Consider the following 53,530-nt stretch of genomic DNA (forward strand, 5'->3'; position numbering starts at 1 on the left):
ACCAGCTGCTCACCGACATGATGCGCGGGGGAGCGCAGGTGATCCTCGCGCAGACGAACAACGCCGACTTCGGCGAGACGGACGAGAACCAGCAGCAGCTCGCGATCGCGCGCCTGCGCGCCATCGAGGCGGGACGGTCTCTGGTGAACATCTCGACCGTCGGCAGCAGCCAGATCATCGGACCGGATGGACGGACTCTCAGCTCCATCCCGCCCTTCAAACCGGGGCACATGGTCGCGGATGTGCCGCTCGGCACGACGACGACCCCCGCGGTCCTGCTCAGCCGGGGCATCGAGCTGCTGGTCGCCGGGCTCGGGCTGTTCGGGCTGTTCGCCGCAGCGGTCGGTCGCCGCAACAGCCGCCCGCACGCGAGAAGGCCGCTCCCACCGGTTCGGTGAGAACGGCCTTCGCGGCGCTTATCAGGCGCTGTGCTTGTGCTCCGCCGTGCCGCGGCGGGCCCGCAGGTACTGCAGGCGCTCCTCCAGGAGCTCCTCCAGCTCGGCGCGGGTGCGGCGCTCCAGCAGCATGTCCCAGTGGCTGCGCGGCGTCTTGACGTCGGAGTGGTCGACCTCGACGGGCGTGTCGCCGACGAGTCGCAGGGCCTCCTGGCCGCAGTGCTTGCACTCCCAGCTGTCGGGGGCCTCGGCCTCGGCCGAGAACACGACCTCGGTCTCCTTGCCGCAGGTGGGGCAAAGGTAGGTGTAACGGGAACGCGGAGAGTAGACGACGCCTTCTTCGCTCTGTAAGCTCTGGGCGCCGAGTCTCATGCCGCGCAAGCTGCGATCTGCCATTGTGTGGTTCTCCTCTGTGCGCGCGAATCCTCACAGTTATAAACCGTCAAGCTGGGGATTCTCTTTCCGGACGGCCCGTTCTCCCAGTGGCCTCACAGAGTCCGGAGCGTGATCAGCGGCGGCTCTTCACGAGCGCGGCGAGCAGATCGCAGCGGTCGGTGACGATGCCGTCCACCCCGAGATCCAGCAGTCGTGCCATGTCCTTCGGGTCGTTCACCGTCCAGACGTGCACCTCGGCCCCGGCGGCGTGGAAGCGCTCGACGGTGCGTCGCGTGACGATGCGCACGGGGCCCCGCCGCTCGGGGACCTGCACGGCGGCGAAACCGCTCAGAGAACGCCGGACCAGGGGAAGGACGCCGAGCTTCGCGCCGACGAGCGCCGGCGCGAACTCGGGGACGGCGGGGGAGGAGGCGACGCCGGGGAACGCGTCGGCGACGGCGCGGCGCCGGTCGGTCGCGAACGAGGTGATGAGCACCCGGTCCTGCGCCCGTGCGGTGCGGATGACCTCCACGGCGGGCGCGGCGGCGCGCAGATCCTTCACGTCGATGTTGAACCGGGCCTCCGGGAACGCGTCGAGCGCCTCCGCGAGCGAGCAGAAGCCCTGGCCGTGGCCGAGCTCGATCCGGCGCAGCTCGGACATGGTGAGCTGCGAGACCTGCACCTCCCGCCCGGCGACCCGGCCGAGCCCGGGGTCGTGCGCGATCACGGCGACGCCGTCGGCGGAGACGTGGATGTCGGTCTCCAGATGCGTGGCGCCCGCCGACAGCGCACGGAGGAACGCCAGCAGGGTGTTCTCCGGCGCGTCGAGGGCGAGGCCGCGGTGCGCGATGATGCGCGGCCGCGGCCCGGCGAGGAAGGTCACGGTGCGGGCGGAGGTGTGCCCGGCGTGCTCGCCGCCGCGGCGGCGCCCGGCGCTGACGCCTCCGGTGCCGCGGCCGCGGCGTCGCCGCGTGCGGCTCCCGACGGACCGAACGCCTGGCCGATGCCCTTCAGCGCTTCGGTGAGCTCGCTCGGGATGATCCAGAGCTTGTTCGAGGCGCCCTCCGCCAGCTTCGGCAGCGTCTGCAGGTACTGGTAGGCGAGCAGTAGGTTGTCCGGGTTGCCCTGGTGGATGGCGCCGAACACCGTGGTGATCGCCTGCGCCTCGCCCTCGGCGCGCAGCACCGCGGCCTTGGCGTCGCCCTCGGCGCGGAGGATGGCGGCCTGGCGCAGACCCTCCGCGTTGAGGATCTCGGACTGCTTCGTGCCCTCGGCCGTCAGGATCAGCGCGCGCCGGTCCCGCTCCGCACGCATCTGCTTCTCCATCGAGTCCTGGATGGACGTGGGCGGGTCGATCGCCTTGAGCTCGACCCGGGAGACGCGGATGCCCCACTTGCCGGTGGCTTCGTCGAGCACGAGGCGCAGCTGGCCGTTGATGTTGTCGCGGCTGGTGAGCGCCTCTTCGAGGTTGAGGCCGCCGACCACGTTGCGGAGCGTGGTGGTGGTCAGCTGCTCGACGGCGCCGAGGTAGTTGGCGATCTCGTAGGTCGCGGCGCGGGCGTCGGTGACCTGGAAGTAGACGACCGTGTCGATCGAGACGACCAGGTTGTCCTCCGTGATGACCGGCTGCGGCGGGAAGGACACCACCTGCTCGCGCATGTCGATCAGCGGCCGCACCTTGTCGATGAACGGCACGACGACGTTCAGACCCGGCATCAGCGTCTTGTGGTACCGCCCCAGCCGCTCCACGACGCCGGCGCGGGCCTGCGGGATGATGCGGATCGCGCGGAACAGCGTGACCAGCACGAAGATCGCGATGATCAGGATGATGATGCTGACCACGATGGTCACCACCAGCTGGGTGGCATCGGTCACGGGGCGATCCTTCCGGTGAGGCCGTCGGTCCCTGCGGAGACGGGGGCGGGGGTGACGACGGCGGTGGCGCCGTCGATGGAGACGACGATGACGTGCTCGCCGGGCACGAGCTCGACGGGCGAGCCCTCCAGCGGGGCCAGGCGCGCGGTCCAGGTCTCGCCGACCTGCAGCTTCACGAGGCCCGCAGTGCGCGTGACCGTGGACACGACGACGCCGCCCATCCCGATCAGCCGGTCGACGTTGCTCTTGGCCGGGTCGCCGCCCTTCTTGAGGGCGTGCAGGAGCGGCGGCCGGATGAAGAAGATCAGCACGACCGAGAGCACGGCGGCGATGATCAGCTGCAGCCACCAGGGCGCGCCGAACAGGCCGGAGACCAGTCCGCCGAGGCTGCCGACCGCGATCATCAGGAAGACGAAGTCGAGCGTCAGCATCTCGATGATGACGAAGACCAGGATGAGGACGAGCCAGACGATCCAGGCGAAGGACGTGATGTCCATGACGTCCCCCTTTCACTGCTTGCTACGAACGTACCAGCACCGGCCGACGCCGCGTCGGACCCACTTGGTAGTCTCAGGTGCAGGACATCGACGCTTCAGGAGTATTCGTGGCAAACCCTCTCTCACCCGGCTCGCTGACGGGCAAGCGCGCCCTGGTCACCGGCTCGTCGCGCGGCATCGGCGCCGACACGGCCCAGTACCTCGCCGAGGCCGGCGCCCGCGTGGTGATCAACTACCGCAACAAGGAGGCGCGCGCGCAGAAACTCGTCGACGGCATCGTCGCCGCGGGCGGCGAGGCCCTCGCGGTGGGCGCCGACCTGACCGACGCGGAGTCCGTTGCGGCCATGTTCCGGACGGTGCAGGGCGCGTGGGGCGGCCTCGACATCCTGGTGCTCAACGCCTCCGGCGGCATGGAGTCCGGCATGGCGGAGGACTACGCCATGCATCTCAACCGCGACGCGCAGCTGAACACGCTCACGGCGGCGCTCCCGCTCCTCGGCGAGGGCTCGCGGGTCGTGTTCGTCACGAGCCACCAGGCGCACTTCATCCGCACCACGCCGACGATGCCCGAATACGAGGCCGTGGCGTTGAGCAAGCGGGCGGGCGAGGACGCGCTGCGCGCCCTCCTGCCGCAGCTCGCGGAGAAGGGCGTGGAGTTCGTGGTGGTCTCCGGGGACATGATCGAGGGCACCATCACCGCCACGCTGCTGAACCGCCTCAACCCGGGCGCCATCGACGCGCGCAAGGAGGCGGCCGGCCGCCTGTACAACGTGAGCGAGTTCGCGGCCGAGGTCGCGGCGGCGGCCGTCGACCCGGTCCCGGCCGACCACACGCGCCTCGTCGGCGACGTGTCCAGCTTCACGCCGATCGCCGACTCGGACGCCGAGATCGCGGAATGAAGCCGGCCGACCTGGACCTGCTCGTCGGCGTCTCGACGCCGGCCGTCCACCCCGGAGGCGGCCGCGCCGTCGTGTCGGTCACGCATCCGTCGCTCTCGGCCGACGCCACCGTCGGCCAGCTGTGGACGATCCCGCTGACCGGCCACGCCGCCCCGAAGCTGCTCACGCGCGGCTTCCGCGACACGGCGCCCGCGTTCTCGCCCGACGGCCGGCTGCTCGCCTTCCTCCGGGCGGAGCCGAAACGCCCGCCGCAGCTCCACGTCGTGGACGCGGCCGGGGGAGAGCCCGTCGCCGTCACCGACCGCAAGCTCGGCGTGTCCGAGTTCGCCTGGGCGCCCGACGGCCGAACGCTCGCCTTCGTCAGCCTCGTGCCTGAACAGGGCCGGTACGGGACGGTCGAGGGGATCGATCCGAACGGGGAGCCCGCGCGCCGCATCGACACGCTGAAATATCAGGCGAACGGCCTCGGTTACATCAACGACCGGCGCGCACACGTCTTCACCGTCGCCGTGCCCGACGTCTGGTCCGCTCCGACGCCGGCACCGGTGCCGCATCCACATGGCTTGAGCGACCCGGCGCCCGCTGTGGCCGAGCCGCGGCAGCTGACCGACGGGTCGTTCGACGACGGGTCGATCTCGTTCTCGCCGGACGGCACGCGGATCGCCTTCGTGTCGGCCCGGCACGAAGGCCGCGACCACGACCTGCGCTCGAACGTGTTCGTCGTGCCGGTCGACGGCGGCGAGCCGCGCGATCTGACCGGCGCCCACGGGTCGTACAGCATCGTGGAGGCCCGGTTCGGTGACGGCGGTGCGCTGTTCTTCACCGCACAGGACGTGGGGGAGAGCGGCCGCGACTTCGTCGCCCGCAACGCCGCACTGTACGTGATCGACGCCGAGGGCGACGCACCGCGCCGACTCACCGACCCGGAGACCGTCGACTTCACCGAGTCCGCGATCACGCCGCACGGCGACGACGCGGTGCTCCTGCAGGACCGCAGCCGCGGCGCGCTGGTGCTCACGCGGATCGACGCGGCGGGGGAGAGCCGGCGGCTCACCGACGCCACGACCGTCGTCGGCGGCGCCGGCGTCGCAGGCGAGACCATCGTCGTGAGTTTCGCGGACGCCCGCACAGCGGGCGACGTCGCACTGGTCGACGGCGACGGGCTGCGCAGGCTCACCGATCTCTCGGCGCCGCTGCGCGCCCACGGGATCGTGGAGCCGAGCGAGCTGACCGTGACCGGACGCGACGGCTACCCGGTGCACGGCTGGGTGCTGGTGCCGGAGGGCGAGGGGCCGCATCCCGTGCTCCTCAACATCCACGGCGGCCCGTTCGCCTCGTACACCGGCGCGCTCTTCGACGAGGCGCAGGTCTACGTCGCGGCAGGGTACGCGGTCGTCATGTCCAATCCGCGCGGCTCGGCCGGGTACGGCCAGGAGCACGGGCGGGTCATCCGGCAGCGGATGGGCACCGTCGACCTCACCGACGTGCTCGACTTCCTCGACGGCGCCATCGCGCAGACCCCGGGACTCGAGGCCGACCGGGTCGGCATCATGGGCGGGTCGTACGGCGGCTACCTGACCGCGTGGACGATCGCGCACGACCACCGGTTCGCCGCGGCCATCGTCGAGCGCGGCTTCCTCGACCCCGACGCCTTCGTCGGGACGAGCGACATCGGCAGCTTCTTCGGCGACGAGTACACCGGTACCGACCCGGAACTGATGCGGTCGCAGAGCCCGCAGGCTGTGGTCGACCAGGTGCGCACGCCGACACTCGTGCTGCACTCGTCGGCCGACCTGCGCTGCCCGCTCGGCCAGGCCGAGCGCTACTACGCGGCGCTCAAGCGGCGCGGCGTCGAGACCGAGCTGGTGATCTTCCCGGGCGAGGACCACGAGCTGAGTCGCAGCGGGCGGCCGCGGCACCGGCAGGAGCGGTTCGACATCATCCTGGACTGGTGGGCCCGCCACCTGCCGAGTGCGGCGAACCACCGCTGAGCCCCGGCACGCGACGACGTACGACGGCCCCGTTCGAGCGATCGAACGGGGCCGTCGGCGTCGGGGGGAGAGGCGCTATGCCACGCGCGGCTCGGCGGTCGTGGAGCCCATCTCCTTGAGCGCCTCGCGGCCGAACGTGAACGCGCGGACGATCCCGATGATGCCGAGCACGATCAGCGCGATCGCCGCGAACAGCAGCAGGAACGCCGCCGACGAGACCGGCAGGACCAGCACGACGATCCCGGCGAGGATGCTCAGGATGCCGAACGCGATCGACCATCCGGCCGATCCGGAGCGCCCGGCCTCGGCGAGGGCCATCACGCCCTCGATGATCCAGCCGACGCCGATGAAGGCGACCGTGAAGATCACGAGAGCGATCGCCGCGGTGGTGACGTTCTTCAGCGCCACGATGCCCACGAAGATCAGCAGGACGCCGAGGATGATGTTGAGCGCCCGCGCGCCGCCGCGCATCCCGCGGCTGAAGATGCCGACGCCGAGACGCAGCACACCGGCGACGAGGAAGTAGATCCCCAGGAAGATGGCCAGCACCGCGATGGTCTTCTCGGGCCACACCAGCAGGATGATGCCGAGGATGACGCCGATGGCGCCGCTGATGCCGAGCGCCGTGCGGATCGCGTTGATCGCGGACCGCGTCATCTGGCGGGCATCCATGGAGAACTCGTGGAACATCGGGTCGGTCGGATCGTTCAGGCTCATCGCTGCATCATCCCTTCGAGGTGCGCCCGCCGTGATGGCGTCGTCGAGGCCGACATTAGCGCCCCGCGGCAGGCGTTGTCAGGAGGTGATCGGCGCGGCACGCCCGGTGGCGAGCGCGTGCGCGGTCGGCGTCACACCCGCAACAGGTTCGAAACGCGGGCGAAACGAGGCGTGGATAGCGTCGGCGCATGGGCGAGTTGTTCGACGGGTACGCCTACCCCGCAGCGGCCAGGCGACGCGGCCGCGGCGCGCCCTTCGACGAGATGTTCGCCGTGGCCCCCGGCACCGCCCACGGCAGGTCGGCGTACCGGGAGCTGTTCGCGGCGCTGGCGTCGATGACGCAGAAGGAGCTGCGCGGACGGATGGAGTCGCTCGCGAGCTCGTACCTGGCGCAGGGCGTCACGTTCGACTTCGCCGGCGAGGAGCGGCCGTTCCCGCTCGACGTGGTCCCGCGGGTGATCGAGCAGCCGGAGTGGTCGCGGCTGGAGCGGGGGATCCAGCAGCGCGTGCGCGTACTGGAGGCTTTCCTGAGCGACGTGTACGGCGACCAGAACGCGGTGCGGGACGGCGTGGTGCCCGCGGGACTCATCACCTCCTCGGCGCATTTCCACCGCGCGGCGGCCGGGATCACGAGCCCGAACGGGGTGCGCATCCAGGTCTCCGGCATCGACCTCATCCGCGACGGGAACGGCGAGTGGCGGGTGTTGGAGGACAACGTCCGCGTGCCGAGCGGCGTCAGCTATGTCATCTCCAACCGCCGGGTGATGGCGCAGACCCTTCCCGAGCTGTTCGCGTCGATGCGGGTGCGGCCGGTGGGGGACTACCCGCACAAGCTGCTGCAGGCGCTGCGCGCCAGTGCGCCGGGCGGGATGAGCGACCCGAACGTGGTGGTGCTCACGCCGGGCATCTACAACTCGGCGTACTTCGAGCACACCCTGCTCGCCCGGCTGATGGGGCTGGAGCTCGTCGAGGGCAGGGACCTGTTCTGCACCGGTGGCTACGTCTACACGCGCACCACGTCGGGGCCGCAGCGCGTGGACGTCATCTACCGGCGGATCGACGACGACTTCATCGACCCGCTCCAGTTCCGGGTCGACTCGGTGCTCGGCACGCCGGGCCTCATGCTGGCGGCACGGCTGGGCAACGTCACCATCGCCAACGCGGTCGGCAACGGCGTCGCCGATGACAAGCTGGTGTACACGTACATCCCGGACCTCATCCGCTACTACCTGGCGGAGGTGCCGCTGCTGCCGAACGTGGACACGTGGCGGCTCGAGGATCCGGACGCCCTGGCCGAGGTGCTCGACCGACTCGACGAACTCGTGGTGAAGCCGGTGGACGGATCGGGCGGCAAGGGCCTGGTGATCGGCCCGGACGCCTCCCGCAAGCAGCTGAACGAGCTGCGGGCCCGACTCATCGCCGACCCGCGAGGCTGGATCGCGCAGCCTGTGGTGCAGCTGTCGACCATCCCGACCCTGGTGGAGGACGGCATGCGCCCGCGCCACGTGGACCTCCGGCCGTTCGCGGTGAACGACGGACGCGACGTGTGGGTGCTTCCGGGCGGCCTGACGCGGGTCGCACTCGGGGAGGGGCAGCTCGTCGTCAACAGCAGCCAGGGCGGCGGGTCGAAGGACACCTGGGTGATCGGCGCCGCCGATGCGCCCGACGCGCGACGCCACGGCTCGGAGGACGCGACAGTCGAACCGGGCGTCGCCCGCGTCGCCGGGCTGGTCGCCGACCAGGCCGCTCCGCACGTGGGGACGCACCTGCAGGACCACTCCGCCGAGGATGCGCCGCGCAGCGACCAGCAGCAGCAGCAGCAGCAACAGTCCGGCCGGGCCGGGGAGCGGGGGTCGCCGTGCTGAGTCGTATCGCCTCCTCCCTGTTCTGGATCGGCCGCTACCTCGAGCGCAGCGACGGCACCGCCCGCATCCTGGACGTGCACCTGCAACTGCTGCTCGAGGACCCGTGGGTCGACGAGGACACGGCGTGCCGTTCCCTGCTCGGAGTGATGGGCAGCCCCGCACCGGCCCACTGCGCCCGGGAGGACGTGCTCCGGGTGCTCGCAGTGGACCGTTCGGCTCCCGGCTCGATCGCCTACTCGCTGGGCGCGGCGCGGGAGAACGCGCGACGGGCCCGCGAGATCATCTCCGCGGAGCTGTGGGAGTGCCTCAACACGACGGCGGCCCGCACGCCGCACCAGGTGACGAGTGACAAGGTGCACGGCTTCTTCAGCTGGGTGCGGGAGCGGACCGCGCTGGCGGTCGGCCTGATGGAGTCGGGCGCGAGCCAGGACGAGGCGTGGCACTTCTTCACGCTCGGGCGCAGCCTGGAGCGCGCCGACATGACCGCCCGCCTGCTGGCGACCCGCGCCCTGACCGAGGCGAGCGGTGCGAGCTGGACGACGATCCTGCGCTCCTGCGGCGCGTACGAGGCGTACCTGCGCACGTACCGCGGAATGCCCTCTGCGCGGAACGCGGCCGAGTTCCTGCTGCACGACCGGCTCTTCCCGCGGTCCATCCTGTACTCGATCACGCGGGGACTGGAGTCGCTGCGCGAGCTCGAGCCGCGCCTCCAGCGTGCCGGGGTCTCCGACGACGCGGTGCGGATGCTGGGGAAGGTGCGCAGCGAGCTGGAGTTCCGTCCGGTCGCCGACGTGCTCGTCGACCTGCCCGCCGCGATGGCGGGGATCCAGGATGCGACCAGCGCGGCCACCGAGGCGGTGGCGCTGCGGTACTTCCCGGAGAACGTCGCACTGAACTGGATGGGGGACAGGGCGTGAAGCGGCTGCGGGTCGTGCACACCACCGGGTACCGGTACGACGGAGACGTGAGCGCCTCCTACAACGAGGCGAGGATGCTCCCGATGTCGAGCGACGCTCAGCTGGTGCTGCACTCGTCGGTCGACGTGCGGCCGGTGTCGTCGCATCATCAGTACACGGACTACTGGGGCACCCGGGTGCTCGCGTTCGACGTCCTGGACGCGCACCGTGAGCTGACGATCACCGCGAGCAGCCTCGTGGAGGTCGTGGAGAGCACGCACTCCGAGGCAGGCGTGGGGTGGGACGAGCTGCGTGCGGCCATCCCGCGCTCGGCCGGCTGCGTGGAGCAGCTGGGGCAGACACCCCTGACCGAGCCGCCCGCCTCCCTCGCCGAGCTCGCGGCCACCGTGGCCGCGGCCGTGGGGCCGGCTGTCGACAGCCCGTGCGCCGCCGCGCGCGCGATCGTCGCGTCGGTCTCGTCCGAGATGGCGTACATGAGCGGGGTGACCGGAGTCCGCACCACGGCGGCCGAGGCCTGGGAGGCGCGCAGCGGCGTCTGCCAGGACATCGCGCACGTCGCCATCGGCGCCCTCCGGTCCGTCGGCATCCCGGCGCGCTACGTCTCCGGCTACCTGCACCCGAAGACCGAGCCGGTCGTGGGGGAGACGGTGACCGGGGAGTCGCATGCGTGGGTGGAGTGGTACTGCGGCTCCTGGCACGGCTACGACCCGACGAACGGCGTCCCGATCGGCGACCGCCACATCCGCGTCGGGCACGGGCGCGACTACACCGACGTGACCCCGCTGCGCGGTGTGTATGCGGGCAGCGGGAGTTCCGACCTGTTCGTGCAGGTCTCGATCACGCGGGAGGCGTGAGAGGCGGCGGCGAGTGGACGGTCTGCCCGGGTAGATTCTGTCGTGCTGGACCCCGACCGCACGAGGAGGACACGATGGCCACCACCGACAATGCGCAGTTCGTCCGCGAGTTCTATGAGCAGGCGTTCAACGCGGGCGAACCCGAGGCGGCAGCGCAGCGCGCGCTCGGCGACACCTACACGCAGCACAACCCTCAGGCGGGAGACGGTCCCGACGCGTTCATCGGCTACGTGCACTGGCTCCGCGGCCAGTTCCCCGACCTGCACCTCGACATCAAGCGCACCATCGCCGAGGGAGATCTCGTCGTCACCCACAGCAATCTGCACCTGGCACCGGGCGATCGCGGCATGGCGGTCGCCGACTTCTGGCGGCTCGAGGACGGCCGGATCGTCGAGCACTGGGACGTCATCCAGGAGGTCCCGGAGGAAGCGGCGAACGGCAACACCATGTTCTGACCGCTCCCGAGCGCGGGAGGGCGGCGGTCCCGCCGGTCGCGGTCAGCGTCGGCGCTGCGCCGGATCGGTCAGTGCGGGCGTGTCGGTGAGGTAGTCGGCCGGAAGCGTCTCGGCCCCTGGTGCCGCGATCGCGTCGACGGCGTCGAGGACATCGCCCGTGAGGGTCTGCTCCGATGCGGCGATCAGATCCTCGAGCTGCTCGGGGGTCCGCGGGCCGACGATGACGGCGGTGACCGCGGGGTGGGTGCGGACGAACGCCGTCGCGAGGTGCGGGAGCGTCAGCCCCGCCTGGGACGCCACATCCTGCAGCTGCTCGACGATCCGCCAGCGCTCCGCGTTGCCGGGCGTGGTGCGGTCGAACAGGGCGGGACTGAGACGGGCACGGCTGTTCTCGGACAGCTCGCGTCCGCTGAGCCACCCGTTCGCGAGCGGGCTGAACGTCAGCACGCCCATGCCGTACCGGCGTGCGGTGGGCAGGACGGAGGCCTCGACCCGACGGTTCAGGATCGAGTACCTGGCCTGCTCCGTGACGAAACGGGCGTGCCCGCGCCGCTCGGCGACCCACTGCGCCTCGACGATCTTCTCGGCCGGGAACATCGAGTGGCCGAACGACCGGATGAGCCCCTCCCGCTTCAGATCGGACAGCGCCCCGAGGGTCTCGTCGAGGTCGGTGTTCCAGTCGTAGCGGTGGAGCTGGTACAGGTCGATGTGGTCCGTCCCCAGCCGCTGCAGGCTCTCCTCGACCGCCGTGCGGATCCACCGGGGCGAGGCGCCCCTCCGGTTCGGATCCTGGACGTCGGGCAGACCGAACTTCGTCGCCAGCACGACCTGGTCGCGGCGGTCCCGGATCGCGTCGCCGACGATCCGTTCGGACTCCCCGTCGCCGTAGCGGTCGGCGGTGTCGATGAGGTTGATGCCCGCATCGATCGCCGTGTGGATCATCCGGGTGACTTCGTCGCGGTCGGTGTTGCCGAAGCCACCGAAGTTCATCGAGCCCAGTGCCGTGTCGGAGACCGAGATCCCGGTCGCTCCAAGGTATCTGCGTTGCATGTCGTGTTCCTCCTGGGGCCATCATCGGCCGGGCGGGCAGCACCTGCAAAAGGCACCTTGACGTGCGTTTGCGCAGTGGATGCGCAGTGGACTGACGCACGTCGATGTGCCTTTTGCAGGCCATCCGGATCCGGCCCAGAATGTGACACAAGATCACAGCGCACCCTCGGAAGGACTACCCCGTGACCACCCTCCTCGTCCTCGGCGGCAGCGGCCGCACCGGCGTTCACGTTCTCTCGCAGGCGGTAGAGCGCGGATACCGCGTGCGCGCCCTCGTACGGAAGCCCGACGCCGTCGATGCGCCCGACGGCGTCGAGCTGATCGCGGGGACCCCGGCGAACATCGATGACCTGCGCCGCGCGGCGGACGGTGTGGACGCCGTGGTCAGCGCTCTGAACAACTCCCGCGCCAGCGACAACCCGTGGTCGAAGCCGGTGAGCCCGCCGAGCTTCATGACGGACGCGACGCGTGACACGCTGACCGTCATGGGGGAGAAGGGCATCCGCCGGATCGCCGTCGCCTCCACGCTCGGCGCCGGTGACTCCTGGAAGACCCTCAACCCGCTCTTCAAGGCGCTGATCAAGACCTCGGGCATCCGGCACGGCTACAACGACCACCACGGCGTCGATGCCGTGGTCCATGCCTCCGACGTGGAGTGGGTCCTGGCCCGCTCGGTCGCCCTGACCGATGCGCCACCGCGCGGACCACTGCGCGCCGCGCCGGCCGGGACTGAGAAGCCGGGCTTGAGCGTCAGCCGCACCGATGTCGCCCGGTTTCTCCTGGATTCCGTCGAGGACGACACCTGGCTCCGCCGATCGCCGCTGATCTGGAACGAGCGAGCGCCGCGCTGACAGCGCGCGCCGGGTGCGACCTTCGAGGTTCTCCGGCCTCACGCCACCGCATCGGTCACGCGGACACCGTCCCGGAGGTGCCCAGCACGTCCCCGTCGGCGCCGAGGGCTTGGACGGAGAACCGGTCGGCGGGTGCGACGAGCATCGACGTCTCGAACCCCGAGCGCTTCACCGTCCCCACCGGCACAAGCGCCCCGCCGGGCCCGGCGAGGACACGCCAGCTGCGCACCTCCGTCGCCCCGTTCCAGCTGGCGAACACACGGACCCTGTCTCCCTCGCGCTCCGCGGCGACGGCCGGCGGCTCGGCGGGGTGCCCCGTCCACTCGCCTCGCCACGCCCGGTAGGAGATGCCGCCCAGCGTCGCCTCATAGATCGCCTCGCCGGCCGCCGTGAACTCCGTGACGGCCGGGTCCGTGCCCCACCCGACGAGCACGTTGCCTCCAGGGAGGACCTGGACGCTGCCCATCGCCGTCCCGAGGTGGTCGTCGTAGGCGTACTCACGAAGAAGCGTGGCCGTCTTCGCGTCGGCGTCGAGGTCGAACGACATGCCACGCGATCGACCGTCTCGCCCGGAGTACAGGTGGTTGTCGAAGAGCGTGATGGTGCCGTCCGCCTGCCGGCGGACATCGTGCTGCCACGCGAACACGGCATCCTCGGCCAGCCGGATGTCGCTGTTCTTGCCGCCGAAGCGCCATGAGATCTCGCCGGACGCCCGGTCGATCGCGTACACGGTGTGGGTATGCCGCGCGGAGACCAGGAGCAGGTCGCCGTCATCCTCGACAGCGTTGAGGTGGTACGGGTCGAACGCGCGGCCCTTCGTGGTGCCGTCGTGGCCCTCGTCCTGCGTCAGGCCGAGGAACGTCTCGGTGAGCGGAACGTGGTCGGACGCCTTCCAGTCCAGCAGCAGACGCCCGGTCGCGACGTCGATCTCCTGAACGCGGCAGTCGTAGATGTAGCCGTGCTTCGCGCCGCCGATGCCGCTCAGGTCGGCGGGAACCGTCTCGTAGGCCGTGATCAACGCCGTGCCCTGGTGGGTCAGGCTGAACTCGTGCAGGTCCGCCTCGACCCCGCCGTTGCCCCGCACCGTCGCGATCCGGCGGTAGGCGGCGTCGAGCACCACACCCACTCCGTCGCCATGTCCGGCCGTGCTCGTGCCCGTCCAGTAGGTGAGAACGGGCTGGCCGAGGTAACTCTGAACGCGGAGGTCCGTCACATTCGCCTGGGTGGGCTCGATCCACACCGGCTCGCCGCTCTCCCGCATGATCAGACCGGTGAAACCTTGGACCTTCTGGGTGACGAAGACGAGTCCGGCAGCCGTCGTCCCGGTCTTCCAACTGGAGACTGCCGGGACGGTGAGGTCGGTGGTGCGGAAGGTTCGCGAGCCCGCCGCCGACGTAGGTCGCGGGGTCACAGCGGAGGATTCGGGGGCCGGCCGGCTCACCGCCAAGCCTGCGCCGAGGGCGCCGGCGGCGACGATGCCGGCGCCGGTGATCAGGGCACGACGCGAGAGGGAGGGGTTTCTGCGGGAGTTTTCAGATTCCACATCCCCACTATCGCCGCAGGACCCGGGGCGACCCATCGATCGGCTATGGAATCGCTGGGGATCCGGGCACCCGGGGGAGTGCGAACGCCGCGGCGACTTCCGACCGGCTGGATGCGAAGCATGTGTTGCGCTGACAGTTTAGCGCAACTTAGTTGCATTAGTTAGCGCAATGATGTTTCATTAACCTCGTTAGTCGGGCGTAACCACCTCCCGCCCTGACACAAGGAGATGACCATGTCCGAATCCATCGATCGCGACTACGCAACCGCTCTCAACGAAGCCGAGAAGCTCCTCGGCTTCCGACTCGAGCGCTTCCTCGAAACCGCGCCGACCGAGCCGGAGAACGCCGAGGACTTCAAACGGATCGCCACCATCCAGGCGTTCGGAGACGCCTGGCCCCGCACCGACCACCTCGACACGCGCACCCGTGCGCTCGTGTCAGTGACCATCGCGGCATCCCTGGGCATACTCGAACCACTCCGCGGCCAACTGCGCATCGCTCTGAACAGCGGAGCGACCAAGGAGGAGATCGTGGAGATCTTCATCCAGATCGCCGCCTACGCCGGCGTTGCCTAGCCTTCGAGGGCTACGGCATCGCGGCTGAGGTCTTCGCGGAGCAGGCCTGAGCAAGCGGCCGGGGCTCATGGCACGCGCGGCGGCCGCGCGCTGATAATGCACATTATGTCAGTTCGCGTAGAATCGAGCCGCTGTGCGTGAGGGCGCCTTACCTACTCCGCGTCCCCGATCGTGGAGACCAGCACCCCGCCGTCCGTCCTGATCACCCGCCACACGCTGCCCGCTCCTTCGACGCGGAGCCGTCCTTCGCCGACGATCAGCGCGGTGCGCTCGTCGATCCCGAGTGCGCCGGTGATCAGTCCGGCTTCGACCGCGGCGACCAGACGGGACAGCGTGCCGCGCTGGGCGACATGCGCCTCGATCGCCACGTCCACCAGGCCGATGCCGGCGGCGATCTCCAGCTCGTCGCCCGGCTCTCCGGGCTCCTCGGGCGAGACGACGACGCCGCCGATGCGCGAGCCGCCTCCGAGCGAGCCCTCGGCGGCGATCATCGCGCCGGCCGAGACGCCGAGGTACGGCACGCCGGCGGACACCAGCCGGCGCAGCTCGCCGAACGGCGGCTCGAGCCCGGCACGCACCTCCTCGACGACGCCGCCTCCCACGGCGATGCCGTCCACGTCGGCGATCGCTTCGAGGCCGATGGGTTGGCCAGGCCGTCCCGTGCTCAGCTGCAGATCGATCGATCCGGTCGCGGCCCCGACCAGGAGCTCCCCCAGTGCTGCGGCCTTCTCCTCCGCCTCAGGGTGCAGTGAGATCACGGCGATGCGCGGTCGCGGACGCTGTGCGCGGAGCGCCGCCTCCTCCAGGAACGGAGCGTGGAGCGCGGCGTCCGCGAGCGTGGTCGCTCCCCCGCCGATGAGGTGCAGGCTGGCGCGGCTCACGGCGTCGGCGGAAGCTTCTTGGATCTCGTCCCTCGTCACAGCACGAATCTACCGATCAGCACGTCGCCACTCCCTGTCGACATCCTGCATCGCGTACTCTGACCGCAAATCGCGCGACCTGAACGGACGGTTGCAGATGAGGAGGAACCCGATGGGCGTCGTATTCCCGGCCGGCACGATCTCGGTCACGACCGCGGACGGCGACACGGTCATCCTGCGCATCTGTGAGCTGTGCGGTGCGACGGTTGTCGACGCAGAGGACACCGACCTCGCGTTCCACAAGCGCTGGCACCGGATCACAGGTTCCGGCAACTGGATCGACCCATCGACGGGCCGTGTCCACAGTCTCGCGAATCAGCCCGTTCCTGGCGGGGCGTCCGACTGACGGCGCACTCAGCTTCGGCTATGACGGTGACGGCTCCGACACAGCCGTTCGCCTCACGGTCGCCATCGCCGCGGACGCCGCGGGCTGGCCGACGTACGCCGTGAGCAGGATCATCAGCGCGGTCAGTCCCTCCTCGGTCACGCCGGTGCTCCGGGCGAGCGTCAGGTAGGTGACGAGGCGATCGTCGGTGACGTGCTGCCCGACGAGCGACGCGATGACGGCCATCGCGCGGTCGCGGTCGGTGAGCTGGTCGCTCCCCCAGCCCATGCCTCCGGCGGCGTTGAACGCCTCCGTCGTGTACTCCCGTCCGGCTCTGCGGACCATCAGCTCCTCGGCCTCCGCCTCGCCGACGCCGATGTTCCTGGCGTAGACGGCGCGTCCCAGCGCGATCCGGTCCGTGTCGTTCACAGGCAGGACCCCCGGTCGACCGTCTCGCCGACGATGGCGAACAGCATCCGGCGCAGGCTCGCGACGTCCTCGTCGGTGAAGGCGCTGAGGGCGTCCCGTTCGGCCGTCTCGGCGGAGGCGGCGGTCAGGCTCCGCAGCCGTTCCCCCTCCTCCGTGATGACCGGGATGCGGGCGCGGCGGTCGCGCGGGTCCGGCTGCCGTTCGACCAGCCCGGAGCGCTCCATCCGGTCGAGCTGGCTCATCAGGGTGGTCTTGTCCAGCCCGAGGGCCCTGCCCAGCTCGATCTGAGTGAGGCCGGGGGTCTTGTCCAGCGCGCTGAGGACGATGTACTCGCGCAGTCCGAGGCCCTGCGCGGCGGCCTCGGACTCGGTCACGGCGTGCAGGCGCTGTGCAGCGCGGTGCAGCAGCCAGGTGATCTCCGCGTCCGGGCCGGGCGCGAAAGCGTCACCGACCTGGGCCACCTCCTGGTCCGTCATCGCGCACCCCCGGCCGCCGGCTCGGGCGACAGCAGCGGGATGGCGGCGTACGCGCGGAGGTCGTGCGAGGGAACGATGTGCGTCCGGTCGCTGAGTGCGATCGTTCGGGCGAGATTGGTGCGCACCTCGCCCACGTCGAGGTCGGCGACCGTGCGCATCAGCCAGGGGCGCTCCAGGCGCTCGGTGACCCCGTCCAGCTGCCAGGTCAGGTCGCCGATGAACGCGAACCGCTCCCCCTCCGGCAGCGTCACGAACACGACCACCGACCCCAGGGTGTGGCCGCCGGCCTTCGCGACGACGACCGAGCCGTCCCCGAAGACGTCGTGGCTCGCGGGGAAACCGAGGTACTCCGGGCCGTCGAAGGTGTACTCGTGGATGGACAGGCCCTCGGACACCGCCCGGTAGACCGCGCCGTGCGCATCCTCCGCGCCGTACCTCCGTTCGTCGCGGTTGATCCAGATCGGCACCCGGAGGCTGTCCAGACCGCTCACGTGGTCCCAGTGCACGTGGGTGACGAGCACGCCGAGGAGACGACTGCGGTCGTAGCCGGCGGCATTCAGCTGCTCAGCGACGGTGCGCGTCGCCGTGAACGGGGCGCGCTCCATCCTGGCCAGCATCCGGATGTGGTCCGCGACGTGAGCGCCGAAACCGGCGTCGATCAGGAGGTCCCCCTTCGGATGCTGCACGAGCACGGCGGAGGCGGCGAACTGCCGCTTGTCCGAGAAGGAACCGCCGCGGATCGCGAAGGCCGCGCGGGTCTCGTAGGTGCCGGTCGGCAGGTGATGGATGCGCAGCGAGGCCGGTGGGTGCGCCTCGGGCAGGGGGCCGCGCCAGGGTTCCGCGGAGATTCGGGTGCTCATGCGGTTAATCATCCGACTTCAGATCATCCGAGTCAAGACGATATTTGCGCGGCGCGACTGCGCCGCTCCGGAACGTGCGCGGGCGCGCGCGCACCCGCAGACGTTCCGAACGGGGGCAGTCGCGGCGCGAAGTGGGCTGCCCGCGGAGGCGGACTCAGGAGTACCTTGTGGCCGATCAGAGAGCGGGGCGCGGCATGGACCACGAGACGAAGCAGGCCGGACGCGTGCGGTTGCATCCTCCGGCGCCGACCGGATTCGATCCGTTCGACGCGACACCGCAGGAGCTCGCCAGGCACGGACTCCCCCGGCGTCCGGACGCCGCGAGCGAGGGCGAACTCGCGGCACTCTGGGAGCAGAAGGCTGCCCGCTACCGCCACTTCGAGCACCTGCAACCGGTCGTGCTCGACCCCTCTCCCCTGCCGCCTGCGGCGCCGCCCGCGCTCGGGCCGGACCCGATCGACTCCGCCGGCTATTCGCTCACCTCGCGTCACGCGCCCTTCACGTCGCTCTTCCTCACCTGGACCGTGCCCGACCTCCAATTCGACCCCGACCCGTTCGGGATCAATAGCCTCCACATCTTTGCCGGGCTCGGCTTCCTGGACGTGCACACGCAGCTGACCGTGACGGCCGCGCAGACCGTGACCTGCTCGCTCTGGGCCCAGGGAATCGGGACGATCGGGCTCGCCGTGCGGCCAGGCGACGTGGTCAGCGCCTCCCTCTGCCTCAACGCGAACGCGGCGGGGACGGCGGCCTACTTCTTCAGCAACGAGACCACCGCCCGCACGATGAGCTTCAGCGTGGACACGGGCTTCCCTCCCGCGATCACGGTGGATGCCGGGGTGACGCGCGACGGAGTGCTACGGCCCGGCCAGTCGCTCGCCCGGTTCGGGACCGTCTATTTCGACGAGATCAGCGCCTACGACGCCGCCGGCCACCAGTCCCCGCTCTCCGGCGAGGCGATCACCATGGCGGATGGCTCGACGGTGCTGGCCACGCCGTCCGCGCTCACCGACTATGCCTTCAAGGTGGTCAGCGCGCGCTGAGCCGGGCCCGCGTCACCCGCGCATGTGCGCAATCCCCTACGTCCGTCCGCTCGGGGTCTGGATCGAATCTGAGAGGACGCACATACTCGGAGGATCGAAACCGCTGAGAGATCCAAAGGGGGATCCATGCGCAAGAGAATCCTGGCCGCCGCCATCGCGCTGGCCGCATTCGCCGGACTGGCCGTCGGCACACCAGCCGCCGCCAGCACGGGAGGAACGCCCGACGGGACGAAGCATCCCGACGTCGGCCTGATCCTGTTCTACGACGCCGACGGACGCTTCCGGTGCTCTGCGACGCTGGTGTCGCCGACCGTGGTGCTGACGGCGGCGCACTGCACCTCGGGCACGCTGGGCAAGACGCTGGTCACGTTCGACTCCGTGATCGCCGAGCAGCCGCCCGCGCCGTTCCCGGTCGCCGCAGACCCGAGCGCCGGCTTCACTGCCGCGGAGATCGCGGCCGCCGGCTACTACTCGGGAACCGCGTACACGCATCCGGACTACTCCGACTTCACCGACACGGCCAACTGGAACGACGTCGGTGTGATCGTGCTCGACCAGCCGCTCCCCTCGTTCGGCGCCGGCTACCCGCAGCTCGCTCCGGTCGGCACGCTCGACGCCATCAAGAAGAGCGACCTCTCCAAGACGCTGTTCACGGCGGTCGGATACGGCACCGAGGTCCGGAAGCCGGAGTCCGGTCCGCAGAAGCCGCAGCCGATGAGCTACCCTCTCATCCGCCGCTTCGTCGACATGCCCGGGCAGAAGCTCACGCCGCAGATCCTGCAGACCAACGGCAACCCGAACGACACGCGCGGCACCGGCGGCACCTGCTTCGGCGACTCCGGCGGGCCGGTGTTCCTCGGTGACCGCCTTGTCGCCGTGACGAGCTACGGCTACACGGACAACTGCCGCTACCTCGGCGGGTACCAGCGCGTCGACATCCCGGTGGTCGACGCCTGGCTGGCCGGCTTCGGGGTCTGACGGCCGCTCCTGCGCGAGCAGACCACTCCGCGAGGGGCGCCGGGGTTCGGCGCCCCTCAGCGTTCGTGGGCGAGGACGGTGTCAGCGATCTCGGCGGCCAGCGCCGCCGGCGGGAGCGCCACGTCCAGCCGCATCCCGCTCTCGTCGGCCTGGAGCGGCTGCAACGTCGCGAGCTGTGAGTCGAGCAGCGACACCGGCATGAAGTGGCCGGGCCTCGCCGCCATGCGCTCGGCCAGCAGGTCGCGATCGCCGTCCAGCTCCGCGAACACGGCGTCCGGAGCCTTCGACCGGATGAGATCGCGGTAGGAGCGCGTGAGCGCCGAGCACGCGACCACGACACCGCCGGCGCCGCTGCCGGCGAGCGTCTCCCCGATCGTGCGCAGCCACGGCGTCCGGTCGTCGTCGGTCAGCGGGACGCCCGAGGCCATCTTGGCGACGTTCGCCGGCGGATGCAGAGAGTCGCCGTCGACGAACGGCACACCCAGCCGCTCGGCCACGAGCTGCCCCACCGTCGTCTTGCCCGCGCCGGAGACGCCCATCACCACGATCCGCGGCCCGGTCGCCCCGTCCATCCCGTCCACCCCGCTCACCAGTCGTGCATCGAACCGTCGAGCAGACGGTTCACCGGCAGGTAGGCCGACTGGTACGGGAACGACTCCGCCACCACCTCGTCGTACGAGACGCCGAGCCCGGGCTCCTCCCCCGGCTGCAGCATCCCGTCGCTGAACGTGTAGGTCGGCCGGAACACCTCGTCGGTGGGCGCGCTGTGCCGCATGTACTCCTGGATGCCGAAGTTCGGGATGGCGACGCCCAGGTGCACGGCCGCCGCGAGTCCGACCGGGGACACGTCGGTGGGTCCGTGAACGCCCGACTTGATCTGGTACACCGCGGCGTAGTCGAAGATGCGCCGGAGGCCGGTGATGCCGCCGGCGTGGGTGACTGGGGAGCGGACGTAGTCGATCAGCTGCTCCTCGAACAGCTCGCGGTAGTCCCAGATGGTGTTGAACACCTCGCCGATCGCCAGCGGGGTGGTGGTGTGCTCGCGCACCCGGCGGAGCACCGCCTGGTTCTCGGCGGGCGTGACGTCCTCCAGCCAGAACAGGTCGTACGGCTCCAGCGACTTGCCGAGCTTCGCCGCCTGGATGGGCGTGAGCCGGTGGTGGGCGTCGTGCAGCAGCGGCAGCTCGGGCCCGAACTCGTTGCGCACCGCCTCGAACACGCCCGGGATGTGGCGCAGGTAGGCGCGGGTTTCCCACTGCTCCTCGACCGGCACCGCGCTGCGGCGCGCGGGCTCGTGGTCGTAGCGCGTCGTCATCCCGTCGGCGCCGGCGGCCGCGTTGGCGGACGACGCGACGCCGTACACCGAGCCGAGCCCCGGCACCCCGGTCTGGATGCGGATGGCGCGGAAGCCCTGCTCCAGGTGCGCCCGGACGGAGTCGAACAGCTCGGGCAGGTCGGCGCCGGAGGCGTGACCGTAGGTGAGGCAGCCGACGCGGCTGCGGCCTCCGAGCAGCTGGTACAGCGGGAGGCCGGCGACCTTCGCCTTGATGTCCCACAGCGCCGTGTCCACCGCGGCGATGGAGGCCATCGTCACGGGTCCCCGCCGCCAGTAGGCGCCCCGGTACAGGTACTGCCAGGTGTCCTCGATCCGGTGGGCGTCGCGGCCGATCAGCAGCGGGACGACGTGCTCGCTCAGGTAGGCGGCGACGGCGAGCTCCCGGCCGTTGAGGGTCGCGTCGCCGAGGCCGGTCACGCCGTCCTCCGTGGTGATCCGGAGGGTGACGAAATTACGGCCGGGGCTCGAGACGAGGACGTCGGCGGCGGTGATTCTCATGCGTTGGCTCCTTGCAGGGATGCGGTGCTCTCGGCGAGCGGGCGGGCGAGGTCGGTGAGGTCGGGGGCGACGGCGTCGAGCACGAGGGACGCGCGGGCCACAGGGTCGCGGGCGTCGCGCAGTCGGGCGACGAGCGCGTCCGCGTGCGGGTCTCGCGCGTCGCCGGTGAGCAGGTGGAGGGTCCAGGCCGCGAGCACGCCGAGTTGCGCCTCCCCCGGCCCGAGGCCCGCGGCGAGGCGTTCGCGCAGCGGGTCGACGATGCGCGGCACCAGCTTCTGCGACCCGTCGGTGGCGACCTGGGCGAGCCGGTGCTCGATGCGCGCGTTGGCGAACCGCCCCCGCAGCGCGTCCTCGGCGGCGGCCACCGCGGCGTCGTCGAACGGGAGTCCCGGACGCTGCTCCGCCCAGAGCCGCTCCAGCTCGGCGGCGAGCACCGGGTCGGCGGCGGCCTCGGCGATCGTCCGATGCCCGCGCAGCAGCCCGTGGTACGCCAGCAGGGAGTGCCCGGCGTTGAGCAGGCGCAGCTTCCGCCGCTCGTACGGCTCGACATCGTCGACGAAGCGGGCGCCCGCCGCCTCCCAGGGCGGCCGTCCGGCCGGGAACGCGCCCGCGAGCACCCACTCGCTGAACGGTTCGGCGACGACCGGCGCCGCATCGTCCCACCCGGCGAGCCGGCGGACGGTCGCGATGTCCTGCTCGGTGGTGGCCGGGGTGATGCGGTCGACCATGGTCGAGACGAACGACACCTCCGCGCGCACCCAGGCGTCGAGGTCGCCGTCGTCGGCGGTGAGCGCGAGCACCGCATCCCGCAGCACCCGGCCGTTGCCCGCCAGGTTGTCGCAGCTGACCAGGGCGATGCCGCCGGCGTCGGCCCGGGCGCGGGCGGCCAGCCCGTCGCGGATGCGGGCGGGCGCCGACGCGCCGGGCAGATACCCCGCCTCGGTGATGGTCAGCGTCAGCACCGCGACGTCGGGGTCGGCGAGCGTGGCGGTCCAGGCCGCGGTGTCGGCGCCGTCGTGGACGCGGCTGAGGGCCTCCACCGTGCCGACCTCGTCGCCCGACGGGCCGCGGGTGAGGAGGGAGTAGACGGAGTCCTGCGCGGCGAGCACGCGAGCGGCGTCGGGCCGGCGGCCGGTGAACGCGGCGATCCCCCAGCCGTCCGCGGGCCCGGCGGCCTCGGCGTCGTTGGCGACCTGGGTGTACCAGGCCTGGTGCGCGCGGTGGAAGGCGCCGAGCCCGAGATGCGCGACCCGCACCGGGTGCCGGGCAGAGCGCGGCGGCGTCATGCGGCCGCCGCGGGGCGCGTGCGGGCCTCCACGGCACGCAGGTACTCCAGGTTGCCGCGCGTGCGCTCCTCCAGCGGGAGCTCGGTGGAGAAGTCCTCGCAGGTCACCCATCCGTCGTACCCGAAGGCGTGCAGCGCGCGGAAGTACCCGTCCACATCCCCGGCCCCGGCCCTGAGCGGCGCCCACTCGGCGCGCCAGGGGACGGTGCCGTCCTCCTCGGGCTCGCCCGCGACCCAGGCGGCGTTCTTCACATGCACGTGGGCGAGGTACGGGCCGAGCAGCTGCAGCGACGCCAAGGTCTCCTCCCGGCCCTCGATGACGAGGTTGCCGAGGTCGTGGATGACGCCGACGTGCTGCGGGTCGAGCCCGTCGACGAGCCGGAAGGCGGACGACGCCGAGGGGGTGATCGTCTCGTGGTGCAGCTCGACCAGCGCCTTCACCCCGTGCTCGGCGGCGCGGGATGCGACCCACTCCAGATCGCGACGGGCGGCCGCGAAGAGGGCGCGGTACTCCCCCGCGTCGGTGCGCGGCATGGTGACGCGCACCTGCCGGGCGCCGAGGCGGGCGGTCGCGGCGAGCATCCGCTCAACGCCGTCGTGGTCGTCGCAGCGCGCGTAGCCGCCGAGGCCGGAGTACTCCAGGCCGCTCTCGCGGGTCAGCCGCTCGATCTCGTCCAGGTGGTCCTCGAGCCCGGTCAGCGGCCAGGTCGCGCGGTTGCCGGCCCAGAAGCCGGGCGTCTGGGTCTCCTGCTGGTCGGTTATGCGCCACTCGATGCCGTCCCAGCCCTGGCCGGCGAGGTTCCGCGCGGCCTCGGCGGGCGTCCATTCCGGTGTGGATGCGGTGAACACGGAGAACCTCATGCGTGCGCTCCCGTCGTGACCGGTCCGGTGGCGACGACCACGTCGTCCAGGTCGCCGGCGAGAACCTCGTCGAAGCCGACGGGCCGGCCGAGCGTGGCAGAGAGGTAGACCGCGCGGACGACGCACAGCGACTGAAAGGCGTCCTCCACCCGGACCCCCGGCGGGCGGCCGGTGTCGATGGCGTCCACGATGTCCTCGTACTGGCGCAGGTGGCCGAGCACGAACGCCTCCGGGCCGCGGTCGCCGCCGCGCAGCTCCCCCGCGGGCACGAGCTGAGAGGCGCGGTCGGCGGTGTCGCCGTCGGCGGAGAACGACTCCAGCTGGTCGTCGTGGATGACGGCGGAGCCGGCGTCGCCGTGCACCTGCAGCCGGACGGCGAGGCCGGGGAACGCCGCCGTCGTCGCGTGCAGCACGGCCAGCGCGCCGGACTCGAACCGGATCGTAGCGACCGCGATGTCCTCCACCTCGACTCGCTGGTGGGCGAGCAGCGCGGTCTGGGCGAACACCTCGACCGGGCGGCCCAGCATCCAGACCAGCAGGTCGACGGTGTGGACGCCCTGGTTCATCACGGCGCCGCCGCCGTCGAGCTCCCAGGTGCCGCGCCACTGGCCGGAGTCGTAGTACTCCTGGCTGCGCCACCACGCGACCGAGGCGACGCCGCTGGTGAGCCGGCCGAACCGTCCGGAGTGCGCGGCGTCGGCGACGACGACGGTCGACGGGTCGAAGCGGTGCTGGCTGATGACGGAGACGACGAGGCCGTCGGCCTCCGCCCGCCGGGCCAGCGCGCGCAGCTCGCGGGCGCGGCCCATGTCGGTGTCGAGCGGCTTCTCGACGACGACGTGGGTGCCGGCTGCGATGGCCTCCTCCGCGACGCTGACGTGCAGCCCGCTCGGGGTGCAGATGACGACGACCTCCGGACGTGCGGCGGGGTCGGCCGCGAGAGCGTCGGAGAGAGAGGCGAACACCGCGGGGCGATCGCCGGTCGCGGCGGCGACCTGGTCGGCCAGCGCTTCCGCCGCTTCCGGGACCGCATCGACGAGCGCCGAGATCGTCAACCGCGGGTGCCGGACGATCGCCCTGGCGTGGTTGACGCCGATGATGCCGCAGCCGACGATCGCGACGCGGAGCCGGTCGGCCCCGTCGCTCGCGGGCGTGCTGGTGGTGGTCTGGTCCGTCATGCGAGGGTGACTCCGATCCGGTCGGTCAGTGTGCGGAAGGCGCGGGCGGCGCGGCCGAAGGCTTCGGGTCCCGAGAAGCCGCCGAGCGCGTTCACGTCGGTCAGGTGCGGTTCGAGGGACGCGAAGCCGGTGTAGCCGTCGTCGCGCAGAGCGGTGAGGGTCTGCAGGACCTGGCCGTCGCCCTCCCCCGCCGGGACCACCTCCCCGGTGGCGGACAGTGCGTCCTTGACCTGCAGGTACTCCAGGTGCGGACGAAGCGCAGCGTACCCGTCGTCGAACGGATGCGCGACGCCGACCTGGACGAAGTTCGCGCTGTCCCAGGCGAGGCGGAGCGCGGGGGAACCGACCGACTCGACGATGTCGAGGCAGCGCTCCGGGGTGTCGCCGTAGATGTCCTTCTCGTTCTCGTGGAGCAGCACGAGATCCTCCGCCTCGGCCACGTCGGCCAGGGCGCGCATCCGCACGAGCACGTCGTCGCGAATGCCCTCCACCGCGACGCCGTCGCCGCGGAAGAAGGAGAACAGGCGGATGTAGCGCGTCCCGAGCCGGTGTGCCGCGGCGGCCGCGCGGCGCAGTCGCTGCACCTCGTGCTCGACGGGCAGCGCAACGTCCACTTTGCCGACCGGCGACGCGATGGCCGAGACGCCCATCCCGCGCTCGCTCAGGACACCGGCGAGGCGGCCGAGCTGCTCGTCGTCGAGGTCGACGATGTTCACGCCCCAGGCGCTGCGCACCTCGATCGCATGCGCGCCGAGCGCCTGCAGCACGGCGGTCTGGATCGCCGGGTCCGCATCGATCTCGTCGCCGAAGCCGGACAGGGTCCAGGTGACGGTGGTCATTTCACTCCTCCACTGGTGAGGCCACCGATGAGGTAGCGCTGGAAAACGAGGTACAGCACGACGACGGGCACCGCGCAGATCAGCGACGCAGCCATCATCTGCCCGTAGAGCGGGATGGCGCCGCCCTCCTGCGTCGCCCCGAACACCTGCAGGGCCACCGCGGCCGTCCGCGACTCGGGATTGGTCAGCACCGAGGCGAACAGGACGTCGTTCCAGCCGAGCAGGAAGGCGAAGATGCCCGACACGACGATCCCAGGCCAGCTGAGCGGCACGACGATCCTGGTCAGGATGCGCCACGACGACGCGCCGTCGATGCGGGCCGCTTCCTCCAACGCCTTGGGCAGTCCGCGCAGGTAGGTGACCATCACCCAGGTCGAGAACGGCAAGGCGAAGGTCAGGTAGGTGATGAAGACGGCCCAGCGCGTCCCGATGATCTGGACGCCGAGCACCGTCGCCGTGGACGAGAACAGCACGAACACCGGCAGCAGGATGAGGGTCCCCGGGATCGACTGAAGCCCGAGCAGGCCGCGCAGGAACGTCATCCGGCCGCGGAACTCGTACCGCACCAGCACGTACGCGGTGGCGACCGACAGGAACGCGCACACGATCGCGACGCCGCCGCAGATCAGGACGCTGTTGGCCAGCCCGGTGCCGAGATCGACGGTGCTCCACACCTTGATGTAGTTGTCGAGGTTCAGCTCGGCCGGGAAGAACGCGCCGGCGGCCACAGAGACATCCGAGTTCACCGACGCGAACAGCATGTAGAGCACGGGCCCCAGCACGATGACGAGCAGCACGGCGATGATCGCGACCAGCAGCGGCCGTGGCAGCAGCCGGGTGACGTCGGCGGCCGGGCCGCGCCCGGGGCGGCCGGAGCGGCGCGCGGCGCGGCGGGCGTCGCGGGGCGAGACGGCGTGGAGCGCGCGGGTGGCGGTGGTCATCGCTGCTCCTCCTCTCCGGAGTCGAGCTTCACCGCTCGCAGATAGACGAACAGCGGGATCGCGATCAGCACGAGCGAGCAGATCGCCATGGCGGCGCTCAGTCCGAAGCGGAAGCTCTGGAAGCTCGTCACGTAGGTCAGCACCGGCAGCACGTCCACATCCTGCGGCGCGGGCACCCCGAACAGCACGAACGGCAGGGTGAAGGCGTTGATGTTGTGCAGGAACGCGATGATCAGGGCGAGGAAGATCGGCCCGCGCAGGTACGGCAGCACGACGTAGCGGAGCTTGATCCACCAGGTGGCGCCGTCGATCGCCGCCGCCTCGTGCACCTCGTGGTCGACCGACTGCAGCCCGGCGAGCACCAGCAGGTAGAAGAACGGCCACGACGTCCAGATCTGCACGATGATGAGCGACCAGTAGCTGAGCGGGCCGTTGAGCCACAGCCCGGTGTGCACGCCGACGGCGCCGAGCATCGAGTCGACGACGCCGCCCGGCTGCAGCATGGTGCGCCACAGCGTGCCAACCACGAACGCGGGCAGCACGTACGGGATGAGGAAGAGCGAGCGCACCAGCGCCCGGCCGCGGAACCGGTTCTGCGTGGCGAGCGCCGCCGCCAGCCCGATCGGCATGGTCACCACCGCCGCGATCGCGGCGAAGGAGACGCTGATCCCGATCGACCGCAGCAGCGGAGAGGAGACCACGGCCTCGACGTAGTTGCCGAGCCCGAGGAACGGCGCCTGCAGCCAGCTCTGCAGCGTGTACTGGTCGAGGTCGAGCGTCGACATCACCACGGCCACGATCAGCGGCACCACGATGATGACCAGCATCAGGATGCCGCCGGGCAGCAGCATCCACAGCGGCCGGTTGCGCTCGCCGCGGCGGCGGCGCCGGGCCGGGCGGCCGCCCGCGGGAGTCGTCCCCGCGGACGGCCGGCTCTGCACGCCCGCCACGGACGGCGGGGTCAGCGTCGAGTTCGACATGGTCTCGTCCCGGTCACTTCGACTTGGTGAGGGCGTTCTGCGCGGTCTCCTGCGCGGCCTTGAGCTTCGCCTCGAGATCCGAGGAGGAGACCTTGCCGGCGGACAGCGCCGGGATGGACTGCACCACCACGTTCGTCAGCGCCAGCTGGGTGTCGCCCCAGGCGCCGGTGAACGGCGTCCCGTAGGCCTTGGTGCCGGCCTCGAGGACGGGCGGGAGCAGCGTGTTGCTCTGCTCGATCTGCTTCGCAGCGTCCGCGTTGGTCGGCAGGTCGCCGAACGTCTTGGTGTACTTCACCTGGTTCTCGGTCGAGGTGAGCATCTTGATCAGCGCGAAGGCGAGGTCCTGGTTCTTGGAGTACTTGGCGACGACCATGTTGTCGCCCGAGAGGATCGTCGCGGCCGCCTTCCCTCCGCTCGGCAGCTTGGTCGCGCCCGGCGGCACGGTCGGCAGCACCGCGTACGCGTACTTGCCGGCGACCGGCGACTTGTCGAGCGTCACCTGCGAGGTCGAGGTGACCATCGGCAGGTACGCCGCCTTGCCGTTGGCGAAGGCCGCGAGAGCCTGCGCGTTCTTCCAGCCGATCGCCGCCGGGTCGACGACCTTGTCGTCGGTCAGCCAGCCGAAGTAGGTCTGGTACGCCTTCTTGACCGCCGGGTCGTCGATCGTCGCCTTCTTGCTCTTGACGTCGAGGATGGTGTTGCCCTGCTGCATCGCCATCGTCCAGATGAACTTCCACGGGTTGAAGCTGTCGGCGTAGTCGATGGCCATGCCGTGGACGTCGCCCGAGGTCAGCTTCTTGGCCTGCTCGGCCAGCTCGTCCCAGGTGGTGGCGGGCTTGTCGATCCCGGCCGCCGCCAGGAGCTCCTTGTTGTACGCCATCACGAACGGGCGGCTGAGGAACGGGATGCCGACCTCGTTCTTCTCGTCCGGTCCGGAGATGCCGAGGGTGGCCGGGACGAACCGGTCTCGGCCGCCGATCTTCTTCCACTCGGCGTCGGTGAGCTTCACGAAGGCGCCGGTGGAGTACGCGGTCGGCGTGAACGTCGTGCCCAGGTCGTAGATGTCCGGCCCCTGACCGCTCAGCACCGAGGTCTGGATCTTGGTCAGCTCGTCGTTCGCCGTGGCGAACGTCTCGAACTTCACGGTGGCCCCGGTCTCCTTCTGGAACTGGTCGGAGACGTCCTTGAACCACTGCTGCTGCTCCGCGGAGTACAGCGTGTTGGCGGCGATCATGACGTCCAGGGTCTTGCCCTTGCCGTCGACGGTGCCGCTGCCCGCGGTGCTGGTGCCGCCGCCGGTGCCGGAGCACCCGGTCAGGACCAGGCCTGCCGCGGCGAGGGCGGCGACCGCCGCCAGCCCGAAACGTGATCTCATCGTGTGACTCTCCTTTGAGCAGGTGATGGGGTGGATCGTGACCCCCGAAGTGGTGGACTCCGGGAAGGTTGCCGCCGAGCCTAGGGAGCCTGGCAACGAAGCCGCAAGCGATTGCCAAAAGTTGCCATCGTGTGGTCTGATGGGCCCCATGAGCACCCAGGATCGACCGGCCACCCTGGCCGACGTCGCCGCGGCCAGCGGCGTCGCCACCTCCACGGTGTCGCGAGCGCTGTCCAATCCCGGGCGCGTCAACGCCGTCACCCGGGAGCGGATCGAGCGCGCCGCGCGGGAGCTCAACTACATCCCGAACTCGCAGGCCAGGGCGCTCACCAGCGGCCGGACGCGGTGCATCGCGGTCGTGGTGTCCGACATCACGAACCCCTTCTACTTCGGCATCATCCGTGGCACGCAGCAGCAGCTGAAGGCCGCGGGCTACACCCAGCTCCTCGTCGACACCGAGGAGTCCGACGAGCTCGAGGACGGGATGCTGCACAAGCTGCGCCGGTCCTTCGACGGCGCGATCCTCGCCGCCTCCCGGCTGACCGACCGCCGGCTGACCGCCGTGGCCGACGAGATCCCGCTCGTCGCGATCAACCGGCAGCCGCGCGGAGTGCCCAACGTCTTCATCGACACGCCCAACGGGATCGAGCAGGCGGTCGGCCACCTGGTCTCGCTCGGGCATCGGCAGATCGTCTATGCGGCAGGTCCCGAGACCTCCTGGTCGAACGAGCGCCGCTGGCGCGCCCTCGTCAGGGCCGCGAACTCCTACGGGGTCGCATCGCTGCGGGTCGGCCCATTCGCGCCCCGCCAGTACGCCGGCGCCGCCGCCGCCGACGCCGTGATCAACACCGGATCGACCGCGTGCATCGCATTCAACGACCTGCTGGCGATCGGGATGCTGGCCCGGTTCCGCGAACGCGGGGTCGACGTCCCGGGCGATCTCTCCCTCGTCGGCTGCGACGACATCTTCGGCGCCGACTTCTGCAACCCTCCCCTGACGACGCTCACCGCGCCCATCGAGCACGCCGGCAGGACCGCGGTCGCGATGCTGCTCGCGCGGCTCGACGACGACGCCGCTCCGGTCAGCCGGCAGGCCACGACGTTGCCCACCCACCTCACGGTCCGCGCCTCCACCGGCCCGGCGCCGGTGTCCCGCTCCGAACCCGCTCCCCAGAAAGGACGAGGATGACCGCGCTCGCCCCGCATCCCGACCGCCTGTTCCCCGCCGACCCCGCAGAGCGCGACCTCGCCCGCCGCCTGCATGCGGCCGTCGCCGACGCGCCGATCCTGTCGCCGCACGGGCACGTCCCAGCGTCCATGCTGGCCGACGACCGGCCGTTCCCCGACCCGGCCGCGCTGCTCATCACGCCCGACCACTACGTCACCCGGATGCTGCACGCGGTCGGCGTCCCGCTCGACGACCTGGGACTCGCGCGCGACGGCGTGCCCTCCCCCGCCTCCGGCCGCTCGATCTGGCGCGCACTGTGCGAGCACTGGGACGCCTTCCTGGGCACCCCGGTGCGGTTCTGGTTCGAGTCGGAGTTCAGCGATGTCTTCGGTCTCACCGAGCAGCCTTCGGCCGACAACGCGGACGCGCTCTACGACCAGCTGGAGGCGACCCTCGCCTCCCCGGAGTTCCGGCCGCGGGCCCTGTTCGACCGCTTCCGCATCGCCGTGCTCGCCACGACGGACGACCCGGCCGACGACCTGGAGGCGCACGCCCGCCTGGCCGCCGATCCGACCTTCACCGGCCGCGTCATCCCGACCTTCCGCGCCGACCGCTACATGCACCCGGACGAGCCCGGCTGGGCCGCCCGGCTGCGGTCGTTGGCCGAGCGCGCCGACATGGACACCGCCGACTACCCCGGCCTGCTGGCCGCGCTCCGATCGCGCCGCGCCGCCTTCGCCGCCGCCGGCGGCACCGCCACCGACACCGGTGTGGCCGACGCCGGCAGCGAGCCGCTCGACGAGGCCGAGGCCTCCCGCATCCACCGCGCCGCCCTCTACGGCTCGCTCACCGCGGCCGAGGCGGTCGCCTACCGGCGGAACCTGCTCTACCGGCTCGCGGAGATGTCGGCGGACGACGGCCTCGTGATGCAACTGCACCCGGGCGTTCACCGCAACCACCACCGGCCCACCTTCGACGCGTTCGGGCCGGACACCGGGCACGACCTCCCCGCAGTCGGGTCGTTCACCGTGCCGCTGACGCCCATCCTGCGCGACTTCGGGACGAACCCGGCCTTCCGGCTGGTGCTCTTCACCGTCGACGAGACGACCTTCTCGCGCGAGATCGCGCCCCTCGCGGGCTTCTATCCGTCGGTCTACGCCGGAGCGCCCTGGTGGTTCCTCGACACCCCGGACGCGATCCTCCGCTACCGCCGCGCGATCACCGACAGTGCCGGCTTCACGAAGACCAGCGGGTTCATCGACGACACCCGGGCCTTCTGCTCCATCCCGGCCCGCCACGACATGTCCCGTCGCGTGGACGCGTCGTTCCTCGCCTCGCTCGTGACCACCCACCAGCTCTCCGAGGATGACGCGTTCGGCATCGCGCAGCGGCTCGTGGACGACATCCCGCGGTCCACCTTCCGCCTCGGCTAGGGGGCCAGCAGCGCCGCGACGACCAGCAGCACCGGGACGGAGAACAGCGTGGTGAGCAGCACCACATCCCGCGCCTGGGCGATCCCGCGCTCGTAGCGGGCCGCGAAGTTGTAGACGTTCTGCGCGGTCGGCAGCGCGGCCAGCGCCACGGCGGCGAACAGCGCCTGCCCCTCCAGCCCGAACGCGAACCGGGCGACCAGGAAGGCGACGAGCGGCATGACCGCCGACTTCAGCACGACGGAGGCGACGATCGGGGCGCGGCCGTTTCCCGCGCGCAGCGGCCGCGAGCCGACCAGCGACATCCCGAACGCCATCAGCACGAGCGGGACCGCGGCGCCGCCGAGCAGCTCGAACGGCTGGTACACGGCGTCGGGCAGCCGGATCCCGGAGACGTCCACCAGGATGCCGAGCACCGACGCGATGATCATCGGGTTGCGGATCGGCTGGGTGAGGATCGACCGCACCGACACCGCCCCACGGCTGGTGACATCCAGCACGGTGAGGGCGACCGGGGCGAACACGATCAGCTGCAGCAGCAGCACCGGCGCGACGTAGGAGGCGCTGCCGAGCACGTAGACGGCGACCGGCAGGCCGATGTTGTTGGCGTTGACATATCCGGCGCCGAGCGCGCCGATCGTGGTCTCGGGTGCGGGTCGCCGGAAGAAGGCGCGGGAGAGCACGAGGAAGAGACCGGCCGAGACGAGCGCGGCCGCCGCGGCCACGAGCAGCTGCGTCGAGAACACCACCCGCAGGTCCGCCCGCGCGAGCGTCACGAACAGCAGCGCCGGGTTCGTCACGAAGAAGGCGATGCGGTTGAGCACGTACGGCGCGGTCGGGCCGCCGATGCCGAGCCGGCGCGCGACGTAGCCGACGAGGATGACGAACGCGATGATCCCGAACCCGGTCAGCACCCCGTCCATCGCTCCAGCCTATGGGACGCCAGGGCCCGCCTCCGACCGCACCGCGACGGATCCGGCGGTACCCCTTGACGCGGGAGAAGGCCCCGCGTCGGGTGGGGGCGTCCGCGAACAGGAGGAGGACCCCGTGACCGACTACCCCACCGACGCGCCCCCCGGTGAGCTCGAACTCGTCCACAGCTTCGATGACGGCCCGATGCCGACCGGCGTGAGCGTCTCGCACACCGGACGCATCTTCGTGAACTTCCCGAAGTGGGGAGACGAGGTGCCGGCGACGGTCGTCGAGTTGAAGGGCGGCCATCCCGTCCCCTACCCCAGTGAGGAGCTCAACCGGCCCCGCTCGGACGACGACCCGGAACGACTGGTCTCGGTGCAGAGCATCGTCGTCGACCCCGCGGACCGGCTGTGGATCCTCGACACCGGCAGTCCCCTGATGCAGCCGGTGAAGCCGGGAGGGTCGAAGCTGGTCTGCGTGGACCTGCAGACCGACACCGTGGTGAAGTCCATCGTCTTCGCCGCCGACGTCGCCCTGCCGACGACCTACGTCAACGACGTGCGGTTCGACCTCCGGCACGGCGTCGCCTACGTCACAGACTCGTCCGATCAGGGCCCGAACGGCATCATCGTCGTCGACCTGGAGAGCGGCGAGGCGTGGCGCAGGCTCCACGACCACCCCTCCACGAAGGCGCTCACACCACCCGAGCTGACGCCGGTGGTGGAGGGCCGCGTCTTCGCGGAGCGGCCGCCGGACAGTCCCGCGAAGCCGGTGACCATGGGTTCCGACGGCATCGCGATCTCCGCCGACGGCGAGCGTCTCTGGTACTGCCCGCTGCTCTCGCGACGCTGGTACAGCGTCCCGACCGAGGCGCTGCGTGACCGCGACCGCCCCGACGCGGAGGTGGGCGAGCTGGTGCGCGACGAGGGCGACAAGGGAGGGGCGGCGGACGGCCTGGAGACCGACGACCGGGGTCGCTTCTACGCCACCAACTGGGAGCACGACGCCGTGCTGCGGCGCCTTCCCGACGGCACGATGGAGACGCTGGTGCACGACCCGCGCCTGCTCTGGCCCGACACGATGTCGGTGGCGACCGACGGATACCTGTACGTCACCGCCAACCAGCTGCAGCGGCAGGCGAAGTACCAGGGCGGCGAAGACCGGCGGCAATATCCGTACTCGCTGTTCCGGGTCAGGATCGACGCGGGTCCCGTCCTGCTCCGGTGACCCGGGCGCCGGGGCGCGCTAGTCTCGGTCGCGACGACGCACGAGAGGGGAAGCGGATGCCGGTGACGGGGATCGGCGGGGTGTTCCTGCGGAGTCGCGACCCGCAGGCGCGCGCGGCCTGGTATGGCGAGCATCTCGGGATCGACGCGGGTCAGACCGCTGTCTGGCGGCAGTCCGCCGGGGACACGGTGTTCGCGCCCATGCCGCTCGACGACGACTACTTCGCGGCCGACCAGCCGCTGATGCTGAACCTGCGGGTGAGCGGCATCGACGCACTGATCGCGTCGCTGGAGTCGGCCGGCATCCCGGTGGAGACGCGGGCGGAATGGGACGGTGAGTACGGCCGGTTCGCGCGCATCCACGACCCGGAGGGGCTCCCGATCGAGCTGTGGGAACCGCCCGCGGAGGATGTCTGACGGCGCGACGTCGCGGTCAGAAGCCGTACGCGAGGTAGGCGCCGTCGTGGGTCGGCTTTGCGAGCCGGAAGCGCAGCTCCAGGCCCAACCGCTGCAGCAGCTCGACCTGCTGGCCGACCTGCTCGTTCGTGACGAACAGGACGCCGCCCAGCCGGTGGTAGGGCGCGAGCCAGTCGCGCAGGGCGGCGAGGAGCCGCTCGTCCAGCCGGCTCGGCAGCCGCGAGGTGCGCACCCAGAAGCTGACGAACGCGCCGTACTCCTCCCAGCGGGCGTCGCCGACGGGCGTGATCGTCGCCTCGCGGTAGTGCCGGGCGTCCGGCGGCATGATGTAGACGCATCCCAGGCACTCGGACCCGTCCGGCGTGACCATCGTGTAGGTGAAGGCGTGGTGGGCCGCGTGCCGTTCCTCGAGCATGGTGACGTCCGCGAGGTCCGCCTCCAGCGTGAAGTCGTCGGCGGGCCAGCCGGTCTGCTCCCACGGCCGCAGGTACTCCCTGCTCTCCATGACCGCGTCGTAATCGCCTTCCACGTCGGAGGCCAGGATCGGGCGAAGGACGAACTCGCCGGTCTCCAGCCGGTCGGGAATGTCTGACGACCCCAGGTGGGTGAACAGCATCGACTTTCCCGCCCCTCTCGCGTTCGGCGTGTCAGAGAAACGGTACCCGCTCGGCGCGACAGCGCGCAGACTTCGGGCTCCGTCGGAGATCCGATCGATCCGCTTCCGGATCTCCGACGGAAGTCGGCCGAGCAGGAGATTCGAACGTTCGATCGCTCACCGAGCCGAATAAAACGGACCCCTCCGCTGTTGTTGAGAATGGATTTCAACAAGGGAGGTTCGCCATGAAGGTACGCAACTCGCTGAGCTCGCTCAAGGCCATGCCGGGCGCCCAGGTGGTCCGCCGCCGGGGTCGCACGTTCATCATCAACAAGAAGAACCCGCGGATGAAGGCCCGCCAGGGCTGAGCAGCAGGCAGAAGGAAGGGGGCAGGGTCATCGACCCTGCCCCCTTCGTCGTCTGGAGCCCCCGTCGAGTCCGTCGCCTAGACTCGCCGGATGCGCGACCTCGCCTGGGACGGCTACCCCAACGTCCGGGACCTCGGCGGTCTCCCGACGCCGTTGGCGCCGAGCGGCACGACCACGTTCGGCAGGATCGCGCGCGGCCCGCGCCGTGAGCTGCTGACCGAGGCCGGGTGGCGCGAGGCCCGGCGCTGGGGCCTTCGCTCGATCGTCGATCTGCGCTGCCCGCACGAGATCGGCCCACGCGAGGGCGACCCCGCCGTGGGCCTCGAGGCATCGGCGACGATCTCCGTCGTGAACGCCCCGACCGAGGATCAGGACGACCCGGAGTTCCGCGCGGTCTGCTACCCGATCCTGGACTCGCCGGAGTACTGGCGGCACAACTGGCGCATCCTGCCGGAGCTCGTGCTTGCGACGCTGAACGCGATCGCGGAGGCGCCCACCGGCGTGCTCATCCACTGCAGCGCGGGTCGCGACCGGACCGGCATGATCAGCGCACTGCTGCTCAGCAACGCCGGTGTCGCCCCGGAGGATGTCGCCGCCGACTACGCGGTGTCGGTGCGCGCGATGGGCGGCGCGCCGGTGCACGCCGCGTCGAACGACCGGCAGGCCGGCTGGGGTCCGGAGCAGCTCGCGAGCTGGATCGCCGAGACCGCCCCGATCGTCGAGGACGTCGCGTCCGACCCGGACGCCGCCTTCGCGGCGATCGGCGCGAGCCCCGAGCTGCGCGGGCGTCTGCGCGCGTTCCTGACGACCTGAGCCCGGCGGCACGGGACGTTCGACTCTCCTCTCCCCCGCCGCGCCGGCGCAGCATGGCGGCATGACCGAGATCTCCGTCGCCGAGCACACCGAGCAGCCGACCGCCGTGGTGCGCGGGCGCGTCCGGCTCGACGAGCTCTCCGGGTTCTTCGCCCGGGCGTTCGGGGAGGCGGCGGCCGCGTTGCAGGCGCAGGGTCGTCATCCGGCCGGTCCGCCGTTCGGGAAGTACACCGGCATGCCGACCGACGCCGTCGACGTCGAGGCGGGCTTCCCCGTCTCCGAGCCCATCGCGCCGGCGGGCGCGGTCGTGCCCGGCGTCCTGCCCGGTGGCAGGGTCGTCGAGGCCACGCACGTCGGGCCGTACGACACCATGCAGGACACGTACGCCGAGGTGCGACGCTACTTCGCCGAGCACGGGCTGACTCCGGGCGAGGCGATGTGGGAGGTGTACCTGAGCGACCCGCAGCGCGAGCCCGACCCGTCCACGTGGCGCACCGGCATCTGCTGGGCCGTGGCCTGACCGCGCCGCCTGGCGCCCGGGACGATAAGGGCACTGTCCGCGGCTGTCTGCGCGGCGGTAGCCTCCCCTCGTGGACGACGCGACGATGATCTTCCGGGGGCTCCACGACCAGGAGCGCCCCTTCCTGCTGCCCAACGCGTGGGATGTCGGCTCGGCGATCGCCTTCGCCGCGGCCGGATTCCCCGCGATCGGCACGACCAGTTTCGGGGTGAACGCCTCCGGCGGCCGTCCGGACGCCGGCGGCGCGAGCAAGGAGGCGACGCTGGCGCTGGTGCGCCGGCTGCGCGTGCTCCCCGTGCCGATCAGCGCCGACATCGAGGACGGCTACAGCGACGACCCGGAGGAGGTCGGCGCTCTCGTGGCCGGACTCGGCGTCGCCGGTGTCAACCTGGAGGACTCCGCCGCAGGCCACCTGGTGGACCCCTCCATCCCGGCCGCCAAGATCGCGGCCATCAAGCGCGCCGCACCGGACGTGTTCGTCAACGCGCGCGTCGACTCGTACTGGTACCACGAGGACACGGCGCTCTCCTCCGTCGTCGCGCGGGCGCAGCGCTACCTGGAGGCCGGCGCGGACGGGGTGTTCTTCCCCGGGGAGATCGAGGCGGCCGCTCTCGAGCAGCTGACCGCGTCGCTTCCGGTCCCGGTCAACGTGCTCGCCTCGCCCGGTGTCACCCTCGACGACTTCGCGGCGCTCGGCGTGCGGCGCGTGAGCACCGGATCGCTCCCCTACCGGGCCGCGATCGACGCCGCCGTGGCGGTCGCGGAGGCGGTGCGCGACGGCGGGGACCTGCCGATCGCCACCTCCTACGCCGTGGCCCAGCAGCGGCTGCTCGACTTTGAGGCCCGCGAGCGGGCGGCCACGGCCGACGCCTGAGCCTGCCCGCTGAGCATCACAGGCGCTGGCTTTCGTGCCCCTGCGCACGCGCCCTAGGGTGCCGACCATGGGTGAGAACGCGACCTTCGAGGCCCTGATGCGGCGACCCGGGATGGCGGACGCCGCCATCCGCGTGACCGCGACCGCGGACGAGCCGCCCGCGGCGCTCCGGGGCCGCGCACGCTACCACGACCGGGAGGTCTGGGAGGTCTTCGTCATCGAGGACAGCAGCGACTGGCCGACGCGCGTCGTCTACCGCCTGGTGGACCGGATGGACGACCACGGCGACCCGCTCGACCCGTTCGACGACGAGCTCTGAGCGGCGGCGCACCCGGCACGCTCACACCACCGGCGGAAGGTTCGCGCTGCGGTGGATCTCGTACAGCCGCGCGTGGCCGGGAGAGTCCGGGTCGTCGACGATCGGACGGTCGGCCATGAACGAGCGGATCAGGTGGGCGAGCTCCCCCGAGTGGCTGAAGTTGATCGCATGCGCCGCGCCCTCGATCTGCACGGCGAGCACGTGGTTGTCCGTCGCGTTCGCCACCTCCTGCACGCGTGCGGCGTGCGGCATGAGCGGATCGCGGTCGCCGATCACCACGAGCGTCGGGATGCGGAGCTCCAGCAGCCGCTGCAGCGACGGGTACTGCGTGAGCGCGCGGAACATCCGGACCGTGCTGGGCACGCCGAACCGCAAGTAGTCCGGCACGGCCACCCCGACCATCCGGGTCGGCTCCCTCGCGCTGTCGACGCTCAGCTGCCCGACCGCCCGGCGCAGCGGCCGGTTGTACGCACCGCCGGCCGGCGAGACGAGCACGGCGCGGTCGATCCGCTCCGGGTAGTGGTGCGCGAACTCGAGGATCACCGGGCATCCCATCGAGTTGCCCACCAGGGTGGCGCGCTCGATGCCGCGTTCGTTGAGGAACCGCGCGGCCGCGTGCGCGAGGTCCGGCACGTCGAGCCCGTTCGGCGCCTTGCCGCTGCGGCCGAAGCCGGGCAGGTCCGGCACGAGGGTGTGGAACTCGTCCTGCAGCCGCTCGGCCGTCGGCAGCAGGTAGCGGCCGGAGAGTCCGAAGCCGTGGACGTGCACCATCGCCGGCGCGTCCGGCGGCACCACCGACTCCCGGTAGAACACGTCGATCCCGTCGACGGTCGTCCAGCGCTCCGCCAAGCTCGACGCCGGTCGTCTCGGGACGCGCCGGCGGCTCCCACTGCTGTCCATGCCGCCGATCCTGCTCGCCTGCACCCGTGTCTGGCTATGCACTGATCGCGGCCGCTCCCCCGCGGAAGACGTGTCCGAGATTTCTTTGTATTCAGTCTTGCTAAGTACCGGTACTCAGTGTTACTTTCTACTGGTAGTCAGCAAGACAGAGTAGATGGATGGAGGATCCGATGGGCAACCAGATGACCGAGATGCTCAAGGGCACTCTCGAGGGCATGGTGCTGGCGATCCTCGCCGACCGGCCCGCCTACGGCTACGAGATCACGTCGCGGCTGCGCGACCAGGGCTTCACCGACCTCGTCGAGGGGACGGTGTACGCGCTCCTGGTGCGCATCGAGCAGCGGGGCTTCGTGGACGTCGAGAAGGTGCCGTCCGAGAAGGGGCCGCCGCGCAAGGTGTTCACCCTCAACGCGGCGGGCCGCGCACAGCTCGAAGAGTTCTGGAGGACGTGGAGCTTCCTCTCGGAACGGATCGAACAGCTCCACACGGAAGGAGACGACTGACCATGGCAGCGAAGTGGATCGAGGCCCTCACGGGCTCGCTCGAGCAGAAGAAGCAGTACCGACAGGCGGTCGCGCGCATCGACGCGCTCCCCCAGCCGTACCGGGACACGGCCAAGGCCATCCACCGGTACCTCCTGATCCAGGGCGGCATCGTCGACGGCGACACGCTCACCACGATGTTCGGCGACTTCGTCGACCTGTGGGAGCGCGCGGCGGCCGACGGAACGCCCATCCGCGACATCGTCGGCGACGACCCGGTCGGGTTCGCGGACGAGTTCGCCGCCGCCTACGGCGGCAAGCGCTGGGTCGACAAGGAGCGCGAGCGCCTGACCGCAGCCGTCGAGAAGGCGGAGAAGGAGGAGGACACGCCATGACCCCCACAGCGACCCTGGAGCCCGCGATCCGGGTGCAGGGCGTCACCAAGTCCTTCAAGGACCTGGAGGTGCTCCGCGGCGTCGACTTCGACGTCGCCCCCGGCACCATCTTCGCCCTGCTCGGCTCCAACGGGGCCGGCAAGACGACGCTCGTGCGCATCCTGGCCACTCTGCTGAAGGCGGACGGCGGCACCGCCAGCGTCCTCGGCCACGAGGTCGCGGCGGCGCCGGCCGACGTGCGGCGCTCGCTCAGCCTCACCGGCCAGTTCGCGGCGGTGGACGAGGTGCTCACCGGCAAGGAGAACCTCGTGCTGGTGGCGCGGCTGCGTCACCTGAAGGACCCGGCGGCCGTGGCGGACGACCTGCTCGCCCGCTTCTCGCTGACCGACGCGGCCGACCGCAAGGCCGGCACGTACTCCGGCGGCATGCGCCGGCGGCTCGACATCGCCATGAGCCTGGTCGGCGACCCGCCGGTCATCTTCCTCGACGAGCCGACGACGGGTCTCGACCCGCAGGCCCGCATCGAGGTGTGGGACACGGTGAAGAACCTCGCCCGCGGCGGCACCACAGTGCTGCTCACCACGCAGTACCTCGATGAGGCCGAGCAGCTGGCCGACCGCATCGCGATCCTGCACAAGGGCACCATCATCCAGAACGGCACCCTCGCCGAGCTCAAGCGGCTGCTCCCCGCGGCCACCGTCGAGTACGTCGAGAAGCAGCCGAGCCTCGAGGAGGTCTTCCTCGCCCTCGTCGGAGACGACGGGCCCGAGCATCCGGAGCCCGCGGCCGACGCCGACACCGGAAGGAGCGCACGATGACCACGTACGCCCTCAGCGACACCCGGGTGCTCACCGGCCGGTCGCTCCGTCACATCCTCCGCAGCCCGGACACCATCATCACGACCGCGATCACGCCGATCGCCCTCATGCTGCTGTTCGTCTACGTGCTCGGCGGAGCCATCCGCACCGGAAGCGGCCAGTCGTACATCGACTACATGCTCCCCGGCATCCTGCTCATCACTATCGCCTCCGGCATCGCCTACACCGCCTACCGGCTGTTCCTGGACCTGCAGGGCGGCATCTTCGAGAGGTTCCAGTCCATGCCGATCGCGCGGTCGTCGGTGCTGTGGGCGCACGTGCTCACCTCGCTCGTCGCCAACGTGGTGTCGGTCGCGATCGTCATCGGGGTCGCCCTGATCCTCGGCTTCCGGACCGGGGCCTCGGTCGGCGCCTGGCTCGCCGTCGCGGGCATCCTCATCCTGTTCACCCTCGCGCTGACCTGGATCGCGGTGCTGGCGGGGCTCTCGGCGAAGACGGTGGACGGCGCGAGCGCATTCAGCTACCCGCTGATCTTCCTGCCGTTCATCAGCTCTGCCTTCGTGCCGACCGACTCGATGCCGGGGCCGGTGGCGTGGTTCGCGGAGAACCAGCCGGTCACCTCCATCGTCGACACCCTCCGGGCGCTGTTCGCGCAGCAGCCGGTCGGGAGCGACATCTGGGTGGCCCTGGCGTGGCTGGTGGGCATCCTTCTCGTCGCCTACGGGTTCGCGATCGCCAAGTACCGCCGCAAGTTCAATTGACCGCAAGAACCCACGAACCGACGCCCGGGGCCCAGTCCCGGGCATCGGTATGCTCGCGGACATGACCCAGTACCGCGCCGTGTTCGACGCCGAAGTGACCTTCTCCAACGGCGGCGGGCTCCAGGCCCAGGGATTCCGGGTCGACCTGCCGGGGCCGGAGGTCGACGACGACGAGCTCGGCCGCCTCTTCCTCACCTCGCTCGACCTGCTGCTCGCCGACAGCGTCACGGTGCACGACGTGCGGATCGTCGAGGAGCCGCACAAGGGCACGCGCGGCGGTCCGAGCGACCCGCGCAACCGCTGACCGCCGCCTCGCCGTCAGCCCCGCGCGTCGTACACCGCCAGCACCGCCGGACCGACGCGCTCGGCCGATCGGAGGGCGAGCGTCTCCCCGCCCCGGAACAGTCTCCTGCCGTCGCCGACGGCGACCGGGAAGGTGAGCAGCCGGTACTCGTGCACGACCCCGGCGGCCGCCAGTGCATCCACCACCGATCCGCTGCCGATGACCACCACGTCGCGCGACGGGATGGTGCGCTGCACCCAGTCGATCAGGTCGCCGTCGACGCGCTTGGAATTCGACCAGCTCCCGTCGGGCAGCGGGTGACCGGTCGCCACTGCCTTGCTCGCCCGGTTCATGGCGCGCGAGAAGTCGTCGCCGCGCGCCGGCCACAGCCGCGCGAAGTGCTCCCAGGTGCGCCGCCCGAACAGCAGCGTCCCGGTGGCCAGGATGTCGCCGAGGCGGAACTTGTCCCCCGCCACGCCCTCCGGCCCGAACCGCATCGCCCAGCCGCCGAACGGCGTCCCGTCGCTGCCGTCCGGGTCGGCGACGACGCCGTCCAGGGTGATGAACTGCACCACGATCAGTCGTCCCATGTCGCTGCTCCGTCTCCGGGCTCCCCGATGGAGCCCTCGGAAGTGGATACGCACGAGCGGCGCGAAACTCATCGCACGCCGGTCGCGGCCTCCTCGAACAGCCGGAAGAGCCGAGGATCCTGGTACACCAGCACGTGGCCGATGCCGCCCGCGGCGTCCCCGTCGAACAGCTGCACGGTGTGCGGCTCCGGCCCGCTCGCGGTGACGCGGTAGAGAAGCAGGCCGGGCTGCCCGTTCGCCCGGATGCCCCTCGTGGTCCAGTCGCGCCCGCGCCAGTCGAACAGGTGGGCCATGAACGCCGCGTACGGCTCGCGACCCACCGACCACTGCGGCACCGGCGGCATCTCGAACACGACGTCGTCGGACACGAGGGCCGCAAGCGCGGCGACATCCGCTGCCTCGATCGCCCGCGCGTACCGTTCGACCGCGTCGGCGGCGAGGGGATGCGAGCGCCGCGTCCCCTCGCGGATCGCCGCGCGAGCCCGCTGCAGCGCCGAGTTCGCCGAGCCGACCGAGACCGAGAGCGCCGCGGCGGTCTCCGCCGCGGACAGGCCGAGCACGTCCCGCAGCACGAACGCCCCGCGCTGCACCGGCGAGAGCGACTGCAGCATCGCCGTCACGGCGAACCGCACCACCTCGGCGCGTTCCGCCGCACCCTCCGGCTCCGATCCGCCCGACCAGCCGGACGGCGCCGGCTGCAGCCATGGCACGTCGAGGGCGGGCACCAGAGGTGCGCCGGCCTCGAGGCCCGGCTCGCGCAGGTCGCGCGGGAGCGGCCGGCGCGGCGTCCGGCGCAGGCGGTCGACGCACACGTTCCGGGCGATGCCGTACGCCCAGCCCGACAGGCTCCCGCGCGCCGGGTCGAACGTGTCGCGGGAGCGCCAGATGCGCTCCAGCGCATCCTGAGCCGCGTCCTCCGCGTCGAACGGCGACCCCAGCAGCTGGTAGCAGAACACGACCAGGCCGCGGCGGATGCCCGCCAGTTCGTCCTCGCCGATGACCGCCATGCGGCGATCCTAGTGACCGGCCGAGGAGGAGCCCGTCAACTCTTGACGGTTTCTGTCCTCAGAATGGAGGACACGGTCCTCCACCGGATAACGTGGGTCCTACCCGGGGATGCCGGACCGACGCGGAAACGAATTCCTCTAGCGAAGACGTCTCAACCCGACGCGGAAGGGTCGGCATCCCGGGAAGCCTCAGCTCGCGCCGTGGTCGACGAGCGGCTGGACCTGCACCCCGCTGTGATCGTGCCGCGCCTCCGCGAGAAGCGACGCGAGCGCCACGGCCTCCGCCTTGGTCGGCACGTCGATGACGTAGAAGCCGCCGACGACCTCCTTCGCCTCGGTGAACGGGCCGTCCACCGCGCGCGGCTCGCCGTCCGGGCCCCGACGGACCGTCACGGCCGTTTCGGTCCCCTGCAGCTCCCCCGAGGCGAGGATCGCATCCCCGACCCTCCGGGAGAACTCGCGGTGGGCCGCGTCGATCTCCGAGCGCTCCTCCGCGCTCAGCCCCTGCCACCGCCGCTCGTCGCCCTGGATCAGGATCACGTATCCGCTCATCGGTTCCTCCTCCTGTCGTGGATGATCTCCTGACCAGACGTCGAACGGAACCCGCCCGAATCGACAGTCACGTGCGATCGAGCACGATCAACGGCGTCACGTAGTGCTCGGTGACCGCACCGCCGAGATCGCGCACCGCAGCGGCCGCCTGGCTCGCCTCCTCCGGCGTCCAGTCGCTGAAGGTCGTGAAGAGGCCGCGGACGTCCTCCGCATCGAGGGTGATCCGCCAGCGGAACTCCTCGACGTGGGAGGCGGCGAACCAGCCGCCGACCGAGAGCGCACCTGTCCAGGTGGCGGTCTCCGACTCGCCGGGGCCGGGACGCGGGGGCGCATCCCGCTGCGCCACGATCTGCGCCACGCGCTCGCGGAACGGCGTCTGCGGCGCCTCCATGTCGCCGAAGACGTTGCGCCAGACCGCCAGCCGCCCGCCGGGAACGAGCGCCCGGTGCAGACGCGGCAGCACGACACCGAGGTCGAACCAGTGGACGGCGGTGGCCGCCGTCGCGAGGTCGAACGACGCGGCGACCAGAGGTGCCGCCTCCGCCGTCGCCTCGATCACCCCGGCCGCCGGGACGGCACGCCGTAGTCGGGCCGCGAGGGCCGGCCCCGGTTCGACGGCGACCACGTCCAGACCCGCCTCGACGAGGACCCGGGTCGCCTGGCCGCTCCCGGCTCCCAGATCCACCGCCCGTCGCCCGGGAACGAGGAGACCGAGGTCGCCGAGCCGCCGCCACAGGGCATCCGGATACGGCGGGCGCGCCCGATCGTAGACGTCGGCGAGCCGGTCGAAGTGCATCGGATCGGGCATGGCCAGGATGCTACGCGCCCTGCCCTGCCCCGGCCGCTCGACTGCGGGCTCCTGGAACGTTTGCGCGCGCTCGCGCACCCGCGGACGTTACGGGAGGCCGCAGTCGCGTCGGGAGGGGCCGCGGGTCATAGCGAGACGCGGTTGCGGCCGGCGTTCTTCGCGCGGTACATGGCGGCGTCGGCCGCGTCGAGCAGCTGCTTGCCGGTCGCGGCCGGGTCGATCACGATCACGCCGCACGACGCCGTGACCGTCATGGGACCGCGCGGGGTGCGGATCGGCGCTGCGATCTCGCGGACGAGACGCGCCCCGAAGCGCTCCCCGTCCTCCGCCGAGGTCCCCGGGCTGAGCACCACGAACTCGTCGCCGGCGAGCCGCGAGGCGACATCGGTGGCCCGGCTGCCCGCGGTCAGGCGGTCGGCGATCACGCGGAGCACGGTGTCCCCGGTCTCGTGACCGTGCCGGTCGTTGATCGCCTTGAAGCCGTCGAGGTCGAGGAACAGCAGCACGCCGCCCTCCCCCGACTGCTGCACGGTCTCGAGCCTGCGCTCCAGCGAACGGCGGTTGTGCAGCCCGGTGAGGTGGTCGACCAGAGCGAGCTGGGCGAGACGCGCCTCGTGCCGGCGGTCGAGTGCGCGGGCCAGCTCTCGGCCGAGCTCGCGCGCCTCCTCCGCCGCCTCCGCCCACGGCAGGGACGACCCCTCGACGCTCTGCCGCCACTCGGAGAACGAGTTGCGGGGCGAGAGCGCGGTGTCGCGGTTCGCCGGCGTCTGGTCGCCGAGCCAGCGGATCACCTGGGTGACCTCACGGCGGAAGAGCAACAGGACGCCGTGCGCTGCGACCGGCACCACCAGCAGCCCGGCGAACCCCGGCATGAGCGTCGCGAGAGCGGGGTGCGTCCGCTCCAGCTCCGACGACTGGAACGGCTCGGTGCCCGCGGCGGCGAGAAGAACATCCCGCTCGGTCGTCGGCACGTCGCCCACGCTGCGGCTCAGCCCGTCGAGGGCCAGGATGGCGCCGTCCGCCCCCACCAGCCGGCACAGCTCGGCGCCGCCGTCGACGAGGGTCAGCAGCGGGTCGTCCGACGACGGGACGCCCGCGAGCACCGCGGCGCGCTGCTCCCGGATGGTCAGGTCGCGGCGCAGCTGCGCGATCGACTCCAGCGCGGCCAGCTGCAGCGTCAGCTGAGTGGCGAGCACCTCCAGCGCACGACGGAGCAGAATCGGCATCCGCCGCTCCGTGCGGTGCGCGCAGGTGATCATCCCAACCAGCCGGTCGTCGTGGATGAGCGAGAACGAGACCGTGGAGGCCTGCCCCATGTTCCGCATGAATTGGAGGTGGTGCGGCGACACGGCGCGCAGCTCGGCGCTGCTCAGGTCGAGCGGCGGTGCGTCGGCCTCGACGGACGACAGCGGCGTCCCCTCGTCGACCGTGCTCACGATCTGCCGCGACAGCTTGGTCAGGTAGAGCGACCGCGCCTGCTGCGGTATGTCGGACGCCGGGAAGCGCAGGCCCCGGTACGACTCCATGTCGGGCTCTGCGGCCTCTCCCGCCACCTCGCCGTGGCCGTCGTCGAAGAAGCGGTAGACCATGACGCGGTCGAAACCGCTGATGCGCTTGACCTCCTCGGCCGCCGCCTGACGCAGCTCCTCCGCGCTCGCCACGAGACCGAGGGTGCGGATGGCGCCCACCACCGACGCCGTCGGCACGTCCGGCGTGTTGTCGGCCGGCTCGAGCTCGATGACGACGCGGTCGGCGAGACGATGCGTGACGGCGTCGTAGGGCTCGCCCTCCAGGTCGATCCGGATCGGGTCGCCGTGCGTCTCGGCGGTCACGCTCCACTCGAGCGTCGGGCTGCCGAGCTCGGAGACGGAGCGGCCGAGCCAGCGCACGGCGTCGTCGCTCGCCGTGACGATCTCGTAGGTCGCGATGTCGACGACGAGCAGCGTCCCGAAGGACTGGATGCGGCCCGGGGTCCGGATCGGCTCTTTGACGCACTCTTCGAGTCTGCGCCGTTCCGATTCATCGGACACGGTTGCACCATTCACCACTCGACCCTAGTCCACGACCGCGGGTGAACGTGACAAACCGCACCGGCCGCCGTTCCGCTTCCTGAACCCCGGGACTCACCGGGGCACGGCCGCAACCGCGTCGATCTCGACCAGCGCCCCCGGGCGCGCCGGGGCGACCGCGAGCACGGTGACCGCGGTGCGGTGATCCCCCCAGACCGTGCGCGTCGCGCCGTAGGCGGCGGTCGGGTCGATGCCGGGCGCGAGGTGGATGGTCAGCTTCGCCACGTGCTCCGGACCGCTTCCCGCGGCGGCGAGCACGGCGAGCAGGTTGCGCAGCGCCTGCTCGGTCTGCGCCTGCAGCCCGTCGAGCAGCTCGCCCTGGGCGTCGACGCCGTTCTGGCCGCCGACGAAGAGCACGGGCCCCTCCGGCACGATCATGCCCTGCGCGAAGGCGGGGCTGCGGTACAGCCCGGGCGGGTCGACGGGGGTGGGAACGCTCATGGCTCTTCCTCTCTGTGCAGGCCGCTCTGTGCTGGCCTCCACTCTGCCGCTCACCACCGACATCCCGGCCGCCGCCGATGACCGCGTAGACTGGATGCGTGAACCCGCTCGTCTCGCAGCCCACCGCCGCCCTCGCGGCCGCCGGGCGTCTGGAGGTCGTCGGCGCGCTCTGCGCCGGCGCGAGATAGCGCTGTCCCTCGTCACCGATCCCCGCGCCAGCGGGTGAGATCGCCGTCGCGCGCGTTTCCGCCGCGACGGATCCTCTCGGACTTCCGGGTCCTTCCGCGACCCCGTGTGCGAGGTCCGGCATCCTCCGATTCACGACAGACAGGCGTTCAACCATGCTTCCCCTCACCGATCAGCAGATCCGGTCCTCCTTCGTCAACGCGTCGCAGCGCGAACGCAAGGAGCTCTCCCTCCCCGACCTGGCGCAGGTGCGCTGGTCTGACATCGACTTCCTCGGCTGGCGCGACCGCAAGCTGCCCACCGTCGGCTACGTCGTCGCCGAGGTCGACGGCGCCCCAGTCGGCGTGCTGTTGCGCCAGGCCGACGGGCGCGTGCGCTCGCGGCCGCAGTGCTCCTGGTGCGAGGACGTGCACCTGCCCAACGAGGTCGTCTTCTTCATCGCCAAGCGCGGCGGCGCGGCCGGCCGCAACGGCAACACGCTCGGGACGCTGGTGTGCGCCGAGTTCCAGTGCTCGGTCAACGTGCGCAAGCGTCCGCCGACCGCCTACGTCGGGTTCGACGTGGAGGCCGCGCGGCAGCAGCGGATCGACGCCCTGCGCGAGCACGTCACCACCTTCGTGCGCCGCATCGCCGAGGGCGACTGACCCTCGCCCAGCCGAGTGGCGACATCATGTCGCCACTCGGCGCGAACGGCGACATCATGTCGCCGTTCGGAGGGCCGCGGACGCGGTCAGGCCGGCGTGAGCACGGCCTCCGCGTCCGCGAGGAACGGCTCGTGGTGGTATCCGCTCTCGTCCAGAACCGCCACGGTCGACTCGGGCACCGTGATGAACGCTCCCGGCGTGTCGTTCAGCGGCTCGGAGACGACCACCTTGGCGTGCTCGCCGAACACCTCCAGGCGTTCGACATCCGGGAACATCTCCCGCAGCTCCGGGATGGCCGCCGAGTGGAACAGCGTGCGGCTGTGGTGCGAGGTGGAGTAGCGGAACGCCCACAGCGTCTTGCCGTCGGCCACCGCGTACGTGCCCTGCACGGGAGCGGAGACGCCGTGCTTCTCGCCGGTCTCCTCGACGAAGCGCAGAGCCCGGCCGAGAGCGGCGATCGGGTCGTCCTGCAGGCCGAACGTGAGGGCCAGGTAGAACAGCGTCTCCGAGTCGGTCGTCCCGACGATCGACGGGTACAGCGACGGGTCGACCGCGTACCTCAGGTCGCGCTGCATCAGGTGGAAGCCCTCGAGGAAGCCGTTGTGCATGAACAGCCAGTTCTCGTGACGGAACGGGTGGCAGTTCGTCTGCTGGATGGGCGGCCCGGCCGCCGCGCGCACGTGCGCGAGGAACATCGGGCTCGTGATCGTGTTCGTGAGGTCGCGCAGGTTCTCGTTGTGCCAGGCGGGTTCGATGCTGTGGAAGATGCCGGGCACAGCGTCCGGGGACGGGTCGGTCGGGTACCAGCCGAAGCCGAAGCCGTCGCCGTTGACCGTCTCCGCGCCGAGCGGCGAGTTGAGGGACTGGGCCACCAGCGAGTGCTGCGTGTCCAGGATCAGCTCGGCGGGCCGCAGCGGCTCCCCCGAGTACGCGAGCCAACGGCACATGACGACCTCCTCGACCCGGCCGGTGCCGGACGGCTCGACCATAACCCCGGCCCCCTGCTCGCGGGAATACACCGCTCATACCCATCTCGGAACCGTGTCAAGGGCTGTCCGCGCAGGGACGCGTCCACTTCACTTGAGGCATGAAGACGCACACGGTGTTCCTCCGGCAGGGCCTGGAGGTGGCGGAGATCTCGGACCACGAGTGGCGGATCAGCGACACCCGGGTCGCCGCCGTCGGCGCGCCGCCGGTCGTCGGCTTCATCCTCCAGCTGGACGGGATGTTCGAGGTCACGCAGATCGGCCGTCCAGGTCGCCGCACCTACTTCCGCTCCTTCGACGCCGCGCTGGGCGAACTCCACCGCTGACGCGCACGCCGCCGGGCACGCTTCGGGCCGGCCGCGCTTGGGGCCGGTCAGGCGAGTGTCGGCGTCGCGCGCTCCTTCGCTGTGACGGGGACCACCACCACCGGACACTGCTGGTCGTGCGTGAGGCGCGCTCCGACGGAGCCGGCGAGCCAGTTCTCCAGGGTGTTCGAAAAGCCACGGCGATGCGTCCCGACGACGATCAGCCGGGCGTCGACCTCGGCGGCCAGCCGGCCGAGCGCCTTCGCCGGGTCGCCGGCGAGAAGGCGCAGCGTCCACGTAGGGGCCGGCTCCCCGCTCTCCTCCAGCGCGGCCGTGATGGCCGCGGAGAGGCCGAGCACCGCATCCCCCTCCCCCGCGCCCACCTCGGTCGGGTGGAGGGATTCCTCCGCCACGTCGTCCGGCCGGTCCCACTCGGTGAGGTAGCTGTCCTCTGCGACGTAGCCGCACAGCAGCGGGCGCCCCAGCTCGGTCGCGAGCCGCGCGGCCTCGTCGAGCACGGCGCGCGCCTGCCCGCGGTGGACGCCCACCACCACGGGGCCGGAACCCTCTGCCATCCCGCGACCCGCCTACTGACCTTGCGCCTGAGGAGTTCCCGCGATGTTGACCAGCCACTGCACCCCGAACCGGTCGACCGCCATGCCGAAGCTGTCGCCCCACGGCGCCTTCGACAGCGGTTCGATCACGGTGCCGCCCTCGACGAGCCTCTCCCAGTAGCCGGTCAGCTCGGCCTCGTCGTCGCCGCTCAGCGAGATGGAGATGGCGGAGCCCGGGTTGAAGTCCATATGAGCCGGCACGTCGGCCGCCATGAGCGTGAACCCGCCGGGCGAGGTGAGCTGGGAGTGCATGATCAGGTCGTTGTCTGCGGGGTCCTGCGCCATCTGGTACTCGGCGAAGGTGCTGCGCTGCACCTCGCCGCCGAACACCGACTGGTAGAAGTCCATCGCTTCGCGCGCCGTGCCGCGGAAGTTGAGGTAGGGGTTCAGGATCGACGGCATGGCTTCCTCCTCGTGAGAGCGTGTGACTGCCGGTTCGCCGCCCAGCGTAGCGGGGGTCGCCGCCCCGCGACCAGAGTGTTCGCGCGCGGAAATGCGGGCATGATCAGCGCAGGTACGCCGCGACGAAGAGGTCGCCGCGGATCTCCCCCAGGCGCGACAGGATGCGCTCGACCAGCGCGTCGCCGACCGACCCTCCTGGCACGTCGTACGGCCCGATCGGCTGCAGCTTCCCGCAGCGCACCCGGAGGACCTCCCAGCCGACGGCGCGCAGCAGGCGGTCCTTCCGCCGGTCGGACTCCTCGCGCGGGCCGACATGCTCCAGGCCGTGCCGCCCGGTGGTGTCGTACTCGATGGCGACCTTGAGTTCGGGCAGCAGGATGTCGGGCCAGACCTCCAGGTGCGAGTGGAGCGGCTTCGCCACCCGCACGGCGTTCATCCCCAGGTCCATGTCGAGCCGGTCGGCGAGACGCTGCTTCAGCGCCGGCTCCGCCGCCGACGCAGGCACCGGTGCCCAGCGGCTGACGAACGCCTCCCCCACCGCGACCGTGTCGGCGCCGGCTCGCGCGTGCCGGCAGATGGGGCACCTCCGGCCGCCCAGGATGCGCTCGATGCTCGCGCGATAGCTCGGATGCCCCGCGTCGCACTGCCAGGAGTGGGTCGCCGTCGTGCCGTTCTCGGCCGAGACGGCGACGCGCGAGCCGGGAGCCGCCAGGGTGACCAGCTGTTCCCGGGTGAGCGACTCGCGGTCCAGCCGACGGCACAGATAGCACCTGTCGTCGTCCGGATCCGCCTCGATGCGCCGAGGGTCGCGGGCGTGCCCGCACACGTGCACGCCGGCCTCCGGCACGGGCGTGCGCACCGGCCGCGGAGCCGCCTCCTCGGCGCACCGCGGGCACCACGCCGACCGCCGCCGCGTGCCGCCCGGACGCGAGCGCTGCTCCTCGGGCGTCGCCACGAACCGGTGGCCGGAGTCGCACTCCCACACCAGATAGACGTCGGCCGCGGGCGGCACCTGCGTCAGGGTGATCCCGTGGTTGAGGTCGGGATGGTACTGGCGGACGAGCACGGGGTACCGCTCCCAGTCGGTGCGGTAGCGGCCGATCGGGTACGGCACGGAGGCGCCCTTCGACCACTGGCGGCGCGCCCACCACTGCTCCACGCTCTCCGGCACAGCCCGACCCTTCCCGTCTCCCGGCGACGGCGGCAGCGTAACCCGCACCGCCGACACCCGGCCCGGACCCATGGGTCGTGACACGCCGTTATGCGGCGGCGTTCGCGGCGTGTTGCGACCCATGGATGCGCGGCCGGCCGCTCAGAGCACGAACGGGAGCAGCGCGCGGCGGTCGCGCGGGTACTCCGGGAAGGTCTCGCGGTACCAGCGGTGGTTCGCCACCGCACGCGGGGCGAGGTTGGCGATCGTGTACAGCGCGAAGGAGGCGCCCGCGAGCGACCAGGTGGCGACGGCCCAGCCCGTCCACTCCACGATCTCGCCCAGATAGTTGGGGCTGGAGACGTAGCGGAACCCGCCGCCGTAGGGCACGCGGTACCCGCCGCCGCCCGCGCGGAGCCGGCGCAGCGTCCGGTCCGAGCGCGCGTTGAGCGTCAGGCCGCCGGCGAACAGCAGCAGCCCGAGCCAGAACCGCGGGTCGGCGAGCCAGGCGACGGGATACGTCCCGTACTCGGAGACCCAGCGCGCGTTCACCCACGCGTTGAGCGTGTTGAACCCGATCGCGAGCAGCATCACCAGCACCGGCATCCGCGACCCCGACCGCATGAGGAACGGGTACACGAACGCCCGGTACACGTAGTGCACCAGCCAGAGCGCGAGGAACAGCAGCGGCACCGGCTCGAAGCGGTGCGAGCCGAGCAGGTAGAACGCGACGAAGAGCAGGGCGGCCGGCGCCTCCATCACCACCCAGCCGACCCGCGCGGGCACCGTCGGCCCCCAGCCGGTGCGCCCGTGCCGGCCACCGTACGGCGCGACGACGAACAGCAGCGCGACGAACGTCACCGCCGCCAGCAGCAGTTCGGCGTACACGAACCAGCGGTACGGTCCCTGAAGCATGCCGCCAGGCTAGCGAGTGGTCACGACACGCCGCCGCGCCCCGTGCGGCGACGGCGTGTCGTGACCAGTGGATCCGGGAGGCCGTCAGCCGCGCGGTGCGTTGGCGGCGGCGAGCAGACCGTCGATCATCTCGTCGGTGACCTGCCCTCCGGCCATCATGCCGATCCGCCCGATCGGGAACGACGCCATCATCCGCTCCATCGACACGCCCTCCGGCATGATCGCCGACGCGCCCTCCATCATGTCGGACATCCCGGCGAGGGCCTGCTGCACCAGAGGACCTGCGACCGGGTGCGCGAGCACCTCGCCGAGCGACGACTCCCGGGTGAGCGGCAGCAGCACCTCGTCGCCCGTGACCGCCACGGTCGCCGTCGTGCGCACGTCGCGGCTGGACGCGCCGACCTCGACGACGTAGTCGCCGCCCTCGACCACCCAGCGTTCGGCGCGCACGTGCCAGTACGCCAGATCCTCGCGGCGGATCGTCACCGTCACCTCGCGCGACTCACCGGGCGCCAGCTCCACCGAGGCGAAGCCCTTCAGCTCGCGCGGCGCACGCTGCACGCCGGAACCCGGCAGCGACGTGTACGCCTGCACGACCTCCCGGCCGGCACGGTCGCCCGTGTTGCTCACGGTGACCCGCACCTGGATGTCGCCCCCGGCCGTGATCGCGGCCGTCGCGTCGCCGTACGCGAACGTCGTGTACGAGAGTCCGTGGCCGAACGGGTACGCCACCTCCAGCGCCCGCGCGTCGTACCAGCGGTACCCGACGAAGATGCCCTCGCCGTAACGGACGTGCCCCTCCTCCCCGGGGAAGTTGAGGAACGCCGGAGTGTCCTCGATCCGCAGCGGGACGGTCTCGGTGAGCTTGCCCGACGGGTTCACCGCGCCGAACAGCACGTCGGCGGTCGCGGTCCCGCCCGCCTGGCCGAGCAGCCAGCCCTCGACGATCGCCGGGACGCTCGCCGCGAACGGCAGCCGCACGACACCGCCGTTGGAGAGCACGACCACCGTGCGCGGGTTGGCGGCGACGACCGCCTCCACCAGCGCGAGCTGGTCGGCCGGGAGCTCGATGTCGTCGCGGTCGTACCCCTCCGACTCGAGCCGGGCGGGCAGCCCGGCGAACACGACCGCGACGTCTGCCGCTGCAGCCGCCGCGACGGCCTCCTGCCGCAGGCGCTCCGTCTCGGCCGGCTCCGTGTCGGCCGCGAGGGAGAAGCCCGGGGCGTACGCCGCCTGCGGCGCGATCGCGCGGATCGCGGTGAGCGCGTCGTCCAGCCGGGTCGGGTGGATCATCGACGACCCGGCGCCCTGGTAGCGCGGCTTCTCGGCGAACGCGCCGATCACCGCGAGCGACCGGTCGTCGCGCAGCGGGAGCAGCGGAGCGCCGTCCACC

The 53,530-nt window shown here is 71.3% G+C and carries 63 protein-coding genes (2 of these 63 only partly in view); 28 read left to right on the forward strand and 35 right to left on the reverse strand.

The annotated features are described in order from the left end of the window. Window positions 1-398: the end of an apolipoprotein N-acyltransferase gene (gene lnt, locus P5G59_RS03145; RefSeq protein ID WP_301215889.1), read on the forward strand. Its footprint begins 1,171 nt before the window's first position; the window shows 398 of its 1,569 coding nt (coding positions 1,172-1,569); its start codon lies off the left edge, out of view; it ends in the stop codon at window positions 396-398. A 21-nt stretch (window positions 399-419) separates the two neighbouring features. Here the strand turns inward: lnt and P5G59_RS03150 are convergent, their stop codons facing one another. The 4 genes from P5G59_RS03150 to P5G59_RS03165 all read right to left on the reverse strand — a co-directional run bounded on the left by P5G59_RS03150 (window position 420) and on the right by P5G59_RS03165 (window position 3,142). Continuing rightward, window positions 420-791, reverse strand: a complete 372-nt coding sequence (locus P5G59_RS03150; RefSeq protein ID WP_301215891.1) for an RNA polymerase-binding protein RbpA — start codon at window positions 789-791, stop codon at window positions 420-422. 112 nt (window positions 792-903) lie between these two features. Beyond that, complete coding sequence (locus P5G59_RS03155; RefSeq protein WP_301215893.1) at window positions 904-1,653, reverse strand: glycerophosphodiester phosphodiesterase family protein; 750 nt, start codon at window positions 1,651-1,653, stop codon at window positions 904-906. After that, window positions 1,650-2,645, reverse strand: coding sequence for an SPFH domain-containing protein (locus tag P5G59_RS03160; RefSeq protein WP_301215894.1), 996 nt, complete (start codon window positions 2,643-2,645; stop codon window positions 1,650-1,652). The genes P5G59_RS03155 and P5G59_RS03160 overlap by 4 nt, the downstream gene beginning before the upstream one ends. After that, window positions 2,642-3,142 (reverse strand): NfeD family protein, encoded by a 501-nt coding sequence (locus P5G59_RS03165; RefSeq protein WP_301215896.1) that lies wholly within the window; start codon window positions 3,140-3,142, stop codon window positions 2,642-2,644. Before P5G59_RS03165 ends, P5G59_RS03160 begins: the two co-directional genes overlap by 4 nt. A 107-nt stretch (window positions 3,143-3,249) precedes the next feature. Between P5G59_RS03165 and P5G59_RS03170 the strand changes: the two genes are divergently transcribed. Both P5G59_RS03170 and P5G59_RS03175 read left to right on the forward strand, forming a co-directional pair. After that, entirely contained in the window at window positions 3,250-4,041 is a 792-nt protein-coding gene (locus P5G59_RS03170) for an SDR family oxidoreductase (protein WP_301215899.1), read from the forward strand. Next, window positions 4,038-6,032 (forward strand): S9 family peptidase, encoded by a 1,995-nt coding sequence (locus P5G59_RS03175; RefSeq protein ID WP_301215901.1) that lies wholly within the window; start codon window positions 4,038-4,040, stop codon window positions 6,030-6,032. The genes P5G59_RS03170 and P5G59_RS03175 overlap by 4 nt, the downstream gene beginning before the upstream one ends. Window positions 6,033-6,107: 75 nt before the next feature. Here the strand turns inward: P5G59_RS03175 and P5G59_RS03180 are convergent, their stop codons facing one another. Next, window positions 6,108-6,749, reverse strand: a complete 642-nt coding sequence (locus P5G59_RS03180; RefSeq protein WP_301215904.1) for an HdeD family acid-resistance protein — start codon at window positions 6,747-6,749, stop codon at window positions 6,108-6,110. A 188-nt stretch (window positions 6,750-6,937) separates the two neighbouring features. Here P5G59_RS03180 and P5G59_RS03185 point away from each other — a divergent pair, with 188 nt between their 5' ends. The 4 genes from P5G59_RS03185 (at window position 6,938) to P5G59_RS03200 (ending at window position 10,840) form a co-directional block, all read left to right on the forward strand. Next, entirely contained in the window at window positions 6,938-8,614 is a 1,677-nt protein-coding gene (locus tag P5G59_RS03185) for a circularly permuted type 2 ATP-grasp protein (RefSeq protein WP_301215907.1), read from the forward strand. Further along, window positions 8,608-9,531, forward strand: coding sequence for an alpha-E domain-containing protein (locus P5G59_RS03190; protein ID WP_301215910.1), 924 nt, complete (start codon window positions 8,608-8,610; stop codon window positions 9,529-9,531). The genes P5G59_RS03185 and P5G59_RS03190 overlap by 7 nt, the downstream gene beginning before the upstream one ends. Next, window positions 9,528-10,385 carry a transglutaminase family protein gene (locus P5G59_RS03195; RefSeq protein WP_301215913.1) on the forward strand — a complete coding sequence of 286 codons (858 nt, stop codon included), beginning with the start codon at window positions 9,528-9,530 and terminating at the stop codon, window positions 10,383-10,385. The genes P5G59_RS03190 and P5G59_RS03195 overlap by 4 nt, the downstream gene beginning before the upstream one ends. Before the next feature lie 74 nt (window positions 10,386-10,459). Then, complete coding sequence (locus tag P5G59_RS03200) at window positions 10,460-10,840, forward strand: nuclear transport factor 2 family protein (RefSeq protein ID WP_301215916.1); 381 nt, start codon at window positions 10,460-10,462, stop codon at window positions 10,838-10,840. A gap of 42 nt (window positions 10,841-10,882) precedes the next feature. On the opposite strand, the gene P5G59_RS03205 is transcribed toward P5G59_RS03200, so the two are convergent. After that, complete coding sequence (locus P5G59_RS03205) at window positions 10,883-11,890, reverse strand: aldo/keto reductase (protein ID WP_301215919.1); 1,008 nt, start codon at window positions 11,888-11,890, stop codon at window positions 10,883-10,885. A 182-nt stretch (window positions 11,891-12,072) separates the two neighbouring features. Here P5G59_RS03205 and P5G59_RS03210 point away from each other — a divergent pair, with 182 nt between their 5' ends. After that, window positions 12,073-12,741 carry an NAD(P)-dependent oxidoreductase gene (locus tag P5G59_RS03210; RefSeq protein ID WP_301215922.1) on the forward strand — a complete coding sequence of 223 codons (669 nt, stop codon included), beginning with the start codon at window positions 12,073-12,075 and terminating at the stop codon, window positions 12,739-12,741. A 55-nt stretch (window positions 12,742-12,796) separates the two neighbouring features. Here P5G59_RS03210 and P5G59_RS03215 read toward each other — a convergent pair whose 3' ends face one another. Continuing rightward, a complete protein-coding gene (locus P5G59_RS03215; protein WP_301215925.1) occupies window positions 12,797-14,284 on the reverse strand; it encodes an arylsulfotransferase family protein in 1,488 nt (495 codons plus the stop codon). A 234-nt stretch (window positions 14,285-14,518) separates the two neighbouring features. Here P5G59_RS03215 and P5G59_RS03220 point away from each other — a divergent pair, with 234 nt between their 5' ends. After that, window positions 14,519-14,860, forward strand: a complete 342-nt coding sequence (locus P5G59_RS03220) for a carboxymuconolactone decarboxylase family protein (RefSeq protein ID WP_301215928.1) — start codon at window positions 14,519-14,521, stop codon at window positions 14,858-14,860. 152 nt (window positions 14,861-15,012) lie between these two features. Here P5G59_RS03220 and P5G59_RS03225 read toward each other — a convergent pair whose 3' ends face one another. Then, a complete protein-coding gene (locus tag P5G59_RS03225) occupies window positions 15,013-15,780 on the reverse strand; it encodes a Type 1 glutamine amidotransferase-like domain-containing protein (protein ID WP_301215932.1) in 768 nt (255 codons plus the stop codon). 112 nt (window positions 15,781-15,892) lie between these two features. On the opposite strand from P5G59_RS03225, the gene P5G59_RS03230 reads away from it, so the two are divergent. Beyond that, complete coding sequence (locus P5G59_RS03230) at window positions 15,893-16,126, forward strand: histidine ammonia-lyase (RefSeq protein ID WP_301215935.1); 234 nt, start codon at window positions 15,893-15,895, stop codon at window positions 16,124-16,126. Between the two features lie 18 nt (window positions 16,127-16,144). On the opposite strand, the gene P5G59_RS03235 is transcribed toward P5G59_RS03230, so the two are convergent. From P5G59_RS03235 to P5G59_RS03245, 3 genes are read right to left on the reverse strand one after another with little or no spacing between them, the layout of a single operon-like run. Then, window positions 16,145-16,534, reverse strand: a complete 390-nt coding sequence (locus P5G59_RS03235) for a carboxymuconolactone decarboxylase family protein (protein ID WP_301215938.1) — start codon at window positions 16,532-16,534, stop codon at window positions 16,145-16,147. Beyond that, window positions 16,531-17,010, reverse strand: coding sequence for a MarR family winged helix-turn-helix transcriptional regulator (locus P5G59_RS03240; protein ID WP_301215940.1), 480 nt, complete (start codon window positions 17,008-17,010; stop codon window positions 16,531-16,533). Before P5G59_RS03240 ends, P5G59_RS03235 begins: the two co-directional genes overlap by 4 nt. Continuing rightward, a complete protein-coding gene (locus tag P5G59_RS03245; protein WP_301215942.1) occupies window positions 17,007-17,870 on the reverse strand; it encodes an MBL fold metallo-hydrolase in 864 nt (287 codons plus the stop codon). The genes P5G59_RS03240 and P5G59_RS03245 overlap by 4 nt, the downstream gene beginning before the upstream one ends. Window positions 17,871-18,037: 167 nt before the next feature. Here P5G59_RS03245 and P5G59_RS03250 point away from each other — a divergent pair, with 167 nt between their 5' ends. Further along, on the forward strand, window positions 18,038-18,913 hold the full coding sequence (locus tag P5G59_RS03250; RefSeq protein ID WP_301215944.1) for a G1 family glutamic endopeptidase: 876 nt from the start codon (window positions 18,038-18,040) through the stop codon (window positions 18,911-18,913). A 126-nt stretch (window positions 18,914-19,039) separates the two neighbouring features. Continuing rightward, complete coding sequence (locus P5G59_RS03255; RefSeq protein ID WP_301215946.1) at window positions 19,040-19,891, forward strand: trypsin-like serine protease; 852 nt, start codon at window positions 19,040-19,042, stop codon at window positions 19,889-19,891. Between the two features lie 56 nt (window positions 19,892-19,947). On the opposite strand, the gene P5G59_RS03260 is transcribed toward P5G59_RS03255, so the two are convergent. The 9 genes from P5G59_RS03260 to P5G59_RS03300 are packed head-to-tail and all read right to left on the reverse strand — an operon-like array spanning window position 19,948 to window position 29,184. Next, window positions 19,948-20,481 (reverse strand): gluconokinase, encoded by a 534-nt coding sequence (locus tag P5G59_RS03260; RefSeq protein WP_363324671.1) that lies wholly within the window; start codon window positions 20,479-20,481, stop codon window positions 19,948-19,950. Beyond that, the gene (gene manD / locus P5G59_RS03265) at window positions 20,478-21,725 is read right to left on the reverse strand and encodes a D-mannonate dehydratase ManD (protein ID WP_301215948.1); all 1,248 of its coding nucleotides are present in this window, start codon (window positions 21,723-21,725) and stop codon (window positions 20,478-20,480) included. Before manD ends, P5G59_RS03260 begins: the two co-directional genes overlap by 4 nt. Continuing rightward, the gene (locus P5G59_RS03270) at window positions 21,722-23,011 is read right to left on the reverse strand and encodes a mannitol dehydrogenase family protein (protein WP_301215950.1); all 1,290 of its coding nucleotides are present in this window, start codon (window positions 23,009-23,011) and stop codon (window positions 21,722-21,724) included. The genes manD and P5G59_RS03270 overlap by 4 nt, the downstream gene beginning before the upstream one ends. Beyond that, a complete protein-coding gene (locus tag P5G59_RS03275; protein ID WP_301215952.1) occupies window positions 23,008-23,871 on the reverse strand; it encodes a sugar phosphate isomerase/epimerase family protein in 864 nt (287 codons plus the stop codon). The genes P5G59_RS03270 and P5G59_RS03275 overlap by 4 nt, the downstream gene beginning before the upstream one ends. Next, the gene (locus P5G59_RS03280; RefSeq protein ID WP_301215954.1) at window positions 23,868-25,049 is read right to left on the reverse strand and encodes a Gfo/Idh/MocA family protein; all 1,182 of its coding nucleotides are present in this window, start codon (window positions 25,047-25,049) and stop codon (window positions 23,868-23,870) included. The genes P5G59_RS03275 and P5G59_RS03280 overlap by 4 nt, the downstream gene beginning before the upstream one ends. Next, window positions 25,046-25,888 (reverse strand): sugar phosphate isomerase/epimerase family protein, encoded by an 843-nt coding sequence (locus tag P5G59_RS03285; RefSeq protein WP_301215956.1) that lies wholly within the window; start codon window positions 25,886-25,888, stop codon window positions 25,046-25,048. The genes P5G59_RS03280 and P5G59_RS03285 overlap by 4 nt, the downstream gene beginning before the upstream one ends. After that, window positions 25,885-26,829 (reverse strand): carbohydrate ABC transporter permease, encoded by a 945-nt coding sequence (locus P5G59_RS03290; protein WP_301215958.1) that lies wholly within the window; start codon window positions 26,827-26,829, stop codon window positions 25,885-25,887. Before P5G59_RS03290 ends, P5G59_RS03285 begins: the two co-directional genes overlap by 4 nt. Next, window positions 26,826-27,809 (reverse strand): carbohydrate ABC transporter permease, encoded by a 984-nt coding sequence (locus P5G59_RS03295; RefSeq protein ID WP_301215960.1) that lies wholly within the window; start codon window positions 27,807-27,809, stop codon window positions 26,826-26,828. Before P5G59_RS03295 ends, P5G59_RS03290 begins: the two co-directional genes overlap by 4 nt. 13 nt (window positions 27,810-27,822) lie before the next feature. Continuing rightward, entirely contained in the window at window positions 27,823-29,184 is a 1,362-nt protein-coding gene (locus tag P5G59_RS03300) for an ABC transporter substrate-binding protein (protein ID WP_301215962.1), read from the reverse strand. A 139-nt stretch (window positions 29,185-29,323) separates the two neighbouring features. On the opposite strand from P5G59_RS03300, the gene P5G59_RS03305 reads away from it, so the two are divergent. Beyond that, window positions 29,324-30,373, forward strand: coding sequence for a LacI family DNA-binding transcriptional regulator (locus P5G59_RS03305; protein ID WP_301215964.1), 1,050 nt, complete (start codon window positions 29,324-29,326; stop codon window positions 30,371-30,373). Next, the gene (gene uxaC / locus P5G59_RS03310) at window positions 30,370-31,785 is read left to right on the forward strand and encodes a glucuronate isomerase (protein WP_301215966.1); all 1,416 of its coding nucleotides are present in this window, start codon (window positions 30,370-30,372) and stop codon (window positions 31,783-31,785) included. The genes P5G59_RS03305 and uxaC overlap by 4 nt, the downstream gene beginning before the upstream one ends. On the opposite strand, the gene P5G59_RS03315 is transcribed toward uxaC, so the two are convergent. Continuing rightward, a complete protein-coding gene (locus P5G59_RS03315) occupies window positions 31,782-32,705 on the reverse strand; it encodes an AEC family transporter (protein WP_301215968.1) in 924 nt (307 codons plus the stop codon). The genes uxaC and P5G59_RS03315 overlap by 4 nt on opposite strands. Before the next feature lie 124 nt (window positions 32,706-32,829). Here P5G59_RS03315 and P5G59_RS03320 point away from each other — a divergent pair, with 124 nt between their 5' ends. Together P5G59_RS03320 and P5G59_RS03325 are read left to right on the forward strand one after the other, a co-directional pair. Beyond that, the gene (locus tag P5G59_RS03320; protein WP_301215970.1) at window positions 32,830-33,924 is read left to right on the forward strand and encodes an L-dopachrome tautomerase-related protein; all 1,095 of its coding nucleotides are present in this window, start codon (window positions 32,830-32,832) and stop codon (window positions 33,922-33,924) included. A 56-nt stretch (window positions 33,925-33,980) separates the two neighbouring features. Continuing rightward, entirely contained in the window at window positions 33,981-34,340 is a 360-nt protein-coding gene (locus tag P5G59_RS03325) for a VOC family protein (RefSeq protein ID WP_301215972.1), read from the forward strand. A 16-nt stretch (window positions 34,341-34,356) separates the two neighbouring features. Here the strand turns inward: P5G59_RS03325 and P5G59_RS03330 are convergent, their stop codons facing one another. Next, the gene (locus P5G59_RS03330; RefSeq protein WP_301215974.1) at window positions 34,357-34,956 is read right to left on the reverse strand and encodes a GNAT family N-acetyltransferase; all 600 of its coding nucleotides are present in this window, start codon (window positions 34,954-34,956) and stop codon (window positions 34,357-34,359) included. A gap of 224 nt (window positions 34,957-35,180) precedes the next feature. On the opposite strand from P5G59_RS03330, the gene ykgO reads away from it, so the two are divergent. The 5 genes from ykgO to P5G59_RS03355 all read left to right on the forward strand — a co-directional run bounded on the left by ykgO (window position 35,181) and on the right by P5G59_RS03355 (window position 37,829). Further along, on the forward strand, window positions 35,181-35,303 hold the full coding sequence (gene ykgO / locus P5G59_RS03335) for a type B 50S ribosomal protein L36 (RefSeq protein ID WP_089907341.1): 123 nt from the start codon (window positions 35,181-35,183) through the stop codon (window positions 35,301-35,303). 90 nt (window positions 35,304-35,393) lie between these two features. Further along, window positions 35,394-36,116 carry a tyrosine-protein phosphatase gene (locus P5G59_RS03340; RefSeq protein ID WP_301215978.1) on the forward strand — a complete coding sequence of 241 codons (723 nt, stop codon included), beginning with the start codon at window positions 35,394-35,396 and terminating at the stop codon, window positions 36,114-36,116. A 61-nt stretch (window positions 36,117-36,177) separates the two neighbouring features. Beyond that, entirely contained in the window at window positions 36,178-36,636 is a 459-nt protein-coding gene (locus P5G59_RS03345) for a GyrI-like domain-containing protein (RefSeq protein ID WP_301215981.1), read from the forward strand. 70 nt (window positions 36,637-36,706) lie between these two features. Next, window positions 36,707-37,510 (forward strand): isocitrate lyase/PEP mutase family protein, encoded by an 804-nt coding sequence (locus P5G59_RS03350; protein WP_301215983.1) that lies wholly within the window; start codon window positions 36,707-36,709, stop codon window positions 37,508-37,510. 67 nt (window positions 37,511-37,577) lie between these two features. Beyond that, window positions 37,578-37,829 carry a hypothetical protein gene (locus P5G59_RS03355; protein ID WP_301215985.1) on the forward strand — a complete coding sequence of 84 codons (252 nt, stop codon included), beginning with the start codon at window positions 37,578-37,580 and terminating at the stop codon, window positions 37,827-37,829. 21 nt (window positions 37,830-37,850) lie between these two features. On the opposite strand, the gene P5G59_RS03360 is transcribed toward P5G59_RS03355, so the two are convergent. Then, window positions 37,851-38,729: an alpha/beta fold hydrolase gene (locus tag P5G59_RS03360; RefSeq protein WP_301215987.1), complete on the reverse strand. Its 879-nt coding sequence runs from the start codon at window positions 38,727-38,729 to the stop codon at window positions 37,851-37,853. Window positions 38,730-38,899: 170 nt separating this feature from the next. Here P5G59_RS03360 and P5G59_RS03365 point away from each other — a divergent pair, with 170 nt between their 5' ends. The 5 genes from P5G59_RS03365 (at window position 38,900) to P5G59_RS03385 (ending at window position 41,489) form a co-directional block, all read left to right on the forward strand. Continuing rightward, window positions 38,900-39,232, forward strand: coding sequence for a PadR family transcriptional regulator (locus P5G59_RS03365; RefSeq protein ID WP_301216997.1), 333 nt, complete (start codon window positions 38,900-38,902; stop codon window positions 39,230-39,232). A gap of 2 nt (window positions 39,233-39,234) precedes the next feature. Continuing rightward, a complete protein-coding gene (locus tag P5G59_RS03370; protein WP_301215989.1) occupies window positions 39,235-39,606 on the forward strand; it encodes a DUF1048 domain-containing protein in 372 nt (123 codons plus the stop codon). After that, window positions 39,603-40,424 carry an ABC transporter ATP-binding protein gene (locus P5G59_RS03375; protein WP_301215991.1) on the forward strand — a complete coding sequence of 274 codons (822 nt, stop codon included), beginning with the start codon at window positions 39,603-39,605 and terminating at the stop codon, window positions 40,422-40,424. Before P5G59_RS03370 ends, P5G59_RS03375 begins: the two co-directional genes overlap by 4 nt. Then, window positions 40,421-41,185 carry an ABC transporter permease gene (locus P5G59_RS03380; protein ID WP_301215993.1) on the forward strand — a complete coding sequence of 255 codons (765 nt, stop codon included), beginning with the start codon at window positions 40,421-40,423 and terminating at the stop codon, window positions 41,183-41,185. The genes P5G59_RS03375 and P5G59_RS03380 overlap by 4 nt, the downstream gene beginning before the upstream one ends. A gap of 61 nt (window positions 41,186-41,246) precedes the next feature. Further along, window positions 41,247-41,489, forward strand: a complete 243-nt coding sequence (locus P5G59_RS03385; protein WP_301215995.1) for a hypothetical protein — start codon at window positions 41,247-41,249, stop codon at window positions 41,487-41,489. 14 nt (window positions 41,490-41,503) lie between these two features. Here the strand turns inward: P5G59_RS03385 and P5G59_RS03390 are convergent, their stop codons facing one another. From P5G59_RS03390 to P5G59_RS03415, 6 genes are all read right to left on the reverse strand, one after another. After that, window positions 41,504-42,058, reverse strand: coding sequence for a dihydrofolate reductase family protein (locus P5G59_RS03390; protein ID WP_301215997.1), 555 nt, complete (start codon window positions 42,056-42,058; stop codon window positions 41,504-41,506). A 68-nt stretch (window positions 42,059-42,126) separates the two neighbouring features. Beyond that, complete coding sequence (locus tag P5G59_RS03395) at window positions 42,127-43,065, reverse strand: RNA polymerase subunit sigma-70 (protein ID WP_301215999.1); 939 nt, start codon at window positions 43,063-43,065, stop codon at window positions 42,127-42,129. Window positions 43,066-43,254: 189 nt separating this feature from the next. Beyond that, on the reverse strand, window positions 43,255-43,617 hold the full coding sequence (locus P5G59_RS03400; RefSeq protein WP_301216001.1) for a YciI family protein: 363 nt from the start codon (window positions 43,615-43,617) through the stop codon (window positions 43,255-43,257). Between the two features lie 67 nt (window positions 43,618-43,684). After that, window positions 43,685-44,425 (reverse strand): class I SAM-dependent methyltransferase, encoded by a 741-nt coding sequence (locus P5G59_RS03405; protein WP_301216003.1) that lies wholly within the window; start codon window positions 44,423-44,425, stop codon window positions 43,685-43,687. A 125-nt stretch (window positions 44,426-44,550) separates the two neighbouring features. Continuing rightward, window positions 44,551-46,455, reverse strand: a complete 1,905-nt coding sequence (locus P5G59_RS03410) for a sensor domain-containing diguanylate cyclase (protein ID WP_301216005.1) — start codon at window positions 46,453-46,455, stop codon at window positions 44,551-44,553. 93 nt (window positions 46,456-46,548) lie between these two features. After that, window positions 46,549-46,935 carry a RidA family protein gene (locus P5G59_RS03415; RefSeq protein WP_301216007.1) on the reverse strand — a complete coding sequence of 129 codons (387 nt, stop codon included), beginning with the start codon at window positions 46,933-46,935 and terminating at the stop codon, window positions 46,549-46,551. Window positions 46,936-47,276: 341 nt separating this feature from the next. On the opposite strand from P5G59_RS03415, the gene P5G59_RS03420 reads away from it, so the two are divergent. Next, complete coding sequence (locus P5G59_RS03420) at window positions 47,277-47,765, forward strand: FBP domain-containing protein (protein WP_301216009.1); 489 nt, start codon at window positions 47,277-47,279, stop codon at window positions 47,763-47,765. A gap of 86 nt (window positions 47,766-47,851) precedes the next feature. Here P5G59_RS03420 and P5G59_RS03425 read toward each other — a convergent pair whose 3' ends face one another. Next, the gene (locus P5G59_RS03425) at window positions 47,852-48,712 is read right to left on the reverse strand and encodes a class II glutamine amidotransferase (RefSeq protein ID WP_363324672.1); all 861 of its coding nucleotides are present in this window, start codon (window positions 48,710-48,712) and stop codon (window positions 47,852-47,854) included. Between the two features lie 140 nt (window positions 48,713-48,852). Between P5G59_RS03425 and P5G59_RS03430 the strand changes: the two genes are divergently transcribed. Further along, window positions 48,853-49,077 carry a hypothetical protein gene (locus P5G59_RS03430; RefSeq protein WP_301216013.1) on the forward strand — a complete coding sequence of 75 codons (225 nt, stop codon included), beginning with the start codon at window positions 48,853-48,855 and terminating at the stop codon, window positions 49,075-49,077. A gap of 47 nt (window positions 49,078-49,124) precedes the next feature. Here P5G59_RS03430 and P5G59_RS03435 read toward each other — a convergent pair whose 3' ends face one another. The 5 genes from P5G59_RS03435 to P5G59_RS03455 form a co-directional block, all read right to left on the reverse strand. Continuing rightward, window positions 49,125-49,631, reverse strand: a complete 507-nt coding sequence (locus P5G59_RS03435; RefSeq protein WP_301216015.1) for a universal stress protein — start codon at window positions 49,629-49,631, stop codon at window positions 49,125-49,127. A gap of 12 nt (window positions 49,632-49,643) precedes the next feature. Continuing rightward, window positions 49,644-50,072 carry a VOC family protein gene (locus tag P5G59_RS03440; RefSeq protein WP_301216017.1) on the reverse strand — a complete coding sequence of 143 codons (429 nt, stop codon included), beginning with the start codon at window positions 50,070-50,072 and terminating at the stop codon, window positions 49,644-49,646. Between the two features lie 103 nt (window positions 50,073-50,175). Next, the gene (locus tag P5G59_RS03445; RefSeq protein ID WP_301216019.1) at window positions 50,176-51,243 is read right to left on the reverse strand and encodes a zinc-ribbon domain-containing protein; all 1,068 of its coding nucleotides are present in this window, start codon (window positions 51,241-51,243) and stop codon (window positions 50,176-50,178) included. 141 nt (window positions 51,244-51,384) lie between these two features. Continuing rightward, window positions 51,385-52,137 (reverse strand): phosphatidylethanolamine N-methyltransferase family domain-containing protein, encoded by a 753-nt coding sequence (locus tag P5G59_RS03450; protein ID WP_301216021.1) that lies wholly within the window; start codon window positions 52,135-52,137, stop codon window positions 51,385-51,387. Between the two features lie 84 nt (window positions 52,138-52,221). Further along, window positions 52,222-53,530, reverse strand: partial view of a glycoside hydrolase family 3 C-terminal domain-containing protein gene (locus tag P5G59_RS03455; protein WP_301216023.1) — the 3' portion only. It continues 968 nt past the right edge of the window; the window shows 1,309 of its 2,277 coding nt (coding positions 969-2,277); its start codon lies off the right edge, out of view; its stop codon occupies window positions 52,222-52,224.

Source organism: Leifsonia virtsii, from assembly GCF_030433675.1.
Taxonomy (GTDB): domain Bacteria; phylum Actinomycetota; class Actinomycetes; order Actinomycetales; family Microbacteriaceae; genus Leifsonia; species Leifsonia virtsii.

Excerpts from the sequence above, each read along its gene's own strand:
- P5G59_RS03255 (WP_301215946.1), top strand. The coding sequence starts at position 19,040 with ATGCGCAAGAGAATCCTGGCCGCCGCCATCGCGCTGGCCGCATTCGCC.
- P5G59_RS03355 (WP_301215985.1), top strand. The coding sequence starts at position 37,578 with ATGGGTGAGAACGCGACCTTCGAGGCCCTGATGCGGCGACCCGGGATG.
- P5G59_RS03150 (WP_301215891.1), bottom strand. The coding sequence starts at position 791 with ATGGCAGATCGCAGCTTGCGCGGCATGAGACTCGGCGCCCAGAGCTTA.
- P5G59_RS03305 (WP_301215964.1), top strand. The coding sequence starts at position 29,324 with ATGGGCCCCATGAGCACCCAGGATCGACCGGCCACCCTGGCCGACGTC.
- P5G59_RS03440 (WP_301216017.1), bottom strand. The coding sequence starts at position 50,072 with ATGCCGTCGATCCTGAACCCCTACCTCAACTTCCGCGGCACGGCGCGC.
- P5G59_RS03430 (WP_301216013.1), top strand. The coding sequence starts at position 48,853 with ATGAAGACGCACACGGTGTTCCTCCGGCAGGGCCTGGAGGTGGCGGAG.
- P5G59_RS03280 (WP_301215954.1), bottom strand. The coding sequence starts at position 25,049 with ATGACGGACCAGACCACCACCAGCACGCCCGCGAGCGACGGGGCCGAC.
- P5G59_RS03180 (WP_301215904.1), bottom strand. The coding sequence starts at position 6,749 with ATGAGCCTGAACGATCCGACCGACCCGATGTTCCACGAGTTCTCCATG.
- P5G59_RS03220 (WP_301215928.1), top strand. The coding sequence starts at position 14,519 with ATGTCCGAATCCATCGATCGCGACTACGCAACCGCTCTCAACGAAGCC.
- P5G59_RS03375 (WP_301215991.1), top strand. The coding sequence starts at position 39,603 with ATGACCCCCACAGCGACCCTGGAGCCCGCGATCCGGGTGCAGGGCGTC.
- ykgO (WP_089907341.1), top strand. The coding sequence starts at position 35,181 with ATGAAGGTACGCAACTCGCTGAGCTCGCTCAAGGCCATGCCGGGCGCC.
- P5G59_RS03360 (WP_301215987.1), bottom strand. The coding sequence starts at position 38,729 with ATGGACAGCAGTGGGAGCCGCCGGCGCGTCCCGAGACGACCGGCGTCG.
- P5G59_RS03330 (WP_301215974.1), bottom strand. The coding sequence starts at position 34,956 with ATGCTGTTCACCCACCTGGGGTCGTCAGACATTCCCGACCGGCTGGAG.
- P5G59_RS03300 (WP_301215962.1), bottom strand. The coding sequence starts at position 29,184 with ATGAGATCACGTTTCGGGCTGGCGGCGGTCGCCGCCCTCGCCGCGGCA.
- P5G59_RS03285 (WP_301215956.1), bottom strand. The coding sequence starts at position 25,888 with ATGACCACCGTCACCTGGACCCTGTCCGGCTTCGGCGACGAGATCGAT.
- P5G59_RS03420 (WP_301216009.1), top strand. The coding sequence starts at position 47,277 with ATGCTTCCCCTCACCGATCAGCAGATCCGGTCCTCCTTCGTCAACGCG.
- P5G59_RS03240 (WP_301215940.1), bottom strand. The coding sequence starts at position 17,010 with ATGACGGACCAGGAGGTGGCCCAGGTCGGTGACGCTTTCGCGCCCGGC.
- P5G59_RS03425 (WP_363324672.1), bottom strand. The coding sequence starts at position 48,712 with ATGTGCCGTTGGCTCGCGTACTCGGGGGAGCCGCTGCGGCCCGCCGAG.
- P5G59_RS03230 (WP_301215935.1), top strand. The coding sequence starts at position 15,893 with ATGGGCGTCGTATTCCCGGCCGGCACGATCTCGGTCACGACCGCGGAC.
- P5G59_RS03270 (WP_301215950.1), bottom strand. The coding sequence starts at position 23,011 with ATGACGCCGCCGCGCTCTGCCCGGCACCCGGTGCGGGTCGCGCATCTC.
- P5G59_RS03325 (WP_301215972.1), top strand. The coding sequence starts at position 33,981 with ATGCCGGTGACGGGGATCGGCGGGGTGTTCCTGCGGAGTCGCGACCCG.
- P5G59_RS03165 (WP_301215896.1), bottom strand. The coding sequence starts at position 3,142 with ATGGACATCACGTCCTTCGCCTGGATCGTCTGGCTCGTCCTCATCCTG.
- P5G59_RS03435 (WP_301216015.1), bottom strand. The coding sequence starts at position 49,631 with ATGGCAGAGGGTTCCGGCCCCGTGGTGGTGGGCGTCCACCGCGGGCAG.
- P5G59_RS03390 (WP_301215997.1), bottom strand. The coding sequence starts at position 42,058 with ATGGGACGACTGATCGTGGTGCAGTTCATCACCCTGGACGGCGTCGTC.
- P5G59_RS03275 (WP_301215952.1), bottom strand. The coding sequence starts at position 23,871 with ATGAGGTTCTCCGTGTTCACCGCATCCACACCGGAATGGACGCCCGCC.
- P5G59_RS03370 (WP_301215989.1), top strand. The coding sequence starts at position 39,235 with ATGGCAGCGAAGTGGATCGAGGCCCTCACGGGCTCGCTCGAGCAGAAG.
- P5G59_RS03400 (WP_301216001.1), bottom strand. The coding sequence starts at position 43,617 with ATGAGCGGATACGTGATCCTGATCCAGGGCGACGAGCGGCGGTGGCAG.
- manD (WP_301215948.1), bottom strand. The coding sequence starts at position 21,725 with ATGAGAATCACCGCCGCCGACGTCCTCGTCTCGAGCCCCGGCCGTAAT.
- P5G59_RS03200 (WP_301215916.1), top strand. The coding sequence starts at position 10,460 with ATGGCCACCACCGACAATGCGCAGTTCGTCCGCGAGTTCTATGAGCAG.
- P5G59_RS03365 (WP_301216997.1), top strand. The coding sequence starts at position 38,900 with ATGGGCAACCAGATGACCGAGATGCTCAAGGGCACTCTCGAGGGCATG.
- P5G59_RS03395 (WP_301215999.1), bottom strand. The coding sequence starts at position 43,065 with ATGGCGGTCATCGGCGAGGACGAACTGGCGGGCATCCGCCGCGGCCTG.
- P5G59_RS03385 (WP_301215995.1), top strand. The coding sequence starts at position 41,247 with ATGACCCAGTACCGCGCCGTGTTCGACGCCGAAGTGACCTTCTCCAAC.
- P5G59_RS03450 (WP_301216021.1), bottom strand. The coding sequence starts at position 52,137 with ATGCTTCAGGGACCGTACCGCTGGTTCGTGTACGCCGAACTGCTGCTG.
- P5G59_RS03185 (WP_301215907.1), top strand. The coding sequence starts at position 6,938 with ATGGGCGAGTTGTTCGACGGGTACGCCTACCCCGCAGCGGCCAGGCGA.
- P5G59_RS03405 (WP_301216003.1), bottom strand. The coding sequence starts at position 44,425 with ATGCCCGATCCGATGCACTTCGACCGGCTCGCCGACGTCTACGATCGG.
- P5G59_RS03245 (WP_301215942.1), bottom strand. The coding sequence starts at position 17,870 with ATGAGCACCCGAATCTCCGCGGAACCCTGGCGCGGCCCCCTGCCCGAG.
- P5G59_RS03290 (WP_301215958.1), bottom strand. The coding sequence starts at position 26,829 with ATGACCACCGCCACCCGCGCGCTCCACGCCGTCTCGCCCCGCGACGCC.
- P5G59_RS03295 (WP_301215960.1), bottom strand. The coding sequence starts at position 27,809 with ATGTCGAACTCGACGCTGACCCCGCCGTCCGTGGCGGGCGTGCAGAGC.
- uxaC (WP_301215966.1), top strand. The coding sequence starts at position 30,370 with ATGACCGCGCTCGCCCCGCATCCCGACCGCCTGTTCCCCGCCGACCCC.
- P5G59_RS03345 (WP_301215981.1), top strand. The coding sequence starts at position 36,178 with ATGACCGAGATCTCCGTCGCCGAGCACACCGAGCAGCCGACCGCCGTG.
- P5G59_RS03340 (WP_301215978.1), top strand. The coding sequence starts at position 35,394 with ATGCGCGACCTCGCCTGGGACGGCTACCCCAACGTCCGGGACCTCGGC.
- P5G59_RS03175 (WP_301215901.1), top strand. The coding sequence starts at position 4,038 with ATGAAGCCGGCCGACCTGGACCTGCTCGTCGGCGTCTCGACGCCGGCC.
- P5G59_RS03315 (WP_301215968.1), bottom strand. The coding sequence starts at position 32,705 with ATGGACGGGGTGCTGACCGGGTTCGGGATCATCGCGTTCGTCATCCTC.
- P5G59_RS03205 (WP_301215919.1), bottom strand. The coding sequence starts at position 11,890 with ATGCAACGCAGATACCTTGGAGCGACCGGGATCTCGGTCTCCGACACG.
- P5G59_RS03380 (WP_301215993.1), top strand. The coding sequence starts at position 40,421 with ATGACCACGTACGCCCTCAGCGACACCCGGGTGCTCACCGGCCGGTCG.
- P5G59_RS03415 (WP_301216007.1), bottom strand. The coding sequence starts at position 46,935 with ATGAGCGTTCCCACCCCCGTCGACCCGCCCGGGCTGTACCGCAGCCCC.